Source organism: Sphingobacterium sp. JUb20 (assembly GCF_004342035.1).
Taxonomy (GTDB): Bacteria; Bacteroidota; Bacteroidia; order Sphingobacteriales; family Sphingobacteriaceae; genus Sphingobacterium; species Sphingobacterium anhuiense.
In genome coordinates this window covers 230686-288356 of sequence record NZ_SLYV01000009.1, presented here as the reverse complement: position 1 = coordinate 288356, position 57671 = coordinate 230686, and the positions used below count along the sequence as shown (strand labels likewise).

The following is a 57671-nucleotide window of genomic DNA, read 5'->3' as shown; positions in this document are numbered from 1 at the left end:
AATATCCAGAAACAAAAAAAGGTCAGGTAGTTGATCAGTTCTTTGGCGAATCAGTGCCAGATCCTTACCGTTGGTTGGAAAATGACTTAGCAGCGGATACAAAATCTTGGGTTGTTGCGCAAAATAAAGTGACGTATGATTATTTAGCTCAGATTCCATATCGCGATCAGCTGAAACAACAATTGACAGATATTTGGAATTATGAGAAAGTTGGAACTCCTTTTATAGAGGGTGCTTATACTTATTTTTATAAAAATGATGGTTTGCAGCAACACGCCGTTCTATATAGAAAATCAAATAAAGGTGGAAAGGAAGAGGTCTTTTTAGATCCAAATACATTTTCTAAAGATGGATCAACTTCTTTGTCAGATGTAAGTTTTTCAAAAGACGGTAGTTTGATGGCTTATTCTATTTCAGAAGGAGGCTCGGATTGGAGAAAAGTAATTATTTTGAATACTGCTGATAAAAAACAAATTGGTGAGACGTTAATTGATATCAAATTCTCAGGTATTGCCTGGAAGGGGAATACTGGATTTTATTACTCCAGCTATGATAAACCGAAAGGCTCAGAATTATCGGAGAAAACAGATCAGCATAAAGTTTATTTTCATCAACTAGGTACCGCTCAGGCAAAAGATAAAATGATTTTCGGTGGAGCTGCTGTTCAACGCCGTTATATCGGTGCCAACTTAACGGATGATGAGCGGTTTTTAATCATTTCTGCCGCAAATACAACGACCGGCAATGAATTGTATGTACAGGATTTATCTAAGCCTGGAAGTAAGATTATCAACGTCTTAAGTGGATTTGACAGTAACACAAGTATTATTGATAATGATGGCGATACTTTTTATGTGCAAACAAATTTAAATGCACCAAATAATAAATTGGTGAAGATGAACATTCGTCAACCTGAATCGAAGAACTGGATTGATGTTATTCCTCAAACGGAAAATGTTCTTGAAGTTTCGACTGGTGGTGGTTATTTATTTGCTAATTATCTTAAAGACGCAATCTCAGTTATTGAGCAATACGATTATACAGGTAAAAAAATCCGTGAGATCAAATTACCGGGTGTAGGAACTGCTGCAGGTTTCTCCGGGAAGAAAAAGGAAAAAACAATCTATTACGGTTTTTCAAATTACATCACCCCATCTACAAGTTTTACATTTAATGTAGACAATGGACAATCTGAGGTTTATATTAAACCTAAAGTGAAGTTCAATTCAGATGAGTTTGAATCTAAACAGGTTTTCTACACATCAAAAGATGGAACAAAAGTTCCAATGATCATCACGCACAAAAAGGGATTGAAGCTGGATGGTAAAAATCCGACTATTGTTTATGGTTATGGTGGTTTTAATATCAGTTTGACTCCTGGTTTTAGTGTATCTACAGCCAATTGGATTCAAAATGGCGGCGTATATGCTGTCGCAAACTTACGAGGTGGTGGCGAATATGGTCAAAAATGGCATGATGGTGGCCGTCAGTTTAATAAGCTGAATGTGTTTAACGATTTTATTGCCGCAGCAAAGTATTTACAGAGCAATGGCTATACTTCTCCTGATTATACTGCGCTATCTGGAGGTTCAAATGGAGGATTGCTCGTTGGGGCAACCATTACGTTAGATCCAACTATTGCAAAAGTAGCTTTACCAGCAGTAGGAGTGCTGGATATGTTACGTTACCATACATTTACAGCTGGAGCAGGTTGGGGATATGATTATGGTACTGCTAATGACAGTAAAGAGATGTTTGATTATCTGAAGGGATATTCACCTGTACATAATGTTAAAGAAGGTGTTTGTTATCCTGCGACTTTGGTTACCACCGGAGATCATGATGACCGTGTAGTGCCGGCACATTCTTATAAGTTTGTTTCACAATTACAGGCAAAACAGAAGTGTGATCGTCCTGTTCTTATTCGAATTGAAACAAAAGCGGGTCATGGGGCAGGTCGTTCGACAGAAGTGGTGATTAATGAAACAGCTGATAAATATGCTTTTACCCTGTGGAATATGGGAATTAAAGCACTAAAATAAATATCATTTCAAAGTAAATCCACTCCCGACAAGAGTGGATTTTTTATTAAAAGAGCTACTTTTACTTAAAACAAACTAAGATGAGTACAAAAGCATATGCAGCCTTTTCGGAGGCCGAAGATTTAAAACCACATCAGATTCAACGCCGGGATTTGCAGGATAAGGATGTTTTTATTGATATTGAATATTGTGGTGTTTGCCATAGTGATATTCATACAGCAAGAGCAGAATGGGGACAGCCTCATTACCCTGTAGTTCCTGGTCATGAAATTATTGGACGTGTGTTGGCCGTAGGGCCAAATGTAACAAAATATAAGGTCGGTGACCTTGTTGGTGTAGGCTGTATGGTCGAATCATGCAAGCACTGTAATCCTTGTGATGAAGGGTTGGAGCAGTACTGCGAAAGTGGGATGATTGGCACTTATAACAGTGCTAAATCTAAACATGGTGGTATTACATATGGTGGCTACTCGGAGAATATCGTTGTAGAGGAAGATTTTGTCCTGAGTATCCCGACAACAATTGATGTGAAAGCAGCTGCTCCTTTATTGTGTGCCGGTATTACAACATGGTCGCCTTTGCGTCACTGGAATGTGAAAAAAGGTGATAAAGTTGGTGTTATTGGCCTTGGAGGATTAGGGCATATGGGTGTTAAATTTGCGAAAGCGATGGGTGCACATGTTGTCATGATTACAACTTCTCCAGAAAAGGGTGAAGATGCAAAGAAATTAGGTGCTGATGAAGTTTTGATTTCTAAAGATGCGTTACAATTGCAGGCACATGCAAATACGTTTGATTTTTTATTGAATACAATTCCAGTGGGTCATGACGTTAATCCATATTTAAGTCTTTTAAAATTGGATAAAACAATGTGTATTGTAGGAGCTGTAGAGCCATTGCCTGGAGTTCATGGTGGTTTGCTGATCGGTAAGCGTAGACACTTAGCGGGATCGTTGATCGGTGGCATCAAAGAGACGCAGGAAATGTTAGATTTCTGTGGTCAACACCAGATCGTTTCAGATGTTGAGGTTATCAATATTCAAGATATCAATAATGCATACGAACGTATGATTAAATCAGACGTGAAGTACCGTTTTGTAATCGATATGAAATCATTGAAAAACAGTTAATAATTTCTGCGATATCGAAAAGGGTTGAAAATAACTAATTTTCAACCCTTTTTCTATTTAATAATTATGTTCAAGAGTATTATAAATTCCAGGTTGGGATATCACTTTTCATTTTAGCTAGTGTATCCTGATAGTTATCTTGTTCGCCTTCTGTCGCCAGAGATAATGCTTCTTCTTGCCATTTTATAGCATTTATCTTATCTCCTTTTTTATACAATAAATTGGCATAGGTGTCTAAGTATGCACTTTTTACATCTTGCTCTACAGCTCTTTTGCTCCATTTTAAAGCTGCGTCTAAACATGCCGCATCGGTACTGTTTTCAAAAATTTCCCAAGCATAACTATTCAATTGATTTGAATTTAGATCTTCTGATGTTAAATAGCTGTCAACAATATTTGTTAAAGAAGACCAATTACGCGATTGTACATAATACTGTGCCTTCATCAATTTGAAGATTGGGTCAAAATTGATATTTGCGTATTTGTCGGAAATTTCTGTTTTTAAAGCTTCCCAATTAGGTTCTGTATTGAAATCGATTTTAGTTCCTAATACTTCATTGATGGCCACAGTGGCAAGTACACGATTTGCCGCGCCGTTTTTTTCTAATAAAGCATCAATTTTTTCAGGATTATCCCGTAGTAGCTCGAAAGCTTTAGATCGGGATGTGCGTGTGTTTGCCACGAGATAGGCAGCACATTCTTTCGTTAAATTTTCAGGTTTGGTATGGGAGATAATGATATCTTCAGCTTGTGTCACAGTAGCTTCATCATAAGCTGTGTTCGCAGCTCTAACCATTCGGTGCGCTAAGGCTAAATCTGTTGGATTCTCGTTAAACGCTTTTAACAAAGCATAATACTGTGTTTCAGGTTTTAAAGCATCTTTACTCCGCTCAATGAATTCATCAGCATCGCCACCTCCGACCATACGGTGCACAAGTTCACCTTGAGGATTGAAAATTAAGAAGGTAGGATATGCGGCAATTTTGTAGTCTTTACCGAACCGTTCGGCTTCTTCATACCATGCTTTCACTTCTTCACTATCCTTGTCCGTTTTATCCATTTGGATTTTGGCGTTAACAAATTTAGAATTGAAGAAATCTCCCACTTTTGTTTGTGGAAATACACTAGCACTCATGTATTTACAAGGACCACACCAGGTAGTAAACAAATCCACAAAGATAAATTTGTTTTCTTTTTTTGCTTTTTCTTTAATTTGGCTCCAGTTCAATCCGTGCTCAAATGTTATTCCTTTTTCTTGACCTATAACGGCAAAGGGTAAAATAAGGAGGAATAATAATATCTTTTTCATAACCAGTCTCTAAGAAGTTGCTCACTTAATCATTTCTTGAAATTAAAGTTATGTAATAAAATTGTAAAAAAAATAGGTTACAGAAATTTATTTCTGTAACCTATTTGTAGAATGGTGCTTTTTATAAGCCTAGATCTTCATTTTGGACTTTAAGCCTTTTTGAATTCCGTCTTTATGAACTAAAAGTGATGTTGTTTTGTAACGAACAAACTCTTTTGTTACATACAAGTAACCTTTATAATCGTTTGTCACACCCCAAGAGTTTTTAACGATATAATACTCTTTACCTGTTTGATCTTTGGCTAATCCAACGATGTGCATACCATGATCATCAGTTGTTTGGTAGTTGTCGAAAGCAGTCTGTCTTTGTTCAGCTGTAATTTTAGCCTCAGGTTTTGGTCCAACAAACATTTCTTGTTGTTCTTGTGCGGTCATTTGCTCGAATGGTTTTGCAGGGACATAAGCCACACCATTTTTCCAGCTAAAGCTTTTCTCAGAAACATCTGTTGCCCAAGCTACTGTATAACCATTATTCAATGCATTATCAATGATATCAGTTAGATCATTGATTTGAACATTATAAAAATTATCAAATGACCAGTTATCAGGAATCAATAATACAAATTTATTGTAGTAAGGTTGATCTGTAACAGAGGCAATACCGACATATTCATCAGGGTTGATACCAATTACTTGATCAGCAAATGTACGTGGTGTATAGCTTTTACCTTTGTATTGGAAGTTTTTAGGGACTTCACCTAGGTACGAATCCATTGCAGCAGTGTACGCTTTTTCCCAGTTTGGAGTTAACGTTTTGCTTTTTACAAAAGTAGCTAACATGGCATCCAACATATTGGTCATTTCACCAAAGTTGTTTTTATCAGATCCATAGTGTAGGCCTGTGTACTCTGTTTGTGGCAAAGCACCATAGTGGCGGAACGCATTTAAAACATCATGAAATTGTCCACCTTCGCCTAAAGATAATCCGCCGTGTAAACGCACGTAGTTTTTTGCTTTTCCTAAATAAGTATTACGAGCAGAGAAAATCTGTGAAATTTCTACAGGTTCTTTTCCCATACGGATCATTTCAGACTCGAGGAATGAATTCCCAGAATATGACCAACAGGTACCGGAAGAACCTTGGTTTTTGATCGAAGTATTTTTTAGATTAATGATTTCGGTAAAAGTGAAGCCAGCCTTACTGTTATCATTTTGATTTGTTTTTAAGGCATTGATTAAATTATCCTGAGCCTGTACTACTTGTAATGAAGCTGCAAATAGTGATGCTGCCAATACGAGTGATTTATTCCAATTCATTTTTTAAAAGTTAATGATTTTATGATGCTAAATTAAAAATAAATTCATTTACCATCATGACATTCTTACAATTTGATTGTAATAAAATTGTGCTTAACAAAAAAACGGGGCTTTTAAAGCCCCGTTTTTTATTAATTTTCTATTTTGAGATCTGGTTTTTTAGGAAATACCAATGACGCGACGACACTGATCACCAAAATACTGACGATAATAATCAATGAATGTGATGTTGAAAAACCAATTTGTACCAACCAGTGATGCAGTAACATTTTTAATCCAATGAAGATTAGTAAAAATGCTAATCCTACCTTCAAGTAATGGAATTTGTGAATGATATTAACCAGTAAGAAGAACATAGAACGCAATCCTAATACCGCGAAGATATTAGAGAAAAATACGACGTATGCATCTTTTGTTACCGAGAAGATCGCTGGAATAGAATCTACAGCAAAAATTAAATCGGTAAATTCAATGACCAACAGAACCAAGAATAAAGGTGTCATATATTTGACACCATTTTCAATATGGAAAAAGTGACCACCATCTAATTTAGGCGTTACCTTAAAATATTTAGATGCAAATTTTACCACAGGATGGTTTTGTGGATCCACTTCTTCCTCTTGATTTCTATTTAAGAACATCTTAATACCGGTAATCAATAAGAATCCTCCGAAGATGTATAAGATCCACCCGAATTTTGTAATCAATGCTGCTCCTAAGAAGATGAATATGAAACGCATTAATACGGCTCCAATTACGCCCCATACCAATACTTTATGGTAGTAACGCTCTGGAATACCAAAAGATGAAAATAAGAGCACCATAACGAAGATATTATCGACAGATAGGGCATATTCTACTACATAGCCTGTTATAAATTCGAGGGCTAAGTTATTATTGTATAACGCAATACTTCCTTCCAGATCTCCAGGTATGATTTTAACGTCATGCAGATGAGCTTTGATGACTTGTTGCAGATGATCTAGATCTTGAATGTTGTGTAATTCATGGCCATAGTGACGTAATACCCAGTAGAAGCCTAATGCTAATAATACCCAGATAATACTCATGATGGCGGCACTTTTTAGGGATACAGTTTTGTCTCCTTTTGAAAACACTCCTAAATCGATCGCTAACATTAAAATAATGAAGATTAAAAATCCTCCAAAAAACATGATCTCGTGACTCATTTTCTATTTTTTTCTTTCAGTTGTAAATTTGACAAGTTGTAGTAACCCTGTTTTATATTCATTATCAGGAAATTCATCTAATATTTTAAAAGCATCTTTTTGGTAATCCAACATTTTTTCTGTTGCATATTCCAATCCACCACTTTGTCTTACAAACGCGATGACTTCTGCTACTTTTTTATTGTCATCACTATGGTTTTTTACCAGATTGATGATTCTTCTTTTTTCTGATTTGTCCGCTTGACTCAATGCATATATCAGTGGCAGAGTCATTTTTTTCTCTTTGATATCATTTCCGAGTGGCTTGCCCACATCGTCGATTCCAAAATCAAATAAATCATCTTTTATTTGAAAGGCGATACCTATTTTTTCGCCAAATGCATGTAGTTTCTGAACGGTCGCCGCATCGGCACCAGATGATGATGCTCCACAAGCACAACAGGAAGCAATCAATGAAGCTGTCTTCTGACGGATGACTTCAAAATAGATTGATTCTTCGATATCTAGTTTTCGTGCTTTTTCAATCTGTAATAATTCACCTTCACTCATTTGTTCAACGGCCTCTGAAACAATTTTCAGTAAGTCGTATTCATGATGCTTTACTGAAAGAAGCAATCCTTTGGAAAGTAAAAAATCACCGACTAGAACGGATACTTTATTTTTCCAGAGTGCGTTCACAGAAAAGAAACCTCTTCGTTCATTTGCATTGTCTACAACATCATCATGAACCAATGACGCTGTATGAAGCAACTCAACTAAGGAAGCGCCACGATAGGTGGATTCTTTTATACCGTTGCACAGGCCTGCCGAAAAGAAAACAAACATTGGACGCATCTGTTTTCCTTTGGTTTTCACAATATATCCTGTAATACGATCTAATAGAGGAATTGAGCTTTTCATTGAAGCTTTAAATTCAGTTTCAAAAGTTGCCAATTCCTTGAGGATGGGACGTTGTATTTCTTTTAATTTCAGCATGCAAGATGGTTAAAAACCACTATAATCTCCTTAAATGTCTATAAATATAAGCAATAGATTATAATGAATCTACCGCATTCTCTAATTTTTGGTACCATTCGTCACCATATTCCCGAATCAACGGGTCTTTTAGAAACTTGTATACAGGAACCTGTAGTTCTTTTCCAAAAGTACATGCATCTTTGCAGATGTGCCATCTGTCGTAATGAAGCACATCAAATTCAGGATAAGTTGTCGTACGAATAGGGTATAGGTGACAGGAAATGGGCTTTTTCCAGTTGATATCTCCAAGCTCATATGCTTTCTCAATGGCACATTTTGTGATACCATTTTCCCAAGTAACATATGCACATTCTTTATTACCATCGACACATGGGGTTGTTAAATCTCCGTCCATATCAATGACATGTGTGCCTTGGTCTTCTATGGCTTCTATACCCTTAGCTGTCATGTAAGGTTTTACTTTTGGATATATCTCCGCAAGTATGGCCAGCTCATTTTGTTTTAATGGAGCGCCGGAATCTCCTTCTATACAGCAAATGCCTTTGCATTTGGAAAGATTGCATACGAAATCATTGTTAATCAAATCTTCGTGCACTAATACATTTCCTACTTCTATCATGATATTTTTTATTTTGAATAACTCGCACGTTGTCCGAGTTTATGTTTCAAGCCTTCGGCTTTTAAGAGTTCTAATGTCACAGAACCAATTAAAATGTCTACGTTAGCTTTTACAGGGATACGATTCCCATCATTGGTTACCCAAAGATATAACTTACTGTTTTTCTTGAAAATTCGACCTGGCTTTATTTCAGGACTGAATTTAAGACATTCTAACGATCCTAAATCTGTTTTTATGGTTTCTACACCAATATATTTAATGCCTAATGTGGCGATTTCGTCGTTTAAGAAATAAGTCAATTTAAATGACTCTCCTGGCTTGACAGACGAAAGGTCCAAATTGCGCGCAAAATAGTATGCTGATAGTAAATCAAATGTTTGAGATACTACACTTTTAAAGTCTCCTTTGTTTCCGCTTACTGATCTTGTCTTTTGGTCGAAAGTAACCTTATCATTCCGTCTGTAGCCTCCTTCTCTGATGTTTTCAGTATAATAATAAGGCAGGTAAGTCTTACCATCTATATAGGAGTTGTATTCGTTCTTAACTGTATATAAAGCAAATGCTCCGGCAGTTTTCCCAGTTGCATATAACCGAAATGCCGGTGCCCCGCTACCTGATTTAGTATCTGTTACCGTCAATAGGCCAGTTGCCGCAGATAGAAAACCATACTTTAATTTGTACTCTAATTTTTCTCCGCCTTTAAAAGCGGATTCTTTCAAATGAGGAAGTTCTTGAGCAAATATCTGACCGCAGAAACTGAGCACTAAGAGTATTAACGAGACTAGCTTTTTCATATACGTAAGAATACAAAAATATTTTGAAATTACGAATACCGCTATTTACGTTTAAAGACAGGAACGGTAGAACAAGGTTCTCCATACATGATACTTTTCGCAACTTTTGCCAAGGCAGTAGAGAACTGAACGAAAGCCGATTCCGGAATTTTGATATCTCCACATCCTTTTACAACAACGCGTTGATCAGTATATTCAGACATATCAATTTCGGCTATAGTTTGGGCGTATAGAATACGTTCGAGTTCATCAAGATCTCCAAACACAACAGTCTTTGCAAACGGCTCTAATTTGGTCGCTAACAGCATATATGCCCATGTCTGGACAATAGCATCAGTCGAACATGTAATTGCGACATGTTTGCCTGCATAAGCTGACCAGTCATGTGTTTTTATAAAATCTCTAAAGTCTTTCTCTTTTAAGATCAGGCCATGAAATAGATTGTCTTTAATATCATATTCAACAAGTTCACCTGTTGGCTTGAACTTTGCAAGATCTACAGTGATAATACCACTCTGAGCAACTTTATTTACAATGTCGGTTTGAATATCCATATCAAATAATAAAAAAGCCGGACGATATACTCGTCCGGCTACAAAGTTAATTAAAATTATCTTAAAAGAATTTCACGCGATTGTCAGTGATTTCTGATTTATCTTGTAAAGCTTTGAAAATTGAAGCCCAAGAACGTTGCAGTTTTCCTGCTAAAATTTGTTTTTTCTGAGCATTTAAATCAGGAATCGCAGCAGGGTTAACAAAGCCATTCACTTGAACAGCATATACACCTTGTGCACCTTCAATTGCTTTAGATGGCTTGTTCGGTTGTAAACCAAATACAGTACCTACCACTTTGTTTTCTAAAGAAACTCCAGGGATAACTGGATTTGCCAATACGATATTTTCAACTGCTACTGGAGTTTTACCTAATTTCTGTCCTACCTGATCAAGAGAGCTAGCACCGCTTAAAGCAGCATTCATTTTCTCTGTCAATAGTTTCGCTTTAACTGCATTTTTTACAGCAGGCTCAATATCTTTTTTTACAGTTGCTAAAGGCAGGATACCTTTAGGTTGTACATCTACAAGACGTGCTAATATATACGATTGTTCTGTTTCAAATACACGATCAGAAATATCATCTTTTTTAGCTTCGAATGCCCATTTGATCAATTCTCTTGGAGCTTCATTACCGTCCAATGTATTGTCCATTGCTAAAACACGAGTTGCTGTAGTTGCTTTCAATCCTAATTTTTGAGCTTCTTGAGCAAAGTTTTGTGCTGTAGCTGCAGTTAAGAAAGCATTTGCTTTGCTATGTGCCGTGTTTAGTGTTTCTTTACCACTGATTATCGCTTTATCTACGATGGCAGCTTTAACATATTTTGCAGAGCCAATTTGATTCTCGATTTTGATGATATGTACACCAAATTGTGATTCCACAACTTTAATATCACCTGTTTTTCCGTTGAATACAGCGTTATCAAAAACAGGAACCATTTGTCCACGAGGGAATGTACCAAGTTCACCACCATTTACTTTACTACCTTGGTCAGTACTGAATTGGACAGCTAGTGAAGAGAAGCTTTCTCCTTTCGCTAATAAACCTTTGATTGAGTCTGCTTTTGCTAATGCTTTCTGAACACCACCTTCAGCAGTTGCGTTCAATAAAATGTGACTAGCTTTTACGGAGTCAGGTCCAACAGTCGTTTGTGCTACTTTAGCAATTTCAAATAGACCGTTAGATTCGTAAGGACCAACAATAGTTCCAGCCGGAACATTGAAAAGTACTGAATCCAATGCTGGACTTAATTGACCTTTTTTAACAAAAGTGTAAGGGTATTTATTGTCGGAGTTGATCGATGCAAATAAAGAATCGTTTGTTGAAGCTGCTAATTCAGTTTTCAATCTATTGATAGTCTCTTTTGCATAATCGATATCTTTTGCAGTAGGACGTGCATCTACAACAACATACTCGATAGAGCGAGTTTCTTCTTGATTTTTAAATGAGTTTTTATGCTCATCGTAATATGCTTGATAGTCAGCATCCGTGATTTTAATTTCACTATCCTTAACGCCAGCATAATCCAATAATACATATTTGAAATTTGCTAATTTATTGCGTTGTTGATATTCATCATTAGCTTCTAAAGATGTAACATAAACACTGTTGTTTAATAAGCTTGAGTATTTATTGTTCAAACGTTCTTCCTTTACAGCTGCTAATAACATTTCCCACTGTTGTGCTGCCTGAGGATTACCTGCAGTGTTTAATTGTGAAATGAATGTTAACAATTGGTTACGATTAAATTGACCTGTCTGTGGATCAGTAAAAGCTTGAACGATTTGATTAGAAGGACGATTACCAGTTACTAAATCATTTAATTCATTCTTACCAACCTCTAAGCCGATTTTTTCAATTTCGCTTTTTAGGATTTCTTTTTGCAACAATTGATTCCATACCTGTTGTACAGCATATGATTTCATTTGAGGAGTCAAGTTACCACCCATTTGTTGCTTAAACATTTCTGCTGTTTGATCAACTTGTTGGTTGAATTCTTGGAAATCGATTTTCTCTCCATTTATTTCTGCTACGCGATTTTGGTTTTTAGCCCAAAACGGAGTTCCAGATTTGACAACATCTCCTAATAAAAATGCTAGAATTGCCACAGCCATAGCTCCAGTTAAAATGAAACCAGCTCGGTTGCGCAAAAAGCTCATTAATCCCATAGTCTGTTTATTGTGTTTATTATTGTTTAAATACTTAAAATACCATTATTTAGGAAATAGTATGCCTAAATGCGGTGCAAGATACAATTTTTATAAAAAAAAGAGTAATTATTTCTGATTAAGGGAAACTTATTTCATCCAAATTTGTTTTGAGCAAATTTTATTGACCAAATGAAGGGAACATACTATTGTCTTTTACGAGCATGACACCTGTTGAATTTTGGATATTTATTTTTTTAAAATCCTTATCAGAAGTAAAGGAAGATCCTTGCAGGTTACCTCTATTATCTTTGAAATAGGCCGTTATAGGCATATTATTATAGAAAGATTCTTTGCCTTCATCGTAGATGATTTCATCTGTTTTAATGATTGACCCGTCTGCCATCGTTACGACAACGTTCTTTTTGAAAGTTGTTGTTTTTGCCGCTTCATGCTGAATGGCATAATCCGAGATAATACGTTGTGTTTCTTTAACATCTTTATCATAGAATATGATCTGGATACCTTTAGGAAATTCATACACTTGCGTACTGTCATGTTTAATGCGCATTTCAGGAGCAGTCATCCGTGCTTTTACGATCGTTGAATCGCTATAGATGACGTCCACGTGACGAGAGATATCAACGGCTTCTTCTTTTTTAAGATTAGCGATCCGATCTACTTCTTTTAAATCGGGTTCACAAGCTGTAAAGAAGATTGCCCCTACTGCAATGAGGAGCAGTAGAGGCAATGTATAATGCTTTTTTGAGGCAATTGTATGTGTTGCCATATCAGTCTCTTGATTAATCAATGGAGTTTCTTCTAAACCAACGGTCATTTAAAGTAAAACCAACATTCAAGTTGACGTATCTCTCTCTGATCAAGCTATTGTTCATGGTTCCCATTTGTCCCAGTTCTGCAGAGATATTGATTTTGGAAAATGCACCACTGTAAGGATTTCTTGCTAATGGAAGGCCAACACCAAAGGTAATAGCCATATCATTGATATCCTGTTTGTTGATAAAGTATTGCGTTCTGTTATAACGGAAGCCGATACGGTAATCCATTAAGCTTGTGTATTTAAATGAAGTTGGATCTGGTGTGATTTGTCCACCGATTGCAAATCCATAATTTGTTTTTAAGTTTTCTTCGTTTTTTCTTACCTGAAATTTCGACCAGTCTGCATATTTGAATTCTGCCCCTACTAACCAACGGTTTGTTCTGGCAAAAGTAATACCTACATTATGTTTTAATGGAAGGTTTAAATCTCTTCTTGTTCGCTCAGTTTGACTCACTGTATCCAAAGCGATGTTTGTGTCGTCACTATTGTTTGAGGGTAGCGTACGCGTCACAAAAGATGTCGTGCGGTCATGGATCGCATTATTTAATGATCCCGAATAACCAACTGTTATAGAATATTCTTTATTGATCGTTTTGTAATACTGCGCTCCGTAGTCAAAGCTTACGCCTTGGATTTCACGTTTATCTTGTTGTTGTACGTTCAGACCGTAGTTAAAGGGCAATTCAAGTCGGCTAAAATCATTTAACGTACCAAATAGGTAAGAAATATTAGCTCCGACACTGAAATTCTTCGTGATATTAACACCGTATCCGAAATAAGCTTTTGTTAACCCACCTTCTCCGGTAAATGTTTTTCTGTAATTAACGGTATCTATTTTTTGTATACTGTTTGAGTTGTAACCTAAATCTGAGTATGGTAAAAGACCGATACTGATACCGCCCGCTTTTTTCATTGGGAAGGTCATTGTGATATGACTGAAAGCAAAATCTGCCGTATTATCTGACTTATTTTTCGAACTCAATTGGGTGAAATTTCCATATAGACCGGCATCAAAAGTACTGAATTGGGCGGCAGAGTATGAAGCTGGATTACTAGGATTCGTATTATAAACTGAACCGAAGTAACGGACACCCGTGGATAAGCCACCCATCGCACGATGTTGAGGTAGTAGATCTTCACGCATTTGACCTAAGCCAAATTGTGAATAAGGTGATGCAGACGTCGACTTCTGCGCAAATGCTGCTGACGAGCTGTATAATAAGCCTAAAGTCAATAACACTTGAGGTACTTTACTTGTAATGGAGCTTAAAAAGCGTTTCTGCATGATTATAGATTAAAGTTGCGAAACTTTTATTTTATATAAATAATATATTAAAGTTTTGTGTTTCAAAGATTCTAAAAATATGCGAAAAGATCGGTATAACGGGTTAAAAATCTGTTCAAATTTATATTTTAAGATGATCCTATCAGCATACAAAACTATTTAATTTTTGCGACCTTGTAGAGTTGATTTTGTTAAAAAAGGTTAAACTCCTGATAGCTAAAATTTTAGAAAAACTGAAAATACAGTATTGTTAAAATAATGATTGCGTATACACTCTCAAAAAGCCATTTTTTCTTTGCATGTGTGAAATAATAAGCCATATAAATTGCTAATGGAGGTGCACATAGTAGAAAATGTGTTTCGGTTATTTGCTTGTTCCAATAAAAGGAACCAACTGCTAATAACAACATGAAAAATAAGAGCTGAAATGATTTTCGAATATGTACTACGCTCTTAAAAAAATTATCTTTTAGAATGATGAGAAAAAGTATCAAATTAAATACGATGGGTATAAGTACAAAGTAATCATGAATTTCCATCGTTACTGTTGTTGGAAATGTTTTCGTCAGCGGTAGCCAGATGCTATAAAAATCCTTAAATCTCCCTAACCAGAGGTAAATTACCGCAAGGATAAAATAGATGGTTGCAAAACCCAACAACGGCGAAATCCATTCTCTCCAGTTGAATGGTCTGAAAATGATGAGACTGATCCAAAGTAATAGAAACATGATGATGAAAGGGAAATAGATCAAGCTACCGATAGCTACGATCATGCCCAGGTCAAACATCAGTGCTTTGATATCTTGTTGCCGGTATAAACTTAATAATTTGCTCAGCATCCATACCGATATGAAATTACAGATCAGGGTAGGTGATATAACCAGAAATGGTAAAAACAAACTGGCTAAAGTCAAATACATCAATGCAACAAGAAAACTTGGTTTACCCAACAAGTTGAAATGACCGATGATTCGATTTAGGATGGTCGCTTGAATAATGGTTAATCCTAATGTCACCAGCACATTCATTTGCGGTGATAAGGTATTGATACCGTCTTTTCCGAGTAAATTGCCAAGTGCGGGCTCAAATAGGATAGGAGTCAGGCTTTCGGGCAGATGAATGAATACGCCAAAGCATAAGAAAAATCCTATAAGTATAAGAAGAACGATATTAATGGGCGTGAATTTCCTAAATTGACTGATAATCATGTATGCCTTGTTACAAGTTGTTCTCTACAATATTACTATTTAATTCCGAATTAGGTTGATTAAAACCAACAATGCCATCACATTTTTGATATGATAGCATTGCCTTTTATAAGATGATATTGTAAAATTATTTTTGATTTTGTTTCTTTTCTAATCTTGTTATTTTCCTATCCAGGATAAACAAATAACCAGCTATTCCTAAGAACAAAACGAGCATAACCAAAACAACCACGTATATTTTACCTGAACTTCTTAGTCCGGTCGCCATATCAATTTCGCTTTGTGCAAAGATGTTTAATGTTGTCATGAAGACTAAAGCGATTGATAGTGATAACTTTTTCATATCAATTGTAATAAGATTTTTCAAAAAATTAATTAATTTCATTTTGCTTCTGTTCGATGATACGTAAACGGTAGCGTAAGGTAAACATCCAAGTACCGATCAAAATCCACCCAATGACGGCTGTATAAAATACCGGTCTTAACTGATTGTTCATGTCCAGGTTACTGAAAGCGCTATTTCCTCCGCTTCCTGGGTGCAGTGAATCAGTCAGTTTTGGTAAGATATAAAGCAAAACAATCATAATAGGAAAAGCAAAAATATTATATACGGCAGATATTTTAGCTCTTTTCTGCTCCTCTTCAAGCGCATTTCGTAAGACCAAGTAGGCCAAGTACATCAATGTCGCAATGGCAGATCCATTCAATTTAGGATCATTGGGCCATGCTTCTCCCCAGGTAATATTTGCCCATAGCATACCTGTGGCTAATCCCATAAAACAAAATGTAATCCCGGTATTTACAGCTTCTACCGCCATTAAATCATACTCTTGCTTGCCCGTATTCAAGTACTTGATGCTGTAGATAACAGATATTGTATAAAGGAATAGCATTGCAAACCACATCGGGACATGGAAGTAAATATTTCGGATGGTTTCATGAAGAAGGAATAAAGCAGGTACTGGACCTAGTAGCCCTGCAATGATGACCAATGAAATTAAGACTACTGCCAAAATTTTCCACCAACTTTTTCTCATTTTTATGAATATTTAAAAACTGTAATTGTGCAATTAATCACGCCAAAGGTAAGGAAATAACAATAAAGAAACAGTGATTGTGATGATATTAATTGCAATTAAAACGACGATTTCATTCAAACTTTCTGCTCTATCCATACCCTGCATTGCATTCTGTGACAGCTTAATCAGTACAATAAGCAACGGAATAATAACGGGAAAACTCAGGATGGCCATTAAAGTGCTGTTATTTCCAGCTTTAGAGGTAATACCCGAAACCATAGTGAAAACAGAAGCAAAACTGACACTGCCCAGGATGACTGCACAAAAGTATAAAACGGGATCGCCTAATGGATTTTTAAAAATTACAGAGTAGGTGATGTATGCAACAACGGCCAAAAATGCCATCAAGCACATATTATAAAAGATTTTAGCGAGTATAACTGCTTTCGGGTTTACGATGGAGTAGTAATAAAGTTGGCGTTGTTGGTTTTCTTGTGTGAAACTCTTATTAATGGCATTCACCGATGCGAAGAGCATGATAATCCAAAATAAAGCGTTCCATATCGTAGCATCTACAGATTTGAATGCTTGATAGCAAACAAATACTGTAGATATTACATATAGTAAAATGCTATTGATGGCATATTTGGATCGCCACTCTAGAATAGCATCTTTATAGACTAAAGTTTTTACTTGTTGTAGTAAATTCATACAGCGCAAAGATACAAATGAAATGTAATAAGCTGAATGAATAGTGCAACGAGGAAGTAAATTTTAAAAGGTTTTAGGCTTTATCAACTTTGCTTTTTGCTGTATCGACAGCATCGTCAACGTGATCTGCTAATTTATGAGCAGCGCTATTGGTATTATTCAATGCTTCTCTGCCTACTTCTTTTGCTTTATTTTTTAAAGCATCCACTTCATCAGAAGCTTTATCTTTCAATGATCCAAATCCTTCAGCAGCTTTATTTTTTAAAGCATGTAATTCTTCGGAAGCCTGGTTTGCTAATTTCCGAGCTCTTTTTGCTTCTCTTTTTGATACATCTTTTAGAGAACGAGTCAGATCTTTAATTCCGTCATTAGCACGACTTAATTGTTTCTTGCCATCATCAGTACCTAATAAATACCATGCTGCAGCACCTGCTGCTAAACCTATTAACGCAAATGCAACTAATCCATTTTTATTTTTCATATCGCTCATATTTTAATATACTTCTTTCAACTATGATACCAATTAAACAGTTGATACAGAGAAAAGTTTTAAAAGGGCTTATGAATTAACATTTTTTTACACTTGAATCTTATGTTTGGATTGCAATGAGTACAGGTGATGGTATAGTCCACTACCTTTGCTCATTAATTCGATATGATTTCCTGATTCGGATACCACGCCGTTTTCGATGACCATAATTTGATCCGAGTCTACAATAGTAGACAATCGATGTGCGATGATAATGGAAGTTCTTCCTTTCATTAATTCTTCAAGTGCTAATTGTACTTGTCTTTCTGATTCGGAATCCAATGATGATGTTGCTTCATCCAGGATAAGGATCGCAGGATCTTTCAATAAAGCGCGCGCAATTGCGATACGTTGACGTTGACCTCCGGATAATTTAACCCCTCTTTCACCTACCAGTGTATCATAGCCCTCCGGGAAATTCATAATAAAATCATGTGCATTTGCACGTTTTGAAGCTGTAATGATATGGTCAGCATCAGCGTCTAGGCGTCCATAAGCAATATTTTCACGAATAGTACCGCCAAAAAGTAAGACGTCTTGTGGAACAATGGCGACTTGATTACGGATATCAGACAATAAATAGTCAGCGCTGCTCATCCCATCATACAGAATCTCTCCGCTGTCAGGTTTGTAAAATTGCAAGACCAATGAAGCAATAGTTGACTTACCGATACCACTCGGGCCGACGATCGCAATTTTTTGTCCAGCTTTCGCATGAAAGGTAATATCTTTTAATATTTCAATATCAGGTCTGCTAGGATAAGAGAAAGATACATGGTTGAAAGTCAGATCACCATGAAAATGTTTACGGATCTCTTTAGAAGATTCATCGATTGTGATACTTTCCTGTTCTTCCTGTAGGATTTCCAGTACGCGTTCGCTTGCTCCCAGAGCTTTCTGAATATTGGCATAGAGTTCTGGAAAACTCCCCATAGATCCAGCAACGAACATCGAATATAGAATGTAAGTGGTCAAATCTCCAACAGACATTTCTCCTAAAAACACTAGAGTAGAACCGTACCAGATCACTGCAATGACAGCACCAAAGATACAGAAGATGATAAAGGAAGCAAATGCACCACGATATGTTGCACCTTTTACCGCTAAGCCAACAACGGCATCTAGTTTATTGGAATATCTGTTTGATTCATAATATTCATTGACAAAAGCTTTAACATTGCTGATTCCCTGTAATGTCTCTTGCACGATGGTGTTAGATTCTGCCAATTTATCTTGAGCCTGACGTGATAGATTTCTGATGAATTTACCAAATACAATAGCTGTTACAACGAGTACTGGCAAAATGCATAAGTTCATTAAAGCTAGCTTTGGTGATACAAAAACTAATAATGCAACACCAAATGCTAAGCTGATACACTGTCTCAAGATTTCAGCTAAAGTAGTTGTCATAGTGTCTTGTATCTGAGCTAAATCTGCAGATAACCTACTGTTGAGTTCACCAACGCGACGATTGGCAAAATACTCCATGGGAAGTGATATCAATTTCTGGTATGAATCCCGGCGAATTGATGCGAGAGATTTTTCTGCAATCTCCACAAATAAGCGAATTCTAAAAAAAGAGACAATGGAAGTAAAAGTGAGGATAACAAAAGCGATGGATCCTATTTCAAAAACATCGGCTGGGAGCCATGTGTAAGTTTGTTTTCCTTCAGAAGCATCAATCATTGCACCTAAAAGTGCTGGGAAAGTCAGCATTGCCAAACTTGAAAGTATCAAGAAAAGCATTCCTAACAAAAACTTGGTTCTAAATGGTTTTAGATACGCTAGTATTTGTGCCGCTCTTTTTAATAATTCCTTATTAAGTTTCGGTTTTGGTAGTTCTTCTTCTTGCTTATTTCCGCTGTTAAATCCTCTTGCCATAGCACCAATCAATTTAATATTGAGACCTGCAAAAGTAACTACTCTTCATTAATCACTTATCATCCTTTAGTAATTTTTTGATTTCGGTATATGAAATAACTCAGAACAGCTAAGATAGCGAGGGCGATATAAAGTAAAATATTTGAACTATTGTCACTTCCTTCTAGATTTTCTATGTCTTTTTTGAGTTTCTCATTCTCTTTTTGCAGCTTATTGATGGTGCCCATGTAAGCAGAAACCTGTTTGTCATATTCCGAAGCTAGATTCTGGAACTTCTGTTTTTCATCATCTTTGATGCTGATGAGTCTACGTGTTTCCAAAAAAATATTGTTGTCAGTGATGACGATATTTTTTAAAATATCTATGGTGCGCTGCATATCATCTTTCGATTTAAAAAGCCCAAATATGGCTGATTTCTTTTCCAGACTTAGATCGTATTCTCCAAATTTTACTTTACGATCTTCAATAAGTTTATTGACACGCATACGTTGTGCCTCAAAGGAAGTTGAGTCTGCATTTTGTGCGCTAACAGCAAAACCTGTCAGAAAGAATAGAAGAAAAGAAAGACTTTTTATAAACTGCATATTCAAATGATATTTTTTTAAAATCTTGGATAAGACAAAAAAAAGGAATAAAAGTTTAATCGCTCGTTTTGTTATTAATTGTGGAATTCGATTCTGATGATATGAGATTCATCATCAAATAATCCTAAGAGCTGACTTGCGTTTGCTTTATTCATAGCGATCTCCAGATAATTACTGATTCCAAACAAACATAGTTTTTCTCCCTCCGTTACCTCATTGTAGTTCCATGATAAATTAGTGATGGTTTCACTTCTTTTAAAATAGAGTGTGAAGCTTCGACCTTTTTGTACACGGTTAAATAATTCCTTGGAGATATTGGTAATTGCATTTCCAAAAGCATCGACATAGACGACATTACCGCGGATGGTATCATTGTCATATATAGGTTGTAACGTAACTTTTTCAACGGTTTGATCTATGGAATTGCCAATCTCCGTTAATTTACCGCCTTTAGCAATGTGACAGGCCGATTTGGTCAAAATATCAGCAAGTGGAAAATGTAAGTATCGAAGATCCTGAATCAAATTAAGTTCAACAAGTTCTTGAGGTTTATCACCATTTAAGAGTAAGCTAAAGATGCCATTGTCAGCACCTACAAAGAAGTGATCATTATACATCATTGCCACGTAACGTGATCCTTCATGAAATAAGGTGTTGATTCCAATGATATGGACTGTTTTTTTTGGGAAATAATGATAAGCATTGGCCAGCACAAAAGCTGCTCTCGGAATATTGAAGGCAGGTATTTCGTGTGTAATATCAACAATTCGAACATCCGGAAGTTCCGATATCAAACTGCCTTTAAGTGCTGCTTGATAGAAATCTTTATGTCCTAAATCTGTTGTTAATGTAATAACTCCCATTCTTCTTAATTACCCTTTATGATATACCCTAGAATTCTTTTTGTTAAGGTTTTAATATATAAACTTAATCCTCAAAATTAAAGTAAAATTAACTCAAAAAAAAGAAAAGGTACGCAAAAGTACGTAATGTCTTCTGATAAAAATAAATAGAATGTACATATTCGATCCGATCGATTTGAGTTGGATGTTTTTAATCTTGATATCCACCAATATAAAAATAAAAAATGAACTCTTTTTTTTATTTTTGTTGCATATTCTGATGCTAAAATTGATATTAATACTGTATTTTTGGATATTGGTTGATGTTTGTAGGTAACAGGCCAATATGGAAATAATTCACCTTAAATTGAATGATTTGAACGAATTACAAATTACATTGGATGCTATCAATTTAGCGATACTTTGGGGCGCTCAGAATGAGCACTTTGACTACATAAAAAAACAGTATCCAAAATTGAGAATTGTAGCTAGGGGTAATGAGATGAAGGTATTGGGTGATGAAAAGCAACTTGAATCTTTCAAAAATTCCTTTGACGATGTTATCAACCATTTGGAAAAGTACAATAAACTTTCCTTAATGGATTTGGAAAACCTGATGCAGACAACTTCGGGATCTGCTGTACTGGAAGAAAAAATGCTTGCTGATAAAGCTGCAAGTGTCGGTTCCGAGCCTATTGTTTTTGGGCCTAATGGCATTATTGTGCGTGCACGTACACCGAATCAAAGAAAGATGGTGGATAGCATCACGAACAATGACATCCTTTTCGCTATAGGTCCTGCAGGTACAGGTAAAACCTACACCGCTGTTGCCTTAGCGGTCCGTGCATTACGCAACAAAGAAATCAAACGTATCATCTTAACACGACCGGCTGTTGAAGCTGGAGAAAATTTGGGCTTTCTTCCGGGAGATCTAAAAGAAAAAGTTGATCCTTACTTACGTCCTTTATACGATGCGCTTGATGATATGATTCCAGCAGAAAAACTTAAAGGATATCTCGAGAATAGAACCATTGAGGTCGCTCCGTTAGCTTTTATGCGTGGACGTACTTTAGATAATTGTTTTGTGATTTTGGATGAGGCACAGAATGCAACCGATATGCAATTGAAAATGTTTTTAACCCGAATGGGACCGACAGCAAAATTCATTGTTACAGGTGACGTGACACAGATCGATTTACCAAGAAAGAATCAGTCAGGACTAGCAACTGCTGTACGATTGCTGGATAATATTGAGGGTATTGATATTATACATTTAAACGGTTCAGATGTTGTGAGGCACAAATTAGTGAAACGCATTTTAGAGGCTTACGGAGATATTTAATAGTCAATAATAAATTTGAGATAGAGAGATACTATCCATTCATCAATATATGAACGCAATACAAGAAACAAATTTCAATTTCGAAAATCAAACCTCTTTTTACAGAGGTAAAGTACGTGATGTATATACCATTGCTCATGAATATTTAGCTATGGTGGCTTCAGATCGTATTTCGGCATTCGATGTGGTTTTACCAAGACCTATCCCGTATAAGGGACAGGTGTTGAATCAGATCGCTGCAAAATTTTTGAAAGCAACGGAAGATATTCTGCCAAACTGGGTAGTTTCTGTTCCGGACCCAAGTGTTACCATTGGTAAAATGTGTGAGCCTTTTAAAGTAGAAATGGTGATCCGTGGCTATTTATCTGGTCACGCTTGGAGAGAGTATAGTGCAGGAAAACGTTCGGTATGTGGCGAAGCGCTGCCAGAGGGATTGAAAGAAAATGATAAATTACCAGAACCTATTATTACTCCCACGACAAAAGCAGCAGTAGGTCACGATGAGGATATTTCAAGAGATGCTATTTTAGCAAGAGGGATCGTGAGTGAAGAAGATTATATCCAGTTGGAGAAATATACAAAAGCATTATTTCAACGAGGTACTGAAATCGCAGCCGAAAGAGGATTGATCTTGGTGGATACCAAATATGAATTTGGCAAAAAAGATGGTCAGATTATTTTGATTGATGAAATTCATACACCAGATTCTTCCCGTTATTTTTATGCGGAGGGTTATGCTGAACGTCAGGCGAGTGGTGAAGCACAAAAGCAATTGTCGAAAGAGTTTGTACGCAAATGGTTAATTGAAAACGGATTTCAAGGTAAAGATGGACAGCAGGTTCCGGAAATGACAGATGAAATAATAAAATCAATTTCTGAGCGATATATCGAACTTTATGAGCATATTGTAGGCGAGAAGTTTGTTTATCCAAATCAAGAAGATGTTTTGGAACGTGTAGAACGGAATGTGACTCAAGCTTTAAAACAACTAAAATATTAAGAGAAAGGATCTAAATTATGAAATATACGATTGATAAGCATGACCGCTATATTGTAATAGAACCGCTTTGTGATAGCTTAGATGCGGAAAAAGCGATTAAATTAAAAGGTGAGTTTTTGTTGAGAAACACGGTTGGTCAACGTAATATTATTTTAGATTTATCTAATGTGCGTAAAATAGACGAAAGCAGTATTCGCTTGGCACTATTGGCAAATCGTCTTTGTGATTCAAGTGGTGGGCTATTCATTCTAGCAAACTTGGACTCTGAAGTCCTTGAGGTATTGGAAATGTCTCACCTACAGACCAACTTTACGATCGTAAACTCTGTTAAAGATGCTGAAGACCGTGTTTTTGCACACGAAATTGAATTAGATTATAGAGGAGAGAAAGAAAAATAATATGCGATTTGAAGTTTTGATTTTAGGGAATAGTTCCGCAACGCCTATGTATGATAGGCATCCAACTAGTCAAGTCGTAAACTTCAATGAGCAATTGTTCTTAATTGATTGTGGAGAAGGTACACAAATGCAGCTTAGCCGTTATGGCATTAAAAGCAATAAAATAAATCATATTTTTATCAGTCATCTGCATGGAGATCATTACCTCGGTTTAGTTGGGTTATTGTCCTCCATGCACCTGATTGGGCGTAAAAGTGATTTACACCTTTATGGACCAAAGGGACTTGATGAAATATTGGCTGTTCAGTTTAAATATTCAGAGACATTACTTCGCTACGATCTTATTTTCCATGAAACTTCTGCCGAAGAACCACAGGTTATTTTTGAAAATAGAACCATTAAAGTAAGTACATTCCCTTTGACTCACCGAATTCCCTGTACGGGCTTTCGCTTTGACGAGGGACAGCGTTCACGCCACCTACTTGTAGAAGATATTGAGGAGGCCGGTATTCCTGTTGCTTATTATCAATTATTGAAAAACGGGGTGGACTATGTTCGTGAAGATGGGCAGGTATTCAGCGCATCAGACTATACTTTACCTGCACCATTATCCCGCAGTTATGTGTATTGTTCAGATACCATTCGTACAGCAAACTACTTACCCTATATTCAACATGCGACATTAATCTACCACGAATCTACTTTTCTCCATGAGATGGTCGATCGTGCAAAGGAAACTTTTCATACGACAGCCTTGGAGGCCGCAGAGATAGCAAAGGAAACGCATGCAGATAAATTATTATTAGGTCATTATTCTGCACGATATAAAGATTTACAGCCTTTATTACTTGAGGCGCAGTCTGTTTTCCCGAAAACGATGCTATCGCAAGAGGGAAAATGGTTTTCGGTATAATGTTATTTGTAAAATCTCCCTGTTATATTAAATTACGCCAAAAATTCTCAGAAGGGAGCAATAAAGTTATATTTGAGCAGCATGCGTCAATACCTATGAACTAACAATAAATAAGGCTAAATTTCTATTGATCTGTAATTATATTGTGGATGTAAGCAAATTTATCTAAGTTTACGATTTAAAATTTAATAATTTAATGGACACTCCATTCAACTTAACGAAACTTTTACGGGAAAATATTAAAAATCTCGTACCTTATTCTTCTGCTAGAGATGAATTCAAGGGGGAAGCATCTATCTTAATTGATGCCAATGAAAACGCTTTTGGTTCTCCTTTAGCGCATAACTATAACCGTTATCCAGATCCTCTGCAACATCAACTTAAGCATAAGCTAGCACATATTAAAGGAGTGCCTGCAGAGAATATGTTCTTAGGTAATGGAAGTGACGAAGCTATTGATATCTTATTTCGTGCATTTTGTCGTCCAGGTGTTGATAATGTAATTTTAGTCCCACCTACATACGGCATGTATGAGGTTTCAGCCAACATCAACGATGTTGCTTTTCGGAAGGTAAATTTAACAAAGGAGTATCAATTGGACTTAGAGGGCATTGAAAATGCTGTCGATGAGCATACTAAATTGATCTTCATTTGTTCACCGAATAATCCAACCGGTAATACGATAAATCGTCATGATATCGAAACCATTTTGAACAACTTTGATGGTCTGGTTGTGGTGGATGAAGCTTATATTAATTTTTCACAAACTAAATCCTTTACTCAGGAATTGGCCGAATACCAAAATTTAGTTGTTTTACAGACGCTTTCAAAAGCATGGGGCTTAGCAGCTTTACGTTTAGGGATGGCCTTTGCAAGTATCGAAATTATTTCGGTGTTCAATAAGATAAAACCACCGTATAACATTAACCAAGCGACACAGGATATTGTTCTGGAAGCATTAGATCAAGTTGATCAGGTTAATGGCTGGATCAAACAAACTGTGGTGGAACGTGAAAAGTTAGTGCAGGGATTGTACAAACTGGATATGGTCCAACACATTACTCCTTCTGACGCCAACTTTATTTTGGTAAAAATGAATGATCCAAGAGCAGTATATGCCTATTTGGTATCACACGGCATCATTGTACGTGACCGCTCGAAAGTTGAACTTTGTGAAGGCTGTCTTCGAATTACAATCGGTACACCAGAAGAGAATCGTATATTATTGGAAAAATTAACCACAATCAACATATAAAATAATGCCTAATCAGCTAAAACGTGTATTGTTTATCGACCGTGATGGTACTTTAATTTTGGAGCCTGAGGATCAACAAATTGATTCTTTTGCTAAACTTAAATTTTACCCAGGTGCATTGCAATACCTTCCACGCATCGCGAAAGAATTAGATTTCGACTTAGTATTAGTTTCTAACCAAGATGGTCTGGGTACAGATGTTCATCCAGAAGAAAACTTTTGGCCTGTCCATCAATTTATACTGGATACATTTGCGGCTGAAGGTGTAGTTTTTTCTAAAGAACATATCGACCGTACGTTTCCTCATGAAAATGCGACTACACGCAAGCCAGGTATTGGTATGCTATTGGATTATTTCGATCCTTCACAATATAATCTAGCACAGTCTTTTGTTATCGGAGATCGTGTCAATGATGTAAAGCTGGCTCAAAATCTAGGTGCTAAAGCTATTTGGCTACGTAATAATGATGACTTAGGGGCTTTGGAAAATGTGCAGATTGATGCAGAAACAATTGGTCTTGAAACAACCGACTGGAAGTCTATTTATGAATACCTGAAGTTAGGAACACGCACCGGTGAACATCATCGTAAAACGAATGAAACGGATATTTATATCAAATTGAATTTAGATGGTTCAGGAAAAGGTGATATTGAAACAGGTTTGCCATTTTTTGACCATATGCTGGATCAGATTGCCCGTCATGGTGCAATCGATTTGACAGTTAAAGCAAAGGGTGATTTACATATTGATGAACATCATACGATAGAAGATACTGGTATTGCGCTGGGAGAAGTATTCTTAAAGGTTTTGGGTGATAAACGTGGTATTGAACGTTATTCATATACATTACCTATGGATGATTGCTTAGCGCAGGTTGCTTTGGATTTTGGTGGGCGTAATTGGATTGTTTGGGAAGCTGATTTTAAGCGTGAGAAAATTGGTGATATGCCTACAGAGATGTTTTTCCACTTTTTCAAATCATTTTCGGATGCATCTAAGTCTAATTTAAATATCAAAGCTGAAGGTGACAATGAGCACCATAAGATCGAAGCAATATTTAAGGCCTTTGCCAAATCAATAAAGAAAGCTGTACGTCGTGATGCTGATAATATGGAGCTCCCGAGTACGAAAGGAGTTTTGTAATCGATAGATTAGAGATATTAGATTTGAGACGATAGATAATAGATTGGAGACCGTATATTGTTTCCTAATTTCTAAAAAAAAATAGAATATAAGAAAATCAGATATCTTCAATCTCATGTCTGATATTTATTATCTGACATCTAAAAAGACAAAAATGATAGGAATTATAAATTACGGAGCCGGTAATATATTTTCATTGACAGCAGCTTTAGATCGTGTTGGACTAGCCTATGGCATGGTCAACAAGGAAGAAGAGCTGGAACAATATGATCGTATTATCATTCCTGGAGTAGGGCATGCAGGTGCAGCGATGCAAAAACTGCGTGACTCAGGTTTAGCTTCATGTATCCATAACATTGATAAGCCTGTTCTGGGTATTTGTGTGGGCATGCAGTTGCTAACGGATTTCTCAGAAGAAGGAAATGCCTCTTTATTATCCATTATACCTTTGAAGACCTTACACTTTGATAAAAAAATCAAGGAAAAAGTTCCGCATATGGGTTGGAATAGTGTATCGATCAGAAATGACAATCCATTATTCAGCAATATAGAAGATAATGCTTATTTTTACTTTGTACATTCGTATTTCATTGAGTATGATGCGAAATACACGGCAGCAATGTGTGCTTATGGATTGCCATTTTCGGCCGCTATAGCAAAAGATAATTTTTATGGTGTGCAGTTTCATCCTGAAAAATCAGGAAAGGCTGGCGAGCAATTATTAGTGAATTTTTCAAAATTAAGTTAGAAAATAAAAAACAGTTTACAATGTATATTATACCCGCAATTGATGTATTAGATAAGAAAGTTGTTCGTCTAAGAGAAGGAAATTATGACGATGTTACTACTTATGAAATCAGTTTAGAAGAGCAGATTGAGAAGTATCATGCAAATGGTACAGAATTGGTACATATCATTGATTTAAATGGTGCAAAAGGTGATTTTAGTAATCAAGAATATTTATTTGATATCATTCAAAAAACAGAAATGAAAATTCAATACGGTGGCGGTGTTCGCAGTATTGAAAAAGTTAAAGAATTGGTTGATGCTGGTATTTACCGTGTTATTGTTGGTACACAGGCAATCACTAATCCATCATTTTTGGAAGAATTAAGTACCTTGAATGAGGGTAAAGTTAAATATGCCGATCATATCGTTATTGCAATTGATGTATTGGACGAGGTGATTAAATATTCAGGTTGGTTGGAATCTTCTCCAATCAAGTTAATTGCATATATCGACAAGTGTTTAGCTTTAGGTTTTTACCGTTTCTTATGTACGGATATCAGCAAAGATGGTAAATTAGGCGGTGCTGGTGTTGAATTATATAAAAAACTATTAGATCATTCTCCTATAATTAAATTAATCGGATCTGGTGGTATCAGTTCAATGGAAGACATCAGCAACTTAAAAGCATTGGGAAGAATGGAGTCTGTTGTTGTTGGTAAAGCGATCTATGAGAATAGAATTTCAATTGAAGAGATTAAAGATTGGAATTTGAAATCGTTAATTAACTTCTAAGGATGTTAGCAAAACGTATAATTCCTTGTCTTGATGTTAAAGATGGCCGCACAGTAAAGGGAGTTAATTTTGTTGATTTACGTGATGCTGGTGACCCAGTTGAATTGGCATGGCAGTATTCTGAACAGGGAGCTGATGAATTGGTCTTTTTAGATATTGCAGCCACGCATGAAGGGCGTAAAACAACTATTGACCTGGTTAAGGCTGTTGCGCGTCAGGTCAATATTCCATTTACAATCGGAGGTGGAATTAACGAAATGAAAGATGCTGAGATTTTGTTGAATGCTGGAGCAGATAAGATTTCGATCAACTCTGCTGCTGTTCGTAATCCACAATTGATCAATGATCTTGCCGCAGCGTTTGGTGCACAATTTGTTGTTGTTGCGATTGATACGCGTTTTCTAGATGGTCAAAACTTTGTCCACTTAAGTGGAGGCCGTATCAAGACTGATATCAAAACAGAGGATTGGGTACACGAGGCACAGGAAAGAGGGGCTGGCGAGATTTTACTGACATCTATGGACCATGATGGAACGAAGAATGGATTTGATAATGGATTATTGAAAAAAATCAATGATGCTATTACTATTCCGTTAATTGCATCCGGTGGTGCGGGTAATCAGCAACATTTTGTCGATGTATTTCAACAGGCAAATGTAGATGCCGCTTTGGCAGCATCAGTGTTTCACTATGGTGAAATCCTTATCCCAGAATTAAAGAATACTTTAAGGAGTAATGGCATTGTAGTACGTTAAATTTGCTTCCTATAGCAACTCTAATGACTTCATACCATGTACTCGATACTAATTAAAAGAAATGTTAGATTTTTCAAAAAGTGACGGACTTGTCCCTGTAATTGTACAAGACGACCAAACATTGGAAGTGTTAATGCTCGGTTATATGAACGAAGAAGCATGGCAAAAAACAGAAGCCGAGAAGCGTGTTACTTTTTTTTCAAGAAGTAAAAACCGCTTATGGACTAAGGGTGAAGAAAGTGGGAACTTTTTAGAGGTTGTTGGCTTACATATTGACTGCGATAAAGATACGGTATTAATTAAAGCGAGACCTGCAGGCCCTACTTGCCATACAGGTAGCCGCAGTTGTTTTAATACTGATTTTAATCAAAACTTCTTGCTGGAGCTAGAGCGAATCATCAAGCATCGCTATGAATTTCCTTCCGATGAATCATATGTTAATCGTTTGCGTTCAAAAGGAATCAATAAGATTGCTCAAAAAGTAGGTGAAGAAGCCGTAGAAACTGTTATCGCTGCATTGACAGAAACAGAGCATGATTTTATTAATGAAACTTCTGATCTATTGTTTCACCTTCTCGTATTATTACGCGAAAAAGGAATTTCATTAGAGACAATTGCTAAGAATCTCGAAGGTAGACATCAATAGTATTGTTCTACGTTATTAAGATGTATAAAATTTGTAAAAAAGGCACCTATGGGTGCCTTTTAAGATTTGTAATACGCTGTAAATTTACTGATATAGCTTCTAGTTGATGTAAATTTAGCTAAGTTTGTATAGGGTAATATGAATATGGATACATTAGAAATGGAATTAGCAGCAACATTAACAGGACATCAAAATCCTATCTTCGCTTTAGAGAGAGGATATTTTACCAATACTTTCTTTTCTGGAGGAAATGATAAAGGTGTAGTGGAATGGGATTTGCAAACGAAGTCATTCAAGCGCATTCTTTGTGCGGTAAGTGCTTCAATTTATGCCTTACATCTTATCCCTAATACCTCTTTTTTGGCGATTGCACTTCGTGAGGGTAAGGTTATGATTGTTGATGTTGAAAATCAAAAATTAATAGCGAGCATTCAAGTTTCTAAGAAAGCAATTTTTGCCCTTCAGAGTATTCCGACCAAGAATGAGCTTGTTGTCGTAGGGGAGGACGGTATTGCTAGTGTATGGTGTTTGACAGATTACAAGAAGATATATGAATTTGCTATTTCCTCAAACACAATCCGTACGATTGCGCTTTCTCATGATCAAAAGAAAATCGCATTTGGAGATAAGAACGGGGATATATTTTTGTTCTCTGCAGAAGATTTTCATTTTTTATTAGCGAACCAGAAACATACCATGCCGATTACGAGTCTGATCTTCTCTCGTAGCGGACTTGAGCTCTTGAGTGGAGCTAGAGATGCTGCATTGAAAATATCTGACGTAGCAACGTTAAAAGAGCAGCATGGGTTTGTTCCGCATATGTTTACCGTATATGGCATTTATCCACATCCCAGTTATCCTGTATTTGCTACGGTTAGCCGGGACAAATCTTTCAAAATTTGGGATGAGGAAACCTATGCTTTACGCAAAACAGTCAGTCGTGATAAATTTTATGACTCGCATACTTTATCGATCAACACTGGACTTTGGACTACTTCTGGGAAATACTTTCTCACTGCAGGTGATGATAAATTAATCAAAGTCTGGGAGATGAAATTGTCTTAGGTAGTCTTAAGAAAGCAAAGCTACTATTTCAGTTAAATACTGCTCATCTACAGCATCGAAATCATTGAGTTCGCTACTATCTACATCTAGAATACCGATGATGTTGTTGCCCTTGTAAACAGGGATAACAATTTCTGATTTTGAAAGTGAGCTGCAAGCGATATGCCCAGGAAATTCATCTACATTGGGTACGATAATTGTTCTGTTTTCTTTCCAAGAAGTTCCGCAAACGCCACGACCATATTGGATCCGTGTGCAGGCTACAGGTCCCTGAAAAGGTGCAAGTACAAGTTGCTCACCTTCAATTAAGTAAAAACCTACCCAGAAAAAATTGAACTGTTCTTTCAATGCTGCAGCAATATTTGCCAGGTTAGCGATTTGATTCGTTTCACCGGTGATCAAGCCTTTTATTTGAGGAAGAAGAGCAATATATTGTTCTTCCTTTGTTCCTTTTTTAATTGTTAAATCTTCTGCCATAAAAAAAGCGCTATTATGCTGTTCAAAGTTAACAGAATAATAGCGCTTGTTAAAAATAAATAATCTTTCTTTACAACTTTTTCAAAGCTAATTTGATCATTCCTTCGACGGTCAGATTTGGATCCGTTTGGATGACAGTATTTAAAACTTTTTCTGAGGTAGCTTTATTGAATCCTAACATGACCAAAGCAGATAATGCTTCGTCTGGTACAGATTGTGCCATTGGAATCGTTGATAAGGATTCTACACCTTGTTTTTTTAGCTTATCCTGCAATTCTAAAATCAAACGTTGCGCTGTTTTAGGACCAATACCTTTTATTTGCTGAATCAGTGTAACCTGACCATTTACAATAGCAGATTGTATTTCTTCCGGTGTATTGGATGAAAGGATCATACGCCCTGTATTTGGACCAATACCTGATACTGAAATCAGATTTTCAAATAGTTTTTTTTCACCTTCTGTTGCAAATCCGTACAAGGTATGCGCATCCTCCCTAACCTGAAAAGAAATGAATAGCTTACATTGCTCCTGGTCTTTAATCAAGGAAAAAGTATTGAGGGAAATATGGATATAATAGCCAATCCCACCCACGTCGAGAACAACATGGGTAGGTGCTTTATGTGCTAATTTCCCGTTAAAATATGCATACATAGCGATACGGAATTAATTACCTTGTTTTTCGTGAGATTGTACATCGACAACAGCGATCGTTACCATATTCACGATTTCGCGAACTGAACTATCCAATTGTAATACGTGAACTGGTTTGTTCATACCTAATAAGATTGGACCAACTGCCTCGGCGTTGCCTACTTCCTGTAATAATTTGTATGCAATATTTCCAGATTCCAAATTCGGGAATACCAACGTATTTGCTGGTTGTCCTTTCAATGTACTGAATGGAAAGTTTGCTTCTAATAGCTCACTGTTTAATGCGAAGTTTGCCTGTAAATCACCGTCTGCAACAATTTCAGGATGCTCCTTGTGTACGATTTTAATTGCCTCACGTACTTTTGTAGGTGTGTTACCTTCGTTAGAACCGAAATTAGAATAAGAAAGTAATGCAATACGAGGGCTTACATTCATTTTTCTAACTGCTTTATCTAACAATACGGTGATGTCTGCCAACTCTTTTGCTGAAGGCTCTTTGTTAACAGTGGTATCTCCTAAGAAGATAGGACCTTTTTTTGTTAACATCATATACATACCTGCAATACGGCTACCTTCTTTTGCTCCAATAACATGGATTGCTGGCTTGATCGTATTTGCATAGTTTTTTGTTAATCCAGAAATTAAGGTATCTGCATCGCCAAACTGTACCATGCTTGCTCCGAAGTAGTTGCGGTCAATTAAAAGCTTTTTAGCATCTAATTTTGAAAGACCGCGACGCTGTCTTTTCACAAACAAATGTTCAACATATTGGTTGACACGCTCTGTTTCCATTTCTTCAAATGGATCAATGATCTGTACGCCTGCTAATTCAAAACCGTACTCATTAATTAATGCATTGATTTTTCCTTTTTTGCCTAACAAAATAGGAACTGCAATACCTTCTTCTTTTACGATCTGTGCCGCACGAAGTGTTTTGTAGTTATCTGCTTCAGCAAAGACAACACGTTTAGGATTACGTTTTGCTGCCATTGTCAAGTTGCGCATAATAGCATCATCTTGACCTAATCTTTTACGAAGAGTTTCTCTGTATTTATCCCAATCTTCGATTGTATGTTTGGCAACTCCTGATTCAATCGCTGCTTTTGCTACTGCTACCGAAACTTCAGTGATCAAACGTGGATCATTAGGTTTTGGGATGATATAATCAGCTGAGAATTTTAGATTATTGGTGTTATATGCCAAGTTTACTTCTTCTGGAACTGGTTGTTTAGCTAGGTCAGCAATTGCTTTTGTAGCCGCCACTTTCATCTCTTCGTTAATCGCTGTAGCACGTACGTCTAATGCACCACGGAAGATGTAAGGAAAACCTAACACATTGTTAACTTGGTTTGGATAATCTGAACGTCCTGTACCCATAATGACATCGTTACGTGTCGCAATTGCTAGGTCGTAAGCGATCTCCGGGTTAGGATTTGCCATTGCTAATACAATTGGCTGGTTAGCCATTGTCAATAACATTTCTGGAGTCAACACATCTGCGGCAGAAAGTCCGATGAAAACATCAGATCCGTTTACCGCATCAGCAAGCGTATGGATATCACGGTCAGTAGCGTAAGTCGCTTTCATTGCATCTAACGTTTCACGGTCACGACGGATGACACCTTTACTGTCTAACATAACAATATTTTCTTTTCTTGCACCAGCAGATACATACATACCTGTACAAGAAATAGCGGCAGCACCTGCGCCGTTTACGACGATTTTAACATCCACGATCTTTTTTCCGATCAATTCGCACGCATTGATCAAAGCAGCACAAGAAATAATTGCTGTACCATGCTGATCATCATGCATAACCGGAATATTCATTTCCGCTTTTAGGCGTCTTTCGATCTCAAAACATTCTGGAGCTTTAATATCTTCCAGGTTGATACCGCCAAACGTAGGTTCCATTGCTTTTACGATATTGACAAACTCATCTACATTTTTAGTATCAAGTTCAATATCAAAAACATCGATATCAGCGAAGATTTTAAATAATAAACCTTTACCTTCCATAACTGGCTTACCGGCTACAGCACCGATATCTCCAAGACCTAAAACGGCCGTACCATTACTAATAACTGCAACTAAATTACCTTTTGCAGTATATTTGTAAGCATCTTCATTATTTGCAGCGATAGCTAAACAAGGCTCAGCAACCCCTGGCGAATAAGCTAGCGATAAGTCTCTTTGAGAATTTGTTGGCTTGGTTGGCACAACAGCTATTTTACCAGGTCTACCCATTGAGTGGTAGTCTAATGCCGCTTGTTTACGATTTACATTACTCATTTTAATTCTTTTATATAGTGCTAGTTTGTTAAACTAAGGTTACAAATGTATCATTCTTTTTTTGAGAAAGAAATGATAAATAGTCAAAAATTTATTCTGAAGTGTCAATTTATTTTAAGGCATCAAGAAGTGTGAACATTCGTTTGCGCATTGCGCTAGTCGATCCCGTGTAATTATTCACTAACAAGGTGAAGGTAAATTTCTCTCCTGTGCTATTATTTTGGATACCGGTATAGCCCAAAGCACCTCCAATTGTACCGCTTTTCATCTTCATATTATTGTATTCGGGGAGACTTTTATAGAATTCGGGAAACCAGGATTGTGATTGTGCATATTGCATAATTTTGGTCATGGCAGCGGTTGTCACTCTATTTTGTGGAGAAAGACCAGATCCATCCTGATTGTTGAGTTCACTGCTATTGATCTGCAATTTATTTTCCCAATATTTTTGAATAAAGGATGCTCCCTCAATCGTTTCAGTCTTTTGTGCCGTTTGGTATGCAATTGCTTTCAATAATGCTTCACCGTATAAGTTGATACTTTTTTGGTTAAACCAGTAGATAATCGCAGCAAGATCAGGTGATTCATGGGTGTCCAGAATATGCCTTGAGATTTCTGCTGTTGAAATCGCTTTACTATTACTCGGTAATTCAGCGGTTTTAATGCCGACATTCTTAAGTGCCTTTGTTAATTGAAAGGCAACATCATAAGCTGGATCCGGCACGGAGATTTCAATTGTTTTTTTAAGATCTGAACCATACGTGCCCCGGATGTAAATGTTTGTAGCATATGGACCTGAATAGGCGTATACATTGTCTCCTGAGCCGTTTTTTCCGGTAGTAACTTCGTTCGTGATTTTTACATAGGAAAGATCCGCAGTAAGCTTTTGTATTGTTGCTGGTTTTCCAAGCGCATCGTTAGGTGTGAAAACTACCCCTACGGCATTTTCCCGCCAATTCAGCGATGATACGCCCGCACCGTAATAATTTCCAATGTCGGACCAGATCCAGCCTCCAGGAACTTTATATCCTTGGTAGCGACTGTCATCCCCGATGATACGGCCTTTTATTTCCTTAATACCAGCATTCTGGATTGCATAGATCCATTTGTTGAGTATCTGTTCTTCACTGGTTTCGGGGTAACGGTTACTTCCCAACGTGGGATCTCCACTACCTTCAATAATAATATCTCCATGGAGCACGCCGTCGGCCTGAATAGTTCCGGTATATGATAGATTGGTTTTAAATTTAAAATCCTTGCCTAGAATATCAAATGCTGTGCTCGCGGTGATAATCTTCATCGTAGAAGCCGTTGCTAATCCTATCTCTTGATTATGCTGAAAAATGGGTGTTCCTGTGCTTGCATCAAATACGGATAGCGATGCTGTACCATTTTTTAACGAAGGGTCTTTTTCAAATTGACGATAAGCTTCTTCAATTTTGGTTTTTGTTGCTGACTGTGAAAAAGTAGGAATACTGTATAACGGGGATAAGCAGATACTGAGAAGGGTAAGGGATATACTGGTTTTCATTAATATTAAATCTTTCTGTTTTCATAAAGATACTATTGTTTGATCAAAAGTGTTTAATATGAAAGTCAAAAGTTAGCCTTCAATGCTAGTGTTAAGATCTTTTTTTAGATATGAAAAATGACTGTACCAAATAAGAAAACTTAGCAATGCTTTTTGTTGAAGGAATTGTTTAACTGCTACTTGGTAAACCGGTCACAAATTTTTAAGATTGTCAACCTTTTTCATTTTTTATCAGAGATTGCATCTTTAATACAGTGATCTAAACAATGTTTTTTTAGAGAAGGCCTGTCCTGAATTTTTATTGCGATTTTTTTTCAATCGCTGTAATTTTTTGTAACTGTTGTTTACTAATTGTATAATTAAACAGTTTTAAAATGAGAACGAAAGAAAAACAGCAAATCAAAAGCAGTATTTTAATAACTGCAGGAATGGTATTTTTGTTAATTAGCCTAAATGAATTTCCTAGTTATATCAAATATCCGTCGTCGATGATAGCGATAGCAGCATTTCTTTTTCGGATGTATTGTTTTGCAAAAGATGCCATAGGTCAGTTATCTTCTGCTAAAAAGAGTGATATCAATTAACATAATGACAGAGAAATCCTATCTACAAAAAATTGAGGAGCACAAAGGTATAATCCTAAAAGTGGTCAATCTCTATGCCGATGATTTGGAAGATAGAAAAGACTTATATCAGGAAATTGTGCTACAAAGCTGGAGTGCCTATCCTAGATTTGTAGGGAGCTCTAAGTTTTCTACCTGGCTCTACAGAATCAGTCTAAACGTATCTCTTACCTTCCTTAATAAGCGAAAGAAAGTAGCAAAAATAAAGGAAAGTACGATTACGGAATCTTACATTGAACCAGCTGAATTATCTGAAAGAGCAGATTTTCTGTACCGTGCTATTAAACAACTCCCTGAAATAGACAGAAGTATCATTATGCTTCATCTTGATGATTTTGACAATAGCGAAATAAGTGAAATCATCGGTATATCTAAGGGAAACACAAATGTTAAATTACATCGTATTAAACAACAATTAATAACTATTTTAAACCGAAAATAAAATGGATCTACAGCAGGAATGGCGAAATATGTCAACAGAGATGATGACTACCCCACAAAGTGAAGAAATCTCAAAGTTTACCATTACAGGTGAATCGCAAGATATCTTGCAAGATTTGCTTTTTAAACTAAAATGGAAATTCCGTTGGATAAGAATTATTGACCTTCCTATTTTAGCTTTTGCTCTGTTTTCAGAACGAGATTTAAAAATATTATTGATAGGAGTTGTTATTTTATATGAAATATTCAGATGGTTTGGATTGAAAGAATTTAAGAAAATAAAAACCAGTGTAGATTATAGCTCCAGTACAAAGCAAGTATTGGAAAATAATTTAAAAGCGATCTCCAAAATCCTTTTTCTAGAGAATATTTGGGGTTACATTACAGCGCCAATTGCGGCGCCGATTGGCTTTTTATGCTATAAATTGACCGTACATAAAAGCTTTTCTAGTGTTTTTGAACTTCCCAATATGTTTCTCTATATAATACTTTTGATTCCGTTAGGGATTTTGATCATCATTTTAGGAAATTTAATGAACAGAAGTATTTTTAAGGAGCAAATAGAAGATCTGAGACAGAAAATCAAAGAGATCTCCTAATTCGTACCGATGTTATATTTTTTGAATTAAATGCTTTCTGACACACCTACCCAAATATACTTAAAATGGGCAGTTACAATATACAGCATGGTTGAGATATGAGCTCAGATATTGATTTCTATTATTAAAACATAATCAGTAAAATAGCATAATTTCAATTTTTTTTGTGGAAATGATAAGCCTAAATCTGGCATGTATACTCGTTTACTTCTTGAAATTTTATAACTTGCATGATCAAATGAAAGAAACAATGACGCATTCAGAAAAATTGACGGCAATTAGAAGTCTGATGAAAGAGCAAGGTGTTGATGGTTATATCATTCCTTCTTCTGATCCGCATATAAGTGAATATTTACCAGATCGTTATAAGTGTATCGCTTGGACATCAGGGTTTACAGGTTCAGCAGGTACTTTAGTTATTACACAGGATTTCGCAGGTCTGTGGACAGACACCCGTTATTTTGTTCAGGCAAATGAACAGCTGGCAGGGAGCGGTTTCGAACTTGTAAAATTAAAAGTTCAAGGGAATGCGGAGTACGCAGATTGGTTAGGTGAGCATTTAACAAAAGGTGCCAAAGTTGCTTTTGATGGTAATTTAGCTTCTTTGTTAGTTGCACAATCTGTTCAGCAAATCTTGAAACCTCTTGATATTGTAGTTGACGGTCATGTGGATCTATTGTCTCCATTGTGGGAGGGTAGGCCGGCTTTGCCTTTAGCAAAAGCATATTTATTGGCCGATACGACAACAGGTCAATCAACAAAATCTAAATTGGCGGCTGTGCGCACTGTATTGGCCAAAAATAGAGCACAGGCACATCTGGTTTCTTCTTTAGATGATTTGGCTTGGTTGCTTAATATCCGCGGACGTGACGTACCATGTAATCCTGTTGTTTTGGGATTCGTTTATGTAACAGCAGATGAAGCTATTTTATATATTGAAACAGCTAAATTGGATTCGGAAACGGTTATCAGTTTAGAAGCTTCCGGTGTAACTGTTAAGCCTTATGAGGAAGTGTATGCACAAGTGAGCAATCTAGCTGTAGAATCTATTTTGATTGATCCAAAAAGAACTTGTTTTGCTATTTATGATTCTATTCCCTCTGGCGTAAAAATCATTGAGAAAATCAATCCTTCAGCTTCTCTGAAAGCAATTAAAAATGAAGTAGAGATTGGACATACGCGCGAAACAATGATCAATGATGGTGTTGCGATGACTAAATTCTTTAAATGGCTGGAATCGGCAGTACCTGCCGGTGGTGAGTCTGAGATTTCTATAGCCGCAAGATTACAAGAGTTTCGAGAGGAGCAACCTGGTTTTAATGATATTAGTTTTGGTACCATTGCCGGCTATTTAGACCACGGTGCATTGCCACATTATTCCGCTAGTAAAGAAAGCAATTACGATTTAAAAACGTCAGGACTGTTATTGGTCGATTCGGGAGGTCAATATCAGACAGGAACAACAGATATTACGCGTGTGGTTTCGTTGGGAAATATTACGCAGGAAGAGAAGGAAGATTATACAACTGTATTGAAGGGTACGATAGAAGGTAGCCAGACTATTTATCCGCAAGGATCTAAAGGTTATCAGATTGATGCGATTACACGTCGTCCGATTTGGGCTACATTACGTAATTATGGACATGGTACTGGTCATGGTGTTGGTTTCTTTTTGAATGTACACGAAGGTCCGCAGACGTTTAATGCCGCAAATATTGATGTTGCAATTGAAGCGGGAATGATCAGTTCGATTGAACCGGGTTTATACCGTGAGGGAAAACATGGTATCCGCATTGAAAATCTTGTCTTATCAAAACATGCCGGTTCTTCCATATTCGGAGAGTTTATGGATTTTGAAACATTGACAATCTGCTATATTGCAACAGATCTAGTTGATAAAACCTTACTGGATCAGCAACATATAAACTGGTTGAATCAGTATAACCAATGGGTTTATGATAAACTGGAAGGCAGATTGAATGATGATGAAAAGGCTTGGTTGAAAACCAAAACGCAAGCAATTTAAGATTATTTAAAATGTAATATAATAGGAAAAGGAGATCATATGATCTCCTTTTTTAGTTTAATGTAACGGGCATGCTATAACGTTTTAATTTTTTAAAATTAATGCTACTTTTGTTGAAAGACCAAATCACTATCATGCGTAAAATCCTATTTTTAAGTTTTATTTTTTTCTATTCTTCTGTCTTATTCGCACAGAAGAACCTGATACCGATGCCTCAGCATTTGGAGATATCAAAGCAAGGTTCCTTTCCTTTAAAAGGAAATCTAACCGTTGGAGCAGGGGCATTTGAGACCCAAGCAAAATATTTGGCTAATCAATTAGAAAGCTTATTACAGACGAAAGTTACTCTTAAAAAATCGGGACCAATCCGATTTCAGAAAATTAACAATACTGCGGTAGAAAAGCATGATTATTATGAATTAAAGATAGATCCTAGTGGTGTCTTCATAGCTGCTTCTACAGAAAGTGCCGCTTTTTATGCTGTTCAAACTTTGTTGCAGCTTGTGGAGGAAAACCAAGCTAGTGGAAGTATTCCTGCTTTGGAAATTAAAGATTATGCGAAGTTCACTTATCGTGGTGCACATCTTGACGTCAGCAGACATTTTTTTACTGCCGATGAAGTGAAATTATTTTTAGATTATTTATCGCGTTATAAAATGAATAAGTTTCACTGGCATCTTACAGATGACCAAGGATGGCGTATTGAAATCAAAAGTCATCCGAAACTTACCGCTATCGGAGCATACCGTGCAGTGACAGATGATGTGAAAGATTCTAAATTAACTAAAGATGGCCGTTACGGCGGATTTTATACACAGGAACAGATTAAAGATGTTGTTGCCTATGCAAATAAACTGCAGATTGAAATAATCCCTGAAATTGAAATGCCAGGTCATGCTCAAGCTGCATTGGCTGCATATCCTGAACTTTCTTGCACAGGAGGTCCTTTTCAGGTAGGTACAACCTGGGGTGTTATGGATGATATCTATTGTCCTAAGGAAGAAACTTTTGCTTTATTGGAAGATGTGATCGATGAAGTTGTTACACTTTTTCCAAGTCATTATATTCATATCGGTGGCGACGAGGCCCCTAAAACAAGATGGAAAACCTGTGCACATTGCCAGGAAATGATTAAAAAAGAAGGATTAAAAGATGAGTTCGAGTTGCAATCTTATTTCATCAAACGGATGGAAAAATACATTAATGCAAAGGGTAAAGATATTATCGGCTGGGACGAGATTTTAGAAGGCGGTTTGGCTCCAAATGCCACAGTTATGAGCTGGACAGGTATTGAAGGTGGTATTCACGCGGCAAAGGCAGGACACGATGCCATCATGACTCCCGTAAGTCATATGTATTTGGATTATTATCAGGGGAATCCGCAATCTGAACCTTTGGCTTTTAATGCTGAACTTCGCTTGGATAAAGTGTATAGCTTCAACCCGATACCCAAGGAGTTGAATGAGCAAGAAGCAAAGCATATCTTGGGACCACAGGCCAATATGTGGACGGAGTATATTACAAATTTTAAACATGTTGAATATATGTTGTTTCCTCGATTGTTGGCTTTGTCTGAAGTGGCATGGGGAACATCAAAACCGGAAGCGTATAAATCTTTCGAAAACAGGGTGATTCATGAGTTTGCTTATCTGGACAGAAAAAAGATCAATTATAGTAAAGCTATTTTTGAATTGAATGGTAATATCGTTTCCAGAGACGGAAAGATGTATTATGAATTGTCAACAATCAAAAATGACAATACGATTCGCTATACTACAGATGGAACAGCACCGACTGTTCAAAGTGCCGTTTATAAGGAGCCTGTTGTAGTGGATAGAACAATGACCATCAATGCCGCAAATTTTAGTGCTGCACGTATGGTCGGTTCAGTATTGAAGCAGGATTTTGTAATTAGTAAATCTACAGGGAAATCTATTCAATTGCTATATGAGCCAAATGAAGCATATCAAGCGAACGGTACAGCAACACTGGTGGATGGTGTTTATGGCAATAAACAGTATTTTAAGAAAAACTGGTTAGGATTCAATGGTAAAGATTTAGTGGCTACGATTGATATGGCTGAGCCAGTTTCATTTTCAAATGTGGAACTGAATGTCGTTGATCAAAATGCGAGCTGGATATACTATCCGCAAGCGGTTAAAGTTTATGTTTCCCAGGATAATCAAAATTTCACCTTAGTACAAGAGGTGGGAAAAGAAGTGATCGCTAAATCTAAAGGAACCATCAAATTATCATTTGAAAAGCAGCATGCTAAGTTTGTTAAAGTTGAAGTGCAACATCTGAATAAGATTCCTGCAGGATCTGGTGGTGCGGGTTCTCCGGCTTGGTTATTTGTGGATGAGCTGTCGGTATATTAGTATATAGCATACCCAATTTGCGATAATAAAGCGCTACTTAAGGATCTGGATACAGATTTATAAAGTAGCGCTTTTTAATTTGTCGGAAGTATGGTTAAATAAATAGCATCATGTTATGCTTCATTATTGAGTTTGCGGATCAGTTCATACAATTTAAGTTTGTCTATAGGTTTCAATATGTACCCATCAATGAATGGGTAGTCTTGAATTTGTTCCCTATCGCTTTTACTTGTGGATGAACTTATGATATAAATGTTCAAAAGATTTAAAAAGTCAGGACCAAACTCTTCTAATTTATCCATCATCTCCCAACCTGTCATAAAGGGCATATTAATATCGACAAATATTATTTCTGAAGAAGGGTCGAGATTTTCCTTTTTATTTTCAAAATACTCTAATGCATCTAGCGCATTTTCAAATAAGTTGATCTGTAGCGGAAAGTCTGGAAAACTCTTGATCATGTTACTGAAAATAACGCGTAAAATAGCATTATCATCGACAAGGGTGACAGTTCTTATTTTTATAGTATTGGTTGATCCCATTTAGTTGTTTTCTAAAAAATTTACTAAAAAAGTAGTGCCATTGTTTGGCTTGCTAATAACATCGATCTTACCTCCTAAAGATTCAATCTGATAGCGTGTAATGAATAAACCTAGGCCTTTGCTATCAAAGCCACGATGAAAAACTTTTCTAAACATAAAGATTTGCGATTTGAATTTAGGTAGGTCAATACCTATTCCATTATCTTGGATGCTCAGTAAGGTTGAATTATTTTGTTGATATGTTCTGATATGAATTTGTGGTTGAACACGGGGAACGGTGTATTTTAGTGCGTTGCTAAGCAGATTATAAATAATACTTTCGAGATATATTCTAGGGTATTGTAAATACTCAATCTCAAAATCTGTTGTCAGGATTACTTTTTTACTATATATCTCTGCTAAAAATTGATCATATACCTTTTTAAAAATTGTAGGGAAATGACAGTTCACCTTTTCTATGTTTCTATTTTGACTAATTTCTAATATCTCCGATAGTTCTTGTAAAGTATCTGTTAAACTGTTGTTACTACTTTTCAGTAGTCTAAAATATTCTTTGTTAACTTCCTTTCTATTTTCATCTTTCAGCTCATCGATGAGCATATGGATATTGCTTACGGGCTCCCTTAAATTATGGGCTACAATATGGTTAAACTCTTCCAACTGGCGCACTTTCGTTTCCAGATCGATTTTGACAATTTCGATTTCCTTCTTTTGCCTTTCTAGGATTTCAAGATTCTTTTTACATTCCGATATGTCCTGTAGCTGAACAATAAAAAAAGATACTTCATTGGATTGGTTATGTACGACCGAGGTGGTCACTGAACACCATACATAGTGGCCGAGTTGATGGCGATACCGTTTTTCTAATGTGAAACTGTCCATTTCTCCCTTTAACAATCGTTGACGTTGTAGATAATCATTATTGATATCGTCAGGATGTATATAATCAAAGAAGTTTGTGCAGGATAATTCTTCTTGCGAAAAGCCTAAAATTTTACTGAGCATATTATTTGCATCCAGGCAGTAACCTTGTGTGTCGGTCAAGGATATCCCTAACCCGGAGAAATGAAAAGCTTGATTGAATTTATGTTGATTATATCTAATTTTTTCAAGCGATTTAATTTTTTGGGAAATATCGGAGACAACAACTGCTACACGATCTTTTGTACTGTGTATGGGTTTAATTTTTAATTTGAACCATCTACCTTTATGCGTATCAAAAGGAGAAGGAAATTCCATATGATAAACCTTGTTATAGGTTAACGCCTTATTGATCAATGGTAATGTTTTTTCGGTCATTTCCGAAGGAAATAGATCTACAATATTTTTGTTCAAAAATTCCTCTGGTTCATAAAATAATAAATCCGGTTCGCTGGTCCAATAGTTTTTGAAAACTCCTTCTTTGGTTACTTCAAATACAATATCATCGAGGGATGTTATTAAAAGTTGAAGTTCTTGTTTGCTATCTAGTAATTTTTTGTTTTCATTGACGAGTGTGGAAACATCCTGAATGCTGATGAGCATGTGGATATCAGGTCTATCTGGTATTAATTTAGAGCTAAAAGAAAGCCAGATCAACGTGTTATCTTCTGTTGTGATACCATAGATTATATCAAGCTGTACCGTACCAGTCTCCAATGTCTTATAAAATGATAATTCATTGGGATGTATCGGATGTTGATCTTCTTTGCTGTAGAAGATCAACGCCTCATGCAATTTTTTATGTGCTATTTTGTCAAAAGGTAATAGGGATTTAGCCTGATTATTTAAGGCCAAAATATGCCCTTCATAATCAAGCGCAACTAATCCTTCAAAACCTAAAGTTTCTAGAAATATGTTTTGTTTGTCCAATGCTTGATTGTGAAATTCCATTCGCAATTCTAGTTGAGAAAACCTGTTTTTCTAATGTTAATGCATGCAAATGTGCACATTTTCTTGAAATTTAATGGCAACACTACCTATTCACATGTATATTAATCGTCTGATATGCTATGCATAACCTAAATTTATTTAATTTTTTCTAACCAAATACTGTTAAGCCAAAGTTGTTGATTTCCAGTTGTCTGGAACGTAATTTTTTGTTTTCCTGGTTGATTAATACGAATTCTACCTATGGCAGTATTCACAAATTCATCGGTGTAATTATTCTCGTTCGGTTCTACTACCATTTTTCCATTTGGTGTTAGTTTTCCTGAAGCTGTTTCGTTAGTGGTGTGAACCTTAATTTCTATAGGATCTCTATTTGGATTATGTGCAGATACATCTATTTTATAAGTTCCTGCTTCAGGAAAATCTACCTCCCAGGCAATGGTTTCTCCAGCTGTTTGAATATGGTTAGGTTTTTTTCCGTCATAGCGAATTACTTTTAATTGTTCTCTGTTTTGTGCATTAGTACTATTTAAAGCAAAACCACCAAAAGTGGACTCAGCAACAATATCTTTATCCAGTTGCAATGGTTCATTGTAATGGATTACTATGGTAGATACATAGTTGTCTGTTTGCTTATTGGGAAGATGCACATGCAGAATGCTGCCAATCTGTTCAAATTTTAAGTTCTGATGATCTGTCGTACCTTGAATGGATATCTGTAACGGTTTTGTTTTAATTCCTGAGATACGCAACACCCGATCCAATGGCCAATTAAACACCTGTGCATATACATTTGTTTTTGTTCCTGTAGTTTTGGTTGTCAGGTATCCCCAATCGTGCTGGTTAGCTCTTAGATCTAAACCAGTGGCTCCGTAAATACTTTCTCCATGTTTATTGAGCCATTTACCGATGTCTTCTAGTCTTGTTACGCTTTCATAAGGTACTGTGCCGTCTGCACGAGGTCCAATATTTAAGGTAAATCCACCGTTTAAACTAACATTTGAAATCAGCGAATTGAAGATTTGACTGGTTGATTTCCATTCATTTTCTTGACCGTTGTAGCCCCACGAATGTGCAATGGTACCTGGTGTTTCCCACGGGTGTTGAATGTATGAGGTTCCAAATTGATTATCGCCGAAGGTTTCAAAATCAATATTTTTTTCGTCGGTCGGTAGACCAAGTCTTGAATTGATCAGGCAATTGGGCTGTAAGGTATGGATAAGCTCCACAACCTGTTCAAGCTGTTCTTTTTTAATTATTGATTTTTGATATGGAATCCACATATCAAACCACATCAGTGCGATATCGCCATAGTTTGTTAAAAGTTCACGTAATTGTGGCATTACTTTTTCCTGCCAATACTGATTGTACTGGGTGTCTGTGACATGTCCTGTGAGTTCCTGATTATGATCCCAGGCATATGGGTGTTCCCAGTCAATCCAATGTGAATAATAAAAACCTAGCTTCATGTTATGTTTTTTACATGCCGCTGCTAATTCTTTTATGATATCCCGATTGCTACCACTTAATTTGCTAAGGCTATAGTTTCCAATTTTGGTATCCCAAATGGCTACACCGTCATGATGTTTAGTCGTCATGATAATGTATTTCATACCTGCTTTTTTAGCAAGCAATACCCATTCTTCTGGATTGATCTGATCCCATACGAAGCGCTTCGCTAACTCACCATATTCATCTTTAGAAACCCGGTTTCTATAGCGGAGCCATTCCGCGTAATTGTTGATATAGCGTAGTTTTTCGCCTTTCCACAATCCTTCTGCACCACTGTATAGTCCCCAGTGTATAAACATCCCGAAGCGATCATGACTAAACCATTTGGTTTTAGGATTTTCCTGAGCAAAAAGTGTACATGTTAACGTTAAGAATAAAGAAATTGTAATTGAAATTCTTTTCAGATTTTGTAGCATAAAGGTTTCAGTTCTTATGTCTTACTAATATAGTGAAAAAAATCTTACGTAGGGCTAGTGATAGATGATTTTGGCTACTGTTCTATGGACGTTTAGGAGTAAAGATTTGCTTTTTTTGTTCTTTACTTCTTGTTTAATAGGATAATAACTATTTCCGATTTTTACCTGAGCACATTTTATTTAAATTGAAAACGTACCGTTACACAAACGTAGGTTCCTCTCTTTTAATTTTTAGGGAGCAAACGAAGATCAGATGATTACCAGATTATGTCTTTTAACATTACTTGTTCAGTGCTTGCTCAGTGATCACTCAGTGTAGACTGTATCAATAATGACTGATTACTGTCTAAAGATTGGTTAAAAATTGGTATTAGTTATCATATGGTATTAGGATGTTCCCGTTCTAATGTTTATCTTGATTATCTATAAAACTAATCAGGTAATTAAGACAATCTTTTGTCATCCTAAATCGCTTTTAGCACATCAAATTCGTGGAACCGTATGGTGAGTTGTTCATCTTTATCTAAGAAGAGCTCCGGATCAAGTTATAAGTAGTCTTCCAAATGATTTTTTTCATTGAATTGAAATCCAACTAACCGTTTGAGAATTGCGGGTTCCATAGACATATTTCCGGACAATTGATCGGGATTGGATTGGTGTGCCCGATACACTTGCTTATTTAGCCTGTTGATCATCTGTGAGTCGTAAAGATTCTGGTGAATCTCTGTAAAGCCAAAGCTGAACTATGTAGCTGTAAAGTATAGATGTTATTGTAATTCATATCTTTTGTATAGATATTTTATACAAATAATTTTAAATTACCATATTTAATATATATTTGTATATTAAATCTATACTAATTATTTATTATTAAATCTCTAATTATGCAACTTAACACCCAATTATTGGTCGATCGATTGGTTCAGCGGATTGATTTAGATCGTATTTTTTTGTTTAATTTTCTCAATGATAGCGTCGAAAGTCCACATCTTTTATTAGTTGTTAATCCTATAAAGGGTATCTCTGTTCAAAGTATTGAACCTATTATCCGCCTCTGTATGGCCGATATGCCTGATCTACCATTTACGGTCATCTGGACCGGAGAATGGAGCAACCAACTTAAAAAGGGTAGTATGTACTATACTTATGCTTCTCTGCCAGGACATCAACTTTATCAATCCGGAAGAAAGAGTAGTCCAATTATATCGAATAAGCTGGTGAATAGTTTATTAGAATTGTCGCATGTGGAATATGAGAAGGGTAAAAAGATGGCCGACGAGTTTATGTCTGCCTGCTATTCTTTTAGATCCAAAACAGATTTTTTCCAAGCAACTGCCATGTTGCATCAGTTTATTGTGTTGCGGTTAAAAGGATTTCAAGCCATGGCGGGTGTAACGATTGGTAAAGCACAAAATCTGGAGCATATTCTTAAACTGATGCGGGGCACTTTACCTGGACTTTTTAAGATTTTTACTTATGATGCCCATAGTACACCTTTGTTGCGGTTATTGGATACTTGTCATAGTTATTTGAAGAAAAAGGATCGTCTCGATATTTTAGAAGAGGAATTTGAGTTTTTATTGTTGCAGTGTCAGGCATTTGGTAAAGCTCTGGATGATACGGTCGATTTTATGTGGAATGGGCTGGCTGTTTATCAAAAATATCGGGAAGATCGTGTCGTCAAAGTAGTTCAGGAAATAACAAGTGTAGAGAAAGTGTCAATTTCAGAGAGAAAAAAAAGTGATGAAAAGGATGTGGGACCTCATATCCTCGAAGATTTCTCAGGCTTTCCATGGCCACAAAAATATAAGGATGATGCTAATTTACTTCTTGATAAGTTGTATTCAGGCATTCATCCAGAACAGATCTTATTGGTCAACTATCAAACGGAAGGCTTATCACATGGTAATCCTTTTCAAGAGGGTGTTGATGAAGAGGAGAATGGTATCAAAGTTGAACTTTTTCTGGTGGTGCTTACTAAACGGAACTCACCCTATACATTTCAGATTAGGAAAGTGGGTGATGTTCGCGCTTCGGTTGTATTTCTTGATTTGCCTTATGTGGAAAAGCAGTTGACTCTTGGAGGCCGGTTTGTGAGCATTGTCTGGCAGAAGTCTTGGATTTTGAGGCAAAAGTCCACTTTCAATTCTCAATTGGTACCTAGGGTAATAGATTGGACTGCAAAATTTCAGAAAATTAAAATCATATCGGAAAACGCTGTTATTGTCATGCGTAACCTATTATTAACGATGACAAACTCTCCTCTATTGATGGCAGACACCGCTTTGTTGCTATTGCGCGAATTGTACAGTATCGGTATACAGACCTATCTGCGATGCGCTGTGGGATATATCCCTAAAAATACTGATTTATTGGATCTCATGGAGTGGTCTGCTATTGCCAGTACCGATGTAATACAGGGTATTCTGAATGATAATGAACTCGATATGTTGATTCTCTCCATCATTTTAAAACCTCAGGAGATCTGGTGGAAAAGTGCGGCAATGGATATGGATGATCAGCATAAAAATTTAATCATAACGCGGGCTGGTGCTGTGGTTGAATTGTATGAACGACTGTTAAAAGCCGTCGTTCAATCTATAAAACAGCGTATTGAGAAACAAGCAAATGTAGAGACGATATGAGAAGTGATATGGTGATTAAGTGTTCCTATGCAGGAATGATGTACTCGAACGATTTTCAATTGTGGTATACTTATTTTAGCCGGAGACTAAAAATGGGTTGGAGTCCTCAGGATCTTTCTTTTTTATTAGGTAAGCCTGATCATGCTTATCTGGATTTTGAAAAACTATTTGAGGTTCCTAAATTTTTATTATCTGAATCTATTTTACTGGATCGCATTTATGCTTGTTCGGAAGTTGTTCCGATGGAATTTTATCGCGAACGGTATGAAGCATCAACAGAGCGTATTGTTCGTGTTAAATTAGTAGAAGATGAAGTTAAATGGAATTACAAGATTGATATTCCATGGACTTTTCAGCGCGGAGAGCCCCTCCTTTGCTATCTTTGGAAGAGTGGAAACCTGAGATTAATGTGCTTATGGAATTGGATGCGATGATTCATGTGCGCTCTAGATTGGAAGCGTTGTTGGCGGGAAGTGGATTTGAGGGCGGAAAATCTTCATGGGAATTATTTCAAAAGGTACGATTTAATGGGTCTTCTAAATTGATTATCTATCCGAGACACTTGAAAAGCTGTTTATATCAAATGATTCAGAAGGGGAAAATAGTTGTTCGCAATGTGGATGATCGTTATTCTTTTAGTACTGTGAGTTAATTATCTGTGGTTTTTGCCAGATATTTTAATAGTATATCATGTTTACGTAAAGCTGTAGCGTTTATCTAGTTGGTAGCGTTATCTTTATACTAACAATATATAAACTATGACAAAAAAATTTTTTTATAGTGCCGCTGTTCTGGCATTAATTCATAGCTGTGCAAAAGATAGCGGTACACCAGATCCTGACTTTTCGAAAAATGTTCAAGAGAAATTAGTTGGTTATGTTTGGCGGCCTATCATTGGTGAGACGGCAGAAAAGGATAATATTACCAATTACAAGCCGGATGACTGTGAAATGGATAATGGTTACCGTTTTGTATTTCAGGGAAAGTCAAATCAATTAGATCTGGATAAGGGGATGAAGGTCTGTAATTCTGGGAAAATCAACTTTGAAGATATATTTTTGAAAGCCAAAAATAGTTCCAATTTTACTTTTAATAAGGAAACAGGTACAATTAAATTTGAAGATCAGGATCAGTACTCGTCTTATTTGGTGGTAGTTAATGGAGATAAATTGGTGTTAACTTATCAGAATAATAATCCTGTTGCCAATGTTATTCCTATGAAATATTATTTTAAAGGAGTGAAAAAGTAATTCATTTTGTATTTGTTGATTTTAAGATAGCGTTTCAATGGATAGCGTAATTATCCTTATACTAACGATTAAAAATTATGATTAGAAAAATATATTGTAGCATTGCTATTTTGACTTTATTTAGCAGTTGTGGTAAAGATAGTGGTACGCCGGATCCAGACTTTTCGAAAGATATTCAAGTTCGTTTGGGGGCATATGTGTGGCATCCTGTTGTAGGGAACGTGAAGGAAACCGATTATGATCTAGATGACTGCGAAATGGATAACAATTACCGTTTTGTATTTCAGGAAAAGTCAAATCAATTGAATTTGGATAAAGGAGTGAAGATCTGTGAGGCGAATAAAGGAGCTTTTGAAAAGTTTACTTTTAAGGATAAAAATAATATAATCTTTACTTTTAATAAAGAGAATGGAGCAATTAAATTTGAAAATCAGGATAAGTATTCTTCTTACGCGGTTGCGATAAATGGTGATAAGTTGGTGTTAACGAGTCAGAATAATAATCCTGCGGCTTTTGTTGCTCCCGTGAAATATTATTTTAAAGGGGTGAAAGCTCCATAATTTCGTAGATGTTGATTGCGAGGTTTATAGTGTGCTTGTTTCTTTAAAAATTATTAAGAACAACAAAGGGCTCCAAATCTTCTGAGAGTCAACGTTTATTTATCGTATTTGGACCATGTTTTTTCTTTGCAACAGGTTTATACACTCCATAAAAAAGGACGATCAAAATCGTCCTTTTTTATGGAGTGTATTTTTAGTGTTATTATCATGATGAATTACTGATTATTAATGCTAAAACGTTAATTTAGTGTTTTACAAACCGACCAATGGTCTTTTTTATATATTCTTAAATGAAACTTAGCAGTATATTTTTTAGCGGAATGATTTTTCTAGCCATTCCAAGCTTACAAGCACAACAGGCACCCTATAAAAACAGTAAAACTCCTACCGAAAAAAGGGTTCAGGATTTATTGGGAAGAATGACAAAGGAGGAAAAAGTTGGTCAATTGTCGAAATTGTTGGGTTGGGAGATGTATGAGAAGAGTGCCAAAGGTGTTGGTGTAAGTGCTAAACTGAAAAAAGCGGTTCAGGATCAACATATTGGATTGCTCTGGGCAACCTTGCGCGCTGATCCATGGACTCAAAAAACATTATTAAACGGTTTGAGTCCAGTAGAAGCGGCACGAGCTACAAATGCGATTCAACGCTATATGTTGGATAGTACCCGTTTAGGTATTCCTTTGTTGTTATCTGAAGAGGCTCCGCATGGTCATATGGCTATCGGTGCTACTGTTTTTCCTACAGCAATTGGTCAAGCAAGTACTTGGAATCCAGTTTTAATTGAACAGATGGCGACTACGATTGCAAAGGAAACTTACGCTGTAGGTGGGAAAAATGGTTATGGTCCTGTATTGGACCTAGCACGTGATCCACGCTGGTCACGAACAGAAGAGACTTATGGTGAAGATGCGTACTTGATCGGGCAGATGGGAAGGGCGATGGTGAAGGGCTTCCAAGGCAATGTCATTGGGAAAGAAGATAAAATAATTGGTACACTTAAACACTTTGTTGCCTACGCTGTTCCTGAAGGTGGTCATAATGGTGAAGGTGTTTCTGTCGGTGAAAGAGCAATGCGTCACCATTATCTGTATCCTTTTGAACAAGCTGTTCGCGCAGGAGCAGGTTCTGTGATGACGGCTTATAATAGTATTGATGGTATTCCTTGTTCTGCAAATCCTTGGCTTCTGAAAGATGTATTGCGTAAAGACTGGGGATTTAATGGTTTTGTTGTATCTGATTTATTAAGTATTTCTGGATTAAACGGGGGGCATGCTACAGCTTCTAATGCTGCAGAAGGGGCTTCACAAAGTATCCATGCTGGTCTTGATGTGGATTTGAGTGGTACAGGATATGGTGCTAATTTATTGGAGGCGGTCAATAGTGGTCTTGTAGAAACTTCAGTTCTTGATACTGCTGTGGCACGTGTACTGCGCATGAAATTTAAACTGGGTTTATTTGACCGTACTTTTGTGGATGAAAAACTGGTTGCAAAAAAGGTTGCTACTGTTGAAAATGTGACTATAGCACGTAAAGTAGCTCAGGAGTCTATCGTATTGCTTAAAAATGAAGGAGATTTATTGCCTCTGAAGAAAACGGTTAAACGTATTGCAGTTGTTGGTCCTAATGCAGATAATGCGTATAATCAATTGGGAGATTATACTGCTCCACAGGCCGATGGTAAAGTGAAAACGGTACTGGCTGGTATTCGTGCTGCGGTAGGTAAAGGTACACAGATTGATTATGTGAAGGGTTGTGCTATTCGTGATACTTTAAATAGTAATATCCAAGATGCGGTTGCCGCAGCAAAATTGTCGGATGTGGTTGTCGTGGTATTAGGAGGTTCTAGTGCGCGTGATTTTAAAACAACTTATCAAGCTACGGGTGCCGCCAATGTGGATATCAACGCTGTCAGTGATATGGAAAGTGGCGAGGGGTTTGACCGCGTCTCTTTGGATATGATGGGGCATCAGTTGCAATTATTGCAGGCTTTGGAGAAAACAGGTAAACCTATTGTTCTTGTAACAATTATGGGAAGACCTCTGAATCTGAATTGGGCGGCCGCACATATCCCCGCTATTGTGAATGCCTGGTACCCTGGGCAGGAGGGTGGACTTGCGATAGCTGACGTTCTTTTCGGAGATTATAATCCTGCTGGACGTATGCCTATTTCAGTACCTCGTTCTGTAGGACAGTTACCCGTTCATTATAACCATAACAAACCCAAGCATCATGATTATGTAGAAATGTCTGCAAAGCCTTTATATGCTTTTGGTCATGGTTTGAGCTACAGTAAATTTGAATATGCTAATCTTGTTGTTGATGTGAAGGAAAGTGCAGACGATTTTGCGTGTAAGGTTTCTTTTGATGTGGAAAACAAAGGGCTGTTAAACGGTGATGAGGTGGCTCAGCTATATGTTGTAGATGAAGTTAGTTCGGTGGTTACAGCTATCAAACAATTGAAAAGATTTGAGCGTAAGTCTATTGGAGCTGGAAAACGTGAAAGGGTCTCTTTTCACTTGACAAAGGAGGATCTTAAACTTTGGGCTGTGGATAACCGGTGGAAAACTGAGAAAGGGAAATTTAAATTACTGATCGGTGCGGGATCTGATGATGTGCGACTGGAAGGTACATTGGAATTGAAGAACGATTATTTGTAGGAAGAGTAGTACGTTCGAAAGGTATGCTACATACGCATTGAATCTTTAATGATCCTACTCACTTAGGATATAAAATAAAACTGGGGCTGTCTATTTATAGACAACCCCAGTTTTATTTTAATACAATGTGTTTAATATTCTTTCTATTCCAGGTGTAGGTAATATGTATCAAACCATCATCATCTTGTATTATTGTCGGGTAGGAGTATTCATCTCCCTTTTTACCATCTTCTAAGATCAATGCATCTTTCCAATTCAGACCGTCTTTAGATAATGCCACGCGTAGTTTCGTACGTCCTTCCCACCAATCTTTTCCGGCAAGATCGGGATTATAGACGATCATAAATTGTCCGTTTTTTAGACATATTGCGTCTGTTGCCGCATTTGGATTGAGCAAGTTTGTCGCTTGCCAAGGTTGCCACGTCTGCCCATCATCATTGGAAAATGAACTCATGACTTTATTCTCTTTACTGCGGCATAAAACCTGAATGTTTCCGTTTTTATGTTTTACTATACTAGGTTGGATAACCTGAACTGGGCTTTCATGGTTAATGTTAACAATTGACCATGTGTTACCTCTATCTGCGCTGATCTCTAAATGAGCTTTCCAAATTTCTTCTTTTGACTCGGTGCTTGAAGGGGAAAGGATAGTTCCATTTTTTAGGGTGATGGGTTTATTTTTGATGGGACCTAAAATGTTTTGGGGTAATGCTTTCGCTGTTGACCAGGTATTGCCTTTATCTAGCGAATATTTGTAATAACCTTTCCATTCTCTAGGATTAGGTCCTATTTTATAATAAAGATATAAGCTGTCCGATGCTGGATGTTGATAAAATACGGGGTTCCATGTTGGATGGCGTATGTCTCCAAGGACTCCATCGGCAACTTGCACAGGGTGCTGCCATTTACCATTAATATAATATGAAGTCCAGATAACAACATCGGGATTGGATTCATGTGTGCCTCCAAACCAGGCGGCAATTAGGCTATCTTTTCCAATTTGTTCTATAGTGGAGGCGTGGCACTGTTTGAAAGGTACCTGACCTTCGTTAAAAATCTGAGTTGATGTTAATAGTGCTGGTTTATAATTATTGCAAGAAGAAAGTATAGTTAGTATGATAATCGAAAAGAAGAATAGTTTGTTCATATAAGTTTATTTGGTCTGCACTTTTTCATCTATCAAATGAAAAGTAAGACTTTTTTTGTTTTAGTTCTTTAAAGCTTTAATATCTGATATATTGATTCCGGTAAAGCAATCGTCCTGACAATTTCCTATGACATAACCGCACGACGAGATCAGCCCATTATTTTTCGTTTCAAAAAATATCTTTTTCTTTTCTTGTGCTACAAGCCATTCACCTTTTGCTTTGGTATAAACGTCATCGAGTGTCATAATTTCAGTTGCTCCTAATCCATTATATTTTCCTAATTCTTTTTCAGATTCTGACCAGCTGAGGTATTCTTTTAATGTAATCTTCTTGCTAACCAGATAATTTTTAAAAGATTCTGTTAGGTTAGCATAGATTGCATCTATTTCCTGATCTGTCCAACCTGTTGGTGATTTTGATACGGATCCATTGAATACTATTACGCGATGTTCTCGCTTTGTTACTTTCCCATTGATGACTGATATCGTCGTTTTAGAACTATGTTCCATTGTTACAATACTAGTTTGGTACTGATAGGAATTATTGTTTTCTCTTTTGAAGTCTTTAAACTTGTCAAAACTGTTTTCAAACTGATTGGAATACTCAAGGTCGCTATTTTTACAGGAAAATACAGACAGGATCAATAATAGCGATAAGGTGTAAATGATCTTTTTCATATATAAGCGTATTTATTGGTTCAAATGATAACGATATCTGGTTGTATTATGCTACAAAAAAAGGAAGCCACTTATGTGGCTTCCTTTTTTAAGATTATTTATAATGTTAATTAACGTCCCACCAAACTTTTACTTTTTGCCATGCTTCTCCGGTCAATTTTCCTGTTGCATTACGTGTATTTTCACCATTGTATTGATATTCTTTGTCAGCATAATTTAGCTTTTTTATAAAGCCAAATTGACTTTGATAAAGATTATCATCCTTACTAGACTTAGGTGTTGCATCTGTTTGTCTTGTTAATGCCCATGCTTCGTAAGGTTGTCTAAAATTGTCCAACCATCTTTGTGCGTATATAAGTTTTAATGCGTTTTCTGTAGATAATGAAGTTGAGAAAATTACTTTTGGATTAGCAAGTACGGCATTTAACTCTGCATTTGTAGGCATAGCCGATGGTTTGTTTTCTTTCCATACCGAACTCTTAATCGCCATAGAAGTCCAAAAGTTAATAGATGATTTTACCCCATTTTCGTATTGCGTTTTAGCATCTGCTAAACTTGCAGTACGGCCTACACCTTTTGCTGCAGCTTCTGCCTTTAAGAAATACACTTCAGCTGCAGTTATAATTAATTCAGGAATGTTTTTATCACGACCAAAGTAATAGTTAAAATTTGATAATAGATTGCCTGCTCCTTTATTTGACCAATCTTCATCTCTACGTCTGTTGTAAGGCTCTCCTCCATCAGATACAGCAGTGTTTTGTTCTTTTGGAGCCCATTCATTTTTTGCATTTGTTTCAAAAAATATTTTAGCTCGCGGGTCGATGATTCCTGTTCCTGCGGGATTATTAGAATCGCTGAGCATATTCCAAGCTGTACTTCCCATTCTTAAGTAGAGTCCTGCATGAAATGACCATTCACGCCATTCTCCTGTAAATCCTTGCACAGAAGGAGTTAATCCAACGTTTTCTATATTTTCTAACAATGGTAATGTTAATGCTTCTTGTACATGAGGTACTGCTGCACTAGCGTTAGCATCATTCATTCTTAAAGCATACCTTAATCTTAGTGAATTACCAAATTTTTTCCATTGAGCAATATCACCATTAAAAAGGGACTCCGATGAGCCAATACTGATCTGGTCTGAAGATGCAGTCAGATTTGCAACTGCAGTTTTTAGTTCATTGAGTTGGCTTTCGTAGATACTTTTTTGTGAATCAAATTTTGGAGCATAGTTAGTGGGACCTAAGTTAGCTAAACCGGCTTCTGAAAAAGGAATATCTCCAAAAATATCTGATATTCTTAGCGTCTTATATGCTTTAATAATATTCGACATCGCCTGAATATTTTGATATTTAGCTTTATCAGGGGAATCACTGATCATCTTATCGATCTGTCGAAGACTAATGAGTGCTCTATAGTAATTTTCCCAGAGTTCATTCGATGCATTTTGCATTGAATAGCCGGATGAACCCACTGTTGTTCCAAGCTGGCTAATTGGGTAGATAAATGTATTTGCTGTTGCCTGCTCTTGAGCTCCAAGTTCCATACTTGCGACCGCGCCATTAAATAGACTGTTGATGTCAGCGGTCTGTGCATCTTTCCACGGAGCATTCATTTCATCAAAATTCTTTGTACAAGCAGTGATACTTGCAGTCCCAAGGATTAGTGATAAATATAAGATTGTTTTGATATGATTTCTTTTCATGATTTCTATTTTTTAAAATGAAGCGCTTAGACTAAAACCAAAAGAACGAACACCTGGCAAAGCTCCAAATTCAATTCCTTGCGCATTTCCAATCCCATTGATTGCTTCAGGATTCAAATTGTCGGGTAGGCTTGAATAAATATAGAATAAATCTCTACCGATTAAAGAAGCAGTCATACCTTGGAAAAATTTAGTTTTCTGAACGACTGACTTTGGAACTTGATAAGATAATCTTAATTCGCGTAATTTTAACCAGGAATTATCTAATACTGCTAAACTTCTAGGCATATTTATTCCTGACCAAGCCGCATATGCTCCTGCATATTTCCACATGTAATGAACTACATCTGTGTTTTTACTGATTACATTGCCATCTCCATCTGCAAAAACGCCATCTAAAATGACACCATGGTTACCTTTTGTTCCATCAGGGTAGGTGTAAGGTAGTCCGTTTCCATCACGTTCATTTAGTGTTGCAGGTGATAATCCATTACCCATGGCAGTGGAGTAACTTCCACTCCAAACATCTCCACCCCACTTAAAGTCTACTAGTCCATATAGGGAGAAGTTTTTGTAACGTAAGTTAGTTCCTAATCCACCTGTTAATTTTGGGTTAGCGTTTCCAATCGGCACTTGTTCGCTTGTTACTGAAT

At 36.6% G+C, this 57671-nt stretch carries 53 protein-coding genes (2 of these 53 only partly in view); 24 read left to right on the top strand and 29 right to left on the bottom strand.

Going from position 1 to position 57671, the window contains the following annotated elements; genetic code table 11:
* Both EDF66_RS16775 and EDF66_RS16770 read left to right on the top strand, forming a co-directional pair.
* Positions 1-2042: the 3' portion of a prolyl oligopeptidase family serine peptidase gene (locus EDF66_RS16775; protein ID WP_132843877.1), read on the top strand. Its footprint begins 76 nt before the window's first position; 2042 of the gene's 2118 nt are visible here — the last part of the coding sequence; its start codon lies off the left edge, out of view; the stop codon is at positions 2040-2042.
* A gap of 80 nt (positions 2043-2122) precedes the next feature.
* Positions 2123-3172, top strand: coding sequence for an NAD(P)-dependent alcohol dehydrogenase (locus tag EDF66_RS16770; RefSeq protein ID WP_132843876.1), 1050 nt, complete (start codon positions 2123-2125; stop codon positions 3170-3172).
* Between the two features lie 79 nt (positions 3173-3251).
* On the opposite strand, the gene EDF66_RS16765 is transcribed toward EDF66_RS16770, so the two are convergent.
* From EDF66_RS16765 to EDF66_RS16680, 18 genes are all read right to left on the bottom strand, one after another.
* Complete coding sequence (locus EDF66_RS16765) at positions 3252-4481, bottom strand: thioredoxin family protein (protein WP_132772502.1); 1230 nt, start codon at positions 4479-4481, stop codon at positions 3252-3254.
* A 129-nt stretch (positions 4482-4610) separates the two neighbouring features.
* Entirely contained in the window at positions 4611-5798 is a 1188-nt protein-coding gene (locus tag EDF66_RS16760; protein ID WP_132843874.1) for an aminopeptidase C, read from the bottom strand.
* Between the two features lie 131 nt (positions 5799-5929).
* Complete coding sequence (locus EDF66_RS16755) at positions 5930-6988, bottom strand: TerC/Alx family metal homeostasis membrane protein (RefSeq protein ID WP_021189307.1); 1059 nt, start codon at positions 6986-6988, stop codon at positions 5930-5932.
* Between the two features lie 3 nt (positions 6989-6991).
* Entirely contained in the window at positions 6992-7963 is a 972-nt protein-coding gene (locus EDF66_RS16750) for a polyprenyl synthetase family protein (protein WP_132843873.1), read from the bottom strand.
* A gap of 58 nt (positions 7964-8021) precedes the next feature.
* Positions 8022-8585 carry a DUF3109 family protein gene (locus EDF66_RS16745; RefSeq protein WP_021189309.1) on the bottom strand — a complete coding sequence of 188 codons (564 nt, stop codon included), beginning with the start codon at positions 8583-8585 and terminating at the stop codon, positions 8022-8024.
* Positions 8586-8593: 8 nt separating this feature from the next.
* Positions 8594-9379: a DUF3108 domain-containing protein gene (locus tag EDF66_RS16740; protein ID WP_132772494.1), complete on the bottom strand. Its 786-nt coding sequence runs from the start codon at positions 9377-9379 to the stop codon at positions 8594-8596.
* 41 nt (positions 9380-9420) lie between these two features.
* Positions 9421-9933 (bottom strand): DUF2480 family protein, encoded by a 513-nt coding sequence (locus tag EDF66_RS16735; protein WP_132843871.1) that lies wholly within the window; start codon positions 9931-9933, stop codon positions 9421-9423.
* A 61-nt stretch (positions 9934-9994) separates the two neighbouring features.
* Entirely contained in the window at positions 9995-12091 is a 2097-nt protein-coding gene (locus EDF66_RS16730) for a peptidylprolyl isomerase (RefSeq protein WP_243656070.1), read from the bottom strand.
* A 169-nt stretch (positions 12092-12260) separates the two neighbouring features.
* Entirely contained in the window at positions 12261-12869 is a 609-nt protein-coding gene (gene lptC, locus EDF66_RS16725) for an LPS export ABC transporter periplasmic protein LptC (protein WP_132772489.1), read from the bottom strand.
* 13 nt (positions 12870-12882) lie between these two features.
* Positions 12883-14205: a hypothetical protein gene (locus tag EDF66_RS16720; protein WP_132843868.1), complete on the bottom strand. Its 1323-nt coding sequence runs from the start codon at positions 14203-14205 to the stop codon at positions 12883-12885.
* 224 nt (positions 14206-14429) lie between these two features.
* A complete protein-coding gene (locus tag EDF66_RS16715) occupies positions 14430-15413 on the bottom strand; it encodes a DUF6427 family protein (RefSeq protein WP_021189315.1) in 984 nt (327 codons plus the stop codon).
* Between the two features lie 127 nt (positions 15414-15540).
* Positions 15541-15756 (bottom strand): CcmD family protein, encoded by a 216-nt coding sequence (locus EDF66_RS16710; RefSeq protein WP_132772488.1) that lies wholly within the window; start codon positions 15754-15756, stop codon positions 15541-15543.
* A 28-nt stretch (positions 15757-15784) separates the two neighbouring features.
* Entirely contained in the window at positions 15785-16450 is a 666-nt protein-coding gene (gene ccsA, locus EDF66_RS16705; protein ID WP_132772486.1) for a cytochrome c biogenesis protein, read from the bottom strand.
* Positions 16451-16483: 33 nt separating this feature from the next.
* Positions 16484-17143, bottom strand: a complete 660-nt coding sequence (locus EDF66_RS16700) for a heme exporter protein CcmB (RefSeq protein ID WP_132843866.1) — start codon at positions 17141-17143, stop codon at positions 16484-16486.
* 73 nt (positions 17144-17216) lie between these two features.
* Complete coding sequence (locus EDF66_RS16695) at positions 17217-17624, bottom strand: hypothetical protein (RefSeq protein ID WP_031287862.1); 408 nt, start codon at positions 17622-17624, stop codon at positions 17217-17219.
* Positions 17625-17720: 96 nt separating this feature from the next.
* Positions 17721-19553, bottom strand: coding sequence for an ABC transporter ATP-binding protein (locus tag EDF66_RS16690; protein WP_132843865.1), 1833 nt, complete (start codon positions 19551-19553; stop codon positions 17721-17723).
* 59 nt (positions 19554-19612) lie between these two features.
* Entirely contained in the window at positions 19613-20137 is a 525-nt protein-coding gene (locus EDF66_RS16685) for a hypothetical protein (RefSeq protein WP_132843863.1), read from the bottom strand.
* Positions 20138-20211: 74 nt separating this feature from the next.
* Complete coding sequence (locus EDF66_RS16680; RefSeq protein ID WP_132843862.1) at positions 20212-21000, bottom strand: S-adenosyl-l-methionine hydroxide adenosyltransferase family protein; 789 nt, start codon at positions 20998-21000, stop codon at positions 20212-20214.
* A gap of 355 nt (positions 21001-21355) precedes the next feature.
* On the opposite strand from EDF66_RS16680, the gene EDF66_RS16675 reads away from it, so the two are divergent.
* From EDF66_RS16675 to EDF66_RS16625, 11 genes are all read left to right on the top strand, one after another.
* A complete protein-coding gene (locus tag EDF66_RS16675; protein WP_132772558.1) occupies positions 21356-22321 on the top strand; it encodes a PhoH family protein in 966 nt (321 codons plus the stop codon).
* 49 nt (positions 22322-22370) lie between these two features.
* The gene (locus tag EDF66_RS16670) at positions 22371-23321 is read left to right on the top strand and encodes a phosphoribosylaminoimidazolesuccinocarboxamide synthase (RefSeq protein WP_132772478.1); all 951 of its coding nucleotides are present in this window, start codon (positions 22371-22373) and stop codon (positions 23319-23321) included.
* 17 nt (positions 23322-23338) lie between these two features.
* A complete protein-coding gene (locus tag EDF66_RS16665) occupies positions 23339-23719 on the top strand; it encodes an STAS domain-containing protein (protein ID WP_132772477.1) in 381 nt (126 codons plus the stop codon).
* Position 23720: 1 nt separating this feature from the next.
* Positions 23721-24632: a ribonuclease Z gene (locus EDF66_RS16660; RefSeq protein WP_132772475.1), complete on the top strand. Its 912-nt coding sequence runs from the start codon at positions 23721-23723 to the stop codon at positions 24630-24632.
* Between the two features lie 196 nt (positions 24633-24828).
* Entirely contained in the window at positions 24829-25887 is a 1059-nt protein-coding gene (gene hisC, locus EDF66_RS16655; protein WP_132772473.1) for a histidinol-phosphate transaminase, read from the top strand.
* Positions 25888-25891: 4 nt separating this feature from the next.
* Complete coding sequence (hisB, locus tag EDF66_RS16650; RefSeq protein ID WP_132843860.1) at positions 25892-27031, top strand: bifunctional histidinol-phosphatase/imidazoleglycerol-phosphate dehydratase HisB; 1140 nt, start codon at positions 25892-25894, stop codon at positions 27029-27031.
* Positions 27032-27185: 154 nt separating this feature from the next.
* Positions 27186-27779: an imidazole glycerol phosphate synthase subunit HisH gene (hisH, locus tag EDF66_RS16645; RefSeq protein ID WP_132843858.1), complete on the top strand. Its 594-nt coding sequence runs from the start codon at positions 27186-27188 to the stop codon at positions 27777-27779.
* 20 nt (positions 27780-27799) lie between these two features.
* The gene (locus EDF66_RS16640; protein WP_132843857.1) at positions 27800-28552 is read left to right on the top strand and encodes a HisA/HisF-related TIM barrel protein; all 753 of its coding nucleotides are present in this window, start codon (positions 27800-27802) and stop codon (positions 28550-28552) included.
* A gap of 2 nt (positions 28553-28554) precedes the next feature.
* Positions 28555-29307, top strand: coding sequence for an imidazole glycerol phosphate synthase subunit HisF (gene hisF / locus EDF66_RS16635; protein WP_132843855.1), 753 nt, complete (start codon positions 28555-28557; stop codon positions 29305-29307).
* Between the two features lie 61 nt (positions 29308-29368).
* Entirely contained in the window at positions 29369-29953 is a 585-nt protein-coding gene (gene hisIE / locus EDF66_RS16630) for a bifunctional phosphoribosyl-AMP cyclohydrolase/phosphoribosyl-ATP diphosphatase HisIE (RefSeq protein WP_132843854.1), read from the top strand.
* Between the two features lie 144 nt (positions 29954-30097).
* Positions 30098-31018, top strand: a complete 921-nt coding sequence (locus tag EDF66_RS16625; protein ID WP_132843852.1) for a WD40 repeat domain-containing protein — start codon at positions 30098-30100, stop codon at positions 31016-31018.
* Between the two features lie 6 nt (positions 31019-31024).
* Here EDF66_RS16625 and EDF66_RS16620 read toward each other — a convergent pair whose 3' ends face one another.
* The 4 genes from EDF66_RS16620 to dacB form a co-directional block, all read right to left on the bottom strand.
* A complete protein-coding gene (locus EDF66_RS16620) occupies positions 31025-31495 on the bottom strand; it encodes a GAF domain-containing protein (protein ID WP_132843851.1) in 471 nt (156 codons plus the stop codon).
* 70 nt (positions 31496-31565) lie between these two features.
* Positions 31566-32147 carry a Holliday junction branch migration protein RuvA gene (gene ruvA / locus EDF66_RS16615; protein ID WP_021189326.1) on the bottom strand — a complete coding sequence of 194 codons (582 nt, stop codon included), beginning with the start codon at positions 32145-32147 and terminating at the stop codon, positions 31566-31568.
* Positions 32148-32159: 12 nt separating this feature from the next.
* A complete protein-coding gene (locus tag EDF66_RS16610; RefSeq protein WP_132843849.1) occupies positions 32160-34439 on the bottom strand; it encodes an NADP-dependent malic enzyme in 2280 nt (759 codons plus the stop codon).
* A gap of 109 nt (positions 34440-34548) precedes the next feature.
* Complete coding sequence (dacB, locus tag EDF66_RS16605; RefSeq protein WP_132843847.1) at positions 34549-35970, bottom strand: D-alanyl-D-alanine carboxypeptidase/D-alanyl-D-alanine-endopeptidase; 1422 nt, start codon at positions 35968-35970, stop codon at positions 34549-34551.
* 374 nt (positions 35971-36344) lie between these two features.
* Between dacB and EDF66_RS16600 the strand changes: the two genes are divergently transcribed.
* The 5 genes from EDF66_RS16600 (at position 36345) to EDF66_RS16580 (ending at position 42037) form a co-directional block, all read left to right on the top strand.
* The gene (locus EDF66_RS16600) at positions 36345-36554 is read left to right on the top strand and encodes a hypothetical protein (protein ID WP_132843845.1); all 210 of its coding nucleotides are present in this window, start codon (positions 36345-36347) and stop codon (positions 36552-36554) included.
* A gap of 4 nt (positions 36555-36558) precedes the next feature.
* The gene (locus EDF66_RS16595) at positions 36559-37035 is read left to right on the top strand and encodes an RNA polymerase sigma factor (protein WP_132843843.1); all 477 of its coding nucleotides are present in this window, start codon (positions 36559-36561) and stop codon (positions 37033-37035) included.
* A 1-nt stretch (position 37036) separates the two neighbouring features.
* Positions 37037-37633, top strand: coding sequence for a hypothetical protein (locus tag EDF66_RS16590; protein ID WP_132843842.1), 597 nt, complete (start codon positions 37037-37039; stop codon positions 37631-37633).
* Positions 37634-37883: 250 nt separating this feature from the next.
* Positions 37884-39659 carry an aminopeptidase P family protein gene (locus EDF66_RS16585; protein WP_132843911.1) on the top strand — a complete coding sequence of 592 codons (1776 nt, stop codon included), beginning with the start codon at positions 37884-37886 and terminating at the stop codon, positions 39657-39659.
* Positions 39660-39793: 134 nt separating this feature from the next.
* Entirely contained in the window at positions 39794-42037 is a 2244-nt protein-coding gene (locus EDF66_RS16580) for a glycoside hydrolase family 20 protein (protein ID WP_132843840.1), read from the top strand.
* Between the two features lie 113 nt (positions 42038-42150).
* On the opposite strand, the gene EDF66_RS16575 is transcribed toward EDF66_RS16580, so the two are convergent.
* The 3 genes from EDF66_RS16575 to EDF66_RS16565 all read right to left on the bottom strand — a co-directional run bounded on the left by EDF66_RS16575 (position 42151) and on the right by EDF66_RS16565 (position 46376).
* The gene (locus EDF66_RS16575; RefSeq protein WP_021189865.1) at positions 42151-42579 is read right to left on the bottom strand and encodes a response regulator; all 429 of its coding nucleotides are present in this window, start codon (positions 42577-42579) and stop codon (positions 42151-42153) included.
* Positions 42580-44451, bottom strand: coding sequence for a PAS domain S-box protein (locus EDF66_RS16570; protein ID WP_132843839.1), 1872 nt, complete (start codon positions 44449-44451; stop codon positions 42580-42582). It lies immediately after the preceding gene.
* 134 nt (positions 44452-44585) lie between these two features.
* Positions 44586-46376, bottom strand: a complete 1791-nt coding sequence (locus EDF66_RS16565) for an alpha-L-fucosidase (RefSeq protein ID WP_243656069.1) — start codon at positions 46374-46376, stop codon at positions 44586-44588.
* An 884-nt stretch (positions 46377-47260) separates the two neighbouring features.
* Here EDF66_RS16565 and EDF66_RS16560 point away from each other — a divergent pair.
* The 6 genes from EDF66_RS16560 (at position 47261) to EDF66_RS16535 (ending at position 53488) form a co-directional block, all read left to right on the top strand.
* Entirely contained in the window at positions 47261-49021 is a 1761-nt protein-coding gene (locus tag EDF66_RS16560; RefSeq protein WP_132843837.1) for a hypothetical protein, read from the top strand.
* Positions 49018-49455 carry a hypothetical protein gene (locus tag EDF66_RS16555; protein ID WP_132843835.1) on the top strand — a complete coding sequence of 146 codons (438 nt, stop codon included), beginning with the start codon at positions 49018-49020 and terminating at the stop codon, positions 49453-49455. Before EDF66_RS16560 ends, EDF66_RS16555 begins: the two co-directional genes overlap by 4 nt.
* A complete protein-coding gene (locus tag EDF66_RS16550) occupies positions 49437-49673 on the top strand; it encodes a hypothetical protein (protein WP_165902455.1) in 237 nt (78 codons plus the stop codon). The genes EDF66_RS16555 and EDF66_RS16550 overlap by 19 nt, the downstream gene beginning before the upstream one ends.
* A gap of 106 nt (positions 49674-49779) precedes the next feature.
* Positions 49780-50271 (top strand): lipocalin family protein, encoded by a 492-nt coding sequence (locus EDF66_RS16545; protein ID WP_132843833.1) that lies wholly within the window; start codon positions 49780-49782, stop codon positions 50269-50271.
* Positions 50272-50348: 77 nt separating this feature from the next.
* Positions 50349-50831: a hypothetical protein gene (locus EDF66_RS16540; RefSeq protein ID WP_132843831.1), complete on the top strand. Its 483-nt coding sequence runs from the start codon at positions 50349-50351 to the stop codon at positions 50829-50831.
* A 290-nt stretch (positions 50832-51121) separates the two neighbouring features.
* Entirely contained in the window at positions 51122-53488 is a 2367-nt protein-coding gene (locus EDF66_RS16535) for a glycoside hydrolase family 3 N-terminal domain-containing protein (RefSeq protein ID WP_132843830.1), read from the top strand.
* 112 nt (positions 53489-53600) lie between these two features.
* Here EDF66_RS16535 and EDF66_RS16530 read toward each other — a convergent pair whose 3' ends face one another.
* The 4 genes from EDF66_RS16530 to EDF66_RS16515 all read right to left on the bottom strand — a co-directional run.
* Positions 53601-54635 (bottom strand): sialidase family protein, encoded by a 1035-nt coding sequence (locus tag EDF66_RS16530; protein WP_132843829.1) that lies wholly within the window; start codon positions 54633-54635, stop codon positions 53601-53603.
* A 60-nt stretch (positions 54636-54695) separates the two neighbouring features.
* On the bottom strand, positions 54696-55313 hold the full coding sequence (locus tag EDF66_RS16525) for a hypothetical protein (RefSeq protein WP_132843827.1): 618 nt from the start codon (positions 55311-55313) through the stop codon (positions 54696-54698).
* Positions 55314-55419: 106 nt separating this feature from the next.
* Positions 55420-57018 carry a SusD/RagB family nutrient-binding outer membrane lipoprotein gene (locus EDF66_RS16520; RefSeq protein ID WP_132843826.1) on the bottom strand — a complete coding sequence of 533 codons (1599 nt, stop codon included), beginning with the start codon at positions 57016-57018 and terminating at the stop codon, positions 55420-55422.
* Between the two features lie 12 nt (positions 57019-57030).
* Positions 57031-57671: the 3' portion of a SusC/RagA family TonB-linked outer membrane protein gene (locus EDF66_RS16515; RefSeq protein WP_132843824.1), read on the bottom strand. The gene runs 2743 nt beyond the window's last position; only the last 641 of its 3384 coding nucleotides appear in the window; its start codon lies beyond the right edge, outside the window — the gene reads right to left on this strand; it ends in the stop codon at positions 57031-57033.

What these genes read in the sequence shown, in the direction of transcription:
- EDF66_RS16545 (WP_132843833.1), top strand. Translation starts at nt 49,780, where the DNA reads ATGACAAAAAAATTTTTTTATAGTGCCGCTGTTCTGGCATTAATTCAT.
- EDF66_RS16665 (WP_132772477.1), top strand. Translation starts at nt 23,339, where the DNA reads ATGAAATATACGATTGATAAGCATGACCGCTATATTGTAATAGAACCG.
- EDF66_RS16640 (WP_132843857.1), top strand. Translation starts at nt 27,800, where the DNA reads ATGTATATTATACCCGCAATTGATGTATTAGATAAGAAAGTTGTTCGT.
- EDF66_RS16735 (WP_132843871.1), bottom strand. Translation starts at nt 9,933, where the DNA reads ATGGATATTCAAACCGACATTGTAAATAAAGTTGCTCAGAGTGGTATT.
- EDF66_RS16610 (WP_132843849.1), bottom strand. Translation starts at nt 34,439, where the DNA reads ATGAGTAATGTAAATCGTAAACAAGCGGCATTAGACTACCACTCAATG.
- EDF66_RS16695 (WP_031287862.1), bottom strand. Translation starts at nt 17,624, where the DNA reads ATGAAAAATAAAAATGGATTAGTTGCATTTGCGTTAATAGGTTTAGCA.
- EDF66_RS16525 (WP_132843827.1), bottom strand. Translation starts at nt 55,313, where the DNA reads ATGAAAAAGATCATTTACACCTTATCGCTATTATTGATCCTGTCTGTA.
- EDF66_RS16765 (WP_132772502.1), bottom strand. Translation starts at nt 4,481, where the DNA reads ATGAAAAAGATATTATTATTCCTCCTTATTTTACCCTTTGCCGTTATA.
- EDF66_RS16625 (WP_132843852.1), top strand. Translation starts at nt 30,098, where the DNA reads ATGGATACATTAGAAATGGAATTAGCAGCAACATTAACAGGACATCAA.
- EDF66_RS16530 (WP_132843829.1), bottom strand. Translation starts at nt 54,635, where the DNA reads ATGAACAAACTATTCTTCTTTTCGATTATCATACTAACTATACTTTCT.
- EDF66_RS16660 (WP_132772475.1), top strand. Translation starts at nt 23,721, where the DNA reads ATGCGATTTGAAGTTTTGATTTTAGGGAATAGTTCCGCAACGCCTATG.
- EDF66_RS16595 (WP_132843843.1), top strand. Translation starts at nt 36,559, where the DNA reads ATGACAGAGAAATCCTATCTACAAAAAATTGAGGAGCACAAAGGTATA.
- EDF66_RS16575 (WP_021189865.1), bottom strand. Translation starts at nt 42,579, where the DNA reads ATGGGATCAACCAATACTATAAAAATAAGAACTGTCACCCTTGTCGAT.
- EDF66_RS16720 (WP_132843868.1), bottom strand. Translation starts at nt 14,205, where the DNA reads ATGCAGAAACGCTTTTTAAGCTCCATTACAAGTAAAGTACCTCAAGTG.
- EDF66_RS16560 (WP_132843837.1), top strand. Translation starts at nt 47,261, where the DNA reads ATGCAACTTAACACCCAATTATTGGTCGATCGATTGGTTCAGCGGATT.
- EDF66_RS16730 (WP_243656070.1), bottom strand. Translation starts at nt 12,091, where the DNA reads ATGAGCTTTTTGCGCAACCGAGCTGGTTTCATTTTAACTGGAGCTATG.
- ccsA (WP_132772486.1), bottom strand. Translation starts at nt 16,450, where the DNA reads ATGAGAAAAAGTTGGTGGAAAATTTTGGCAGTAGTCTTAATTTCATTG.
- EDF66_RS16580 (WP_132843840.1), top strand. Translation starts at nt 39,794, where the DNA reads ATGCGTAAAATCCTATTTTTAAGTTTTATTTTTTTCTATTCTTCTGTC.
- ruvA (WP_021189326.1), bottom strand. Translation starts at nt 32,147, where the DNA reads ATGTATGCATATTTTAACGGGAAATTAGCACATAAAGCACCTACCCAT.
- EDF66_RS16715 (WP_021189315.1), bottom strand. Translation starts at nt 15,413, where the DNA reads ATGATTATCAGTCAATTTAGGAAATTCACGCCCATTAATATCGTTCTT.
- hisF (WP_132843855.1), top strand. Translation starts at nt 28,555, where the DNA reads ATGTTAGCAAAACGTATAATTCCTTGTCTTGATGTTAAAGATGGCCGC.
- EDF66_RS16760 (WP_132843874.1), bottom strand. Translation starts at nt 5,798, where the DNA reads ATGAATTGGAATAAATCACTCGTATTGGCAGCATCACTATTTGCAGCT.
- EDF66_RS16770 (WP_132843876.1), top strand. Translation starts at nt 2,123, where the DNA reads ATGAGTACAAAAGCATATGCAGCCTTTTCGGAGGCCGAAGATTTAAAA.
- EDF66_RS16555 (WP_132843835.1), top strand. Translation starts at nt 49,018, where the DNA reads ATGAGAAGTGATATGGTGATTAAGTGTTCCTATGCAGGAATGATGTAC.
- EDF66_RS16590 (WP_132843842.1), top strand. Translation starts at nt 37,037, where the DNA reads ATGGATCTACAGCAGGAATGGCGAAATATGTCAACAGAGATGATGACT.
- hisB (WP_132843860.1), top strand. Translation starts at nt 25,892, where the DNA reads ATGCCTAATCAGCTAAAACGTGTATTGTTTATCGACCGTGATGGTACT.
- hisIE (WP_132843854.1), top strand. Translation starts at nt 29,369, where the DNA reads ATGTTAGATTTTTCAAAAAGTGACGGACTTGTCCCTGTAATTGTACAA.
- EDF66_RS16540 (WP_132843831.1), top strand. Translation starts at nt 50,349, where the DNA reads ATGATTAGAAAAATATATTGTAGCATTGCTATTTTGACTTTATTTAGC.
- EDF66_RS16680 (WP_132843862.1), bottom strand. Translation starts at nt 21,000, where the DNA reads ATGGGAGTTATTACATTAACAACAGATTTAGGACATAAAGATTTCTAT.
- hisC (WP_132772473.1), top strand. Translation starts at nt 24,829, where the DNA reads ATGGACACTCCATTCAACTTAACGAAACTTTTACGGGAAAATATTAAA.
- EDF66_RS16550 (WP_165902455.1), top strand. Translation starts at nt 49,437, where the DNA reads ATGGAATTGGATGCGATGATTCATGTGCGCTCTAGATTGGAAGCGTTG.
- EDF66_RS16600 (WP_132843845.1), top strand. Translation starts at nt 36,345, where the DNA reads ATGAGAACGAAAGAAAAACAGCAAATCAAAAGCAGTATTTTAATAACT.
- EDF66_RS16685 (WP_132843863.1), bottom strand. Translation starts at nt 20,137, where the DNA reads ATGCAGTTTATAAAAAGTCTTTCTTTTCTTCTATTCTTTCTGACAGGT.
- lptC (WP_132772489.1), bottom strand. Translation starts at nt 12,869, where the DNA reads ATGGCAACACATACAATTGCCTCAAAAAAGCATTATACATTGCCTCTA.
- EDF66_RS16700 (WP_132843866.1), bottom strand. Translation starts at nt 17,143, where the DNA reads ATGAATTTACTACAACAAGTAAAAACTTTAGTCTATAAAGATGCTATT.
- dacB (WP_132843847.1), bottom strand. Translation starts at nt 35,970, where the DNA reads ATGAAAACCAGTATATCCCTTACCCTTCTCAGTATCTGCTTATCCCCG.
- EDF66_RS16620 (WP_132843851.1), bottom strand. Translation starts at nt 31,495, where the DNA reads ATGGCAGAAGATTTAACAATTAAAAAAGGAACAAAGGAAGAACAATAT.
- EDF66_RS16535 (WP_132843830.1), top strand. Translation starts at nt 51,122, where the DNA reads ATGAAACTTAGCAGTATATTTTTTAGCGGAATGATTTTTCTAGCCATT.
- EDF66_RS16670 (WP_132772478.1), top strand. Translation starts at nt 22,371, where the DNA reads ATGAACGCAATACAAGAAACAAATTTCAATTTCGAAAATCAAACCTCT.
- EDF66_RS16690 (WP_132843865.1), bottom strand. Translation starts at nt 19,553, where the DNA reads ATGGCAAGAGGATTTAACAGCGGAAATAAGCAAGAAGAAGAACTACCA.
- EDF66_RS16710 (WP_132772488.1), bottom strand. Translation starts at nt 15,756, where the DNA reads ATGAAAAAGTTATCACTATCAATCGCTTTAGTCTTCATGACAACATTA.
- EDF66_RS16565 (WP_243656069.1), bottom strand. Translation starts at nt 46,376, where the DNA reads ATGCTACAAAATCTGAAAAGAATTTCAATTACAATTTCTTTATTCTTA.
- EDF66_RS16750 (WP_132843873.1), bottom strand. Translation starts at nt 7,963, where the DNA reads ATGCTGAAATTAAAAGAAATACAACGTCCCATCCTCAAGGAATTGGCA.
- EDF66_RS16585 (WP_132843911.1), top strand. Translation starts at nt 37,884, where the DNA reads ATGACGCATTCAGAAAAATTGACGGCAATTAGAAGTCTGATGAAAGAG.
- EDF66_RS16745 (WP_021189309.1), bottom strand. Translation starts at nt 8,585, where the DNA reads ATGATAGAAGTAGGAAATGTATTAGTGCACGAAGATTTGATTAACAAT.
- hisH (WP_132843858.1), top strand. Translation starts at nt 27,186, where the DNA reads ATGATAGGAATTATAAATTACGGAGCCGGTAATATATTTTCATTGACA.
- EDF66_RS16740 (WP_132772494.1), bottom strand. Translation starts at nt 9,379, where the DNA reads ATGAAAAAGCTAGTCTCGTTAATACTCTTAGTGCTCAGTTTCTGCGGT.
- EDF66_RS16570 (WP_132843839.1), bottom strand. Translation starts at nt 44,451, where the DNA reads ATGGAATTTCACAATCAAGCATTGGACAAACAAAACATATTTCTAGAA.
- EDF66_RS16755 (WP_021189307.1), bottom strand. Translation starts at nt 6,988, where the DNA reads ATGAGTCACGAGATCATGTTTTTTGGAGGATTTTTAATCTTCATTATT.
- EDF66_RS16520 (WP_132843826.1), bottom strand. Translation starts at nt 57,018, where the DNA reads ATGAAAAGAAATCATATCAAAACAATCTTATATTTATCACTAATCCTT.